At 63.1% G+C, this 57350-nt stretch carries 57 protein-coding genes and 1 pseudogene (1 of these 58 running past the window's edge); 19 read left to right on the forward strand and 39 right to left on the reverse strand.

Features of this window, described 5'->3' with window-relative positions; translation table 11 throughout:
• Positions 1–216 (reverse strand): transposase (locus H578_RS0101720; RefSeq protein WP_022872220.1); only part of this gene is annotated, 216 nt, incomplete at its 3' end.
• Positions 217–324: 108 nt separating this feature from the next.
• Here H578_RS0101720 and H578_RS12515 point away from each other — a divergent pair.
• Genes H578_RS12515 through H578_RS0101735 form a run of 3 tightly spaced genes read left to right on the forward strand, consistent with a single transcriptional unit; the run spans position 325 to position 3708 of the window.
• Positions 325–1212, forward strand: coding sequence for a glycosyltransferase family 4 protein (locus H578_RS12515; protein WP_084709804.1), 888 nt, complete (start codon positions 325–327; stop codon positions 1210–1212).
• 25 nt (positions 1213–1237) lie between these two features.
• Positions 1238–2551, forward strand: coding sequence for a glycosyltransferase (locus H578_RS0101730; protein WP_022871987.1), 1314 nt, complete (start codon positions 1238–1240; stop codon positions 2549–2551).
• Between the two features lie 2 nt (positions 2552–2553).
• On the forward strand, positions 2554–3708 hold the full coding sequence (locus H578_RS0101735) for a polysaccharide pyruvyl transferase family protein (protein WP_084709807.1): 1155 nt from the start codon (positions 2554–2556) through the stop codon (positions 3706–3708).
• A 15-nt stretch (positions 3709–3723) separates the two neighbouring features.
• On the opposite strand, the gene H578_RS0101740 is transcribed toward H578_RS0101735, so the two are convergent.
• Positions 3724–4761: a hypothetical protein gene (locus tag H578_RS0101740; protein WP_022871989.1), complete on the reverse strand. Its 1038-nt coding sequence runs from the start codon at positions 4759–4761 to the stop codon at positions 3724–3726.
• Between the two features lie 23 nt (positions 4762–4784).
• Here H578_RS0101740 and H578_RS0101745 point away from each other — a divergent pair, with 23 nt between their 5' ends.
• Positions 4785–5810, forward strand: a complete 1026-nt coding sequence (locus H578_RS0101745) for a hypothetical protein (protein ID WP_022871990.1) — start codon at positions 4785–4787, stop codon at positions 5808–5810.
• Positions 5811–5893: 83 nt separating this feature from the next.
• On the opposite strand, the gene H578_RS0101750 is transcribed toward H578_RS0101745, so the two are convergent.
• Positions 5894–6403, reverse strand: a complete 510-nt coding sequence (locus H578_RS0101750) for a hypothetical protein (protein WP_022871991.1) — start codon at positions 6401–6403, stop codon at positions 5894–5896.
• Positions 6404–6644: 241 nt separating this feature from the next.
• Here H578_RS0101750 and H578_RS15355 point away from each other — a divergent pair, with 241 nt between their 5' ends.
• Positions 6645–8750, forward strand: coding sequence for a glycosyltransferase family 2 protein (locus H578_RS15355; RefSeq protein ID WP_022871992.1), 2106 nt, complete (start codon positions 6645–6647; stop codon positions 8748–8750).
• 21 nt (positions 8751–8771) lie between these two features.
• Here H578_RS15355 and H578_RS0101760 read toward each other — a convergent pair whose 3' ends face one another.
• Positions 8772–10319 carry an N-acetylneuraminate synthase family protein gene (locus H578_RS0101760; RefSeq protein ID WP_022871993.1) on the reverse strand — a complete coding sequence of 516 codons (1548 nt, stop codon included), beginning with the start codon at positions 10317–10319 and terminating at the stop codon, positions 8772–8774.
• 51 nt (positions 10320–10370) lie between these two features.
• Positions 10371–11723, reverse strand: a complete 1353-nt coding sequence (locus H578_RS0101765; RefSeq protein ID WP_022871994.1) for a UDP-glucose dehydrogenase family protein — start codon at positions 11721–11723, stop codon at positions 10371–10373.
• Between the two features lie 681 nt (positions 11724–12404).
• Here H578_RS0101765 and H578_RS0101775 point away from each other — a divergent pair.
• From H578_RS0101775 to H578_RS0101795, 5 genes are all read left to right on the forward strand, one after another.
• Positions 12405–13490: a hypothetical protein gene (locus H578_RS0101775; RefSeq protein WP_022871996.1), complete on the forward strand. Its 1086-nt coding sequence runs from the start codon at positions 12405–12407 to the stop codon at positions 13488–13490.
• 125 nt (positions 13491–13615) lie between these two features.
• The gene (locus H578_RS0101780; protein ID WP_022871997.1) at positions 13616–13966 is read left to right on the forward strand and encodes a hypothetical protein; all 351 of its coding nucleotides are present in this window, start codon (positions 13616–13618) and stop codon (positions 13964–13966) included.
• A 29-nt stretch (positions 13967–13995) separates the two neighbouring features.
• Positions 13996–14238 (forward strand): hypothetical protein, encoded by a 243-nt coding sequence (locus H578_RS0101785; RefSeq protein WP_156837170.1) that lies wholly within the window; start codon positions 13996–13998, stop codon positions 14236–14238.
• Positions 14239–14316: 78 nt separating this feature from the next.
• The gene (locus H578_RS15360; RefSeq protein ID WP_156837171.1) at positions 14317–15246 is read left to right on the forward strand and encodes a phosphatase PAP2 family protein; all 930 of its coding nucleotides are present in this window, start codon (positions 14317–14319) and stop codon (positions 15244–15246) included.
• Between the two features lie 90 nt (positions 15247–15336).
• Complete coding sequence (locus tag H578_RS0101795) at positions 15337–15588, forward strand: hypothetical protein (RefSeq protein WP_022872000.1); 252 nt, start codon at positions 15337–15339, stop codon at positions 15586–15588.
• A 74-nt stretch (positions 15589–15662) separates the two neighbouring features.
• Here H578_RS0101795 and H578_RS0101800 read toward each other — a convergent pair whose 3' ends face one another.
• The 16 genes from H578_RS0101800 to H578_RS15370 all read right to left on the reverse strand — a co-directional run bounded on the left by H578_RS0101800 (position 15663) and on the right by H578_RS15370 (position 33426).
• Entirely contained in the window at positions 15663–17924 is a 2262-nt protein-coding gene (locus tag H578_RS0101800; protein ID WP_022872001.1) for a polyribonucleotide nucleotidyltransferase, read from the reverse strand.
• Positions 17925–18244: 320 nt separating this feature from the next.
• Complete coding sequence (gene rpsO / locus H578_RS0101805) at positions 18245–18514, reverse strand: 30S ribosomal protein S15 (protein ID WP_022872002.1); 270 nt, start codon at positions 18512–18514, stop codon at positions 18245–18247.
• A gap of 259 nt (positions 18515–18773) precedes the next feature.
• A complete protein-coding gene (locus H578_RS12530; protein WP_051130742.1) occupies positions 18774–19604 on the reverse strand; it encodes a class I SAM-dependent methyltransferase in 831 nt (276 codons plus the stop codon).
• Entirely contained in the window at positions 19601–20599 is a 999-nt protein-coding gene (locus tag H578_RS0101815) for a bifunctional riboflavin kinase/FAD synthetase (RefSeq protein WP_022872003.1), read from the reverse strand. The genes H578_RS12530 and H578_RS0101815 overlap by 4 nt, the downstream gene beginning before the upstream one ends.
• Before the next feature lie 42 nt (positions 20600–20641).
• Positions 20642–21121: a hypothetical protein gene (locus H578_RS0101820; RefSeq protein ID WP_022872004.1), complete on the reverse strand. Its 480-nt coding sequence runs from the start codon at positions 21119–21121 to the stop codon at positions 20642–20644.
• A complete protein-coding gene (locus H578_RS0101825; RefSeq protein ID WP_022872005.1) occupies positions 21118–21489 on the reverse strand; it encodes a hypothetical protein in 372 nt (123 codons plus the stop codon). Before H578_RS0101825 ends, H578_RS0101820 begins: the two co-directional genes overlap by 4 nt.
• Positions 21490–21618: 129 nt before the next feature.
• Positions 21619–22692, reverse strand: a complete 1074-nt coding sequence (gene truB, locus H578_RS0101835; protein ID WP_022872006.1) for a tRNA pseudouridine(55) synthase TruB — start codon at positions 22690–22692, stop codon at positions 21619–21621.
• A complete protein-coding gene (rbfA, locus tag H578_RS0101840) occupies positions 22692–23162 on the reverse strand; it encodes a 30S ribosome-binding factor RbfA (RefSeq protein WP_022872007.1) in 471 nt (156 codons plus the stop codon). The genes truB and rbfA overlap by 1 nt, the downstream gene beginning before the upstream one ends.
• 209 nt (positions 23163–23371) lie before the next feature.
• Entirely contained in the window at positions 23372–26155 is a 2784-nt protein-coding gene (gene infB / locus H578_RS0101845) for a translation initiation factor IF-2 (protein WP_022872008.1), read from the reverse strand.
• Between the two features lie 157 nt (positions 26156–26312).
• The gene (locus tag H578_RS12535; RefSeq protein WP_051130743.1) at positions 26313–26588 is read right to left on the reverse strand and encodes a YlxR family protein; all 276 of its coding nucleotides are present in this window, start codon (positions 26586–26588) and stop codon (positions 26313–26315) included.
• 107 nt (positions 26589–26695) lie between these two features.
• Entirely contained in the window at positions 26696–27667 is a 972-nt protein-coding gene (nusA, locus tag H578_RS0101855) for a transcription termination factor NusA (protein WP_022872009.1), read from the reverse strand.
• Positions 27668–27748: 81 nt separating this feature from the next.
• Positions 27749–28303: a ribosome maturation factor RimP gene (locus H578_RS12540; protein ID WP_022872010.1), complete on the reverse strand. Its 555-nt coding sequence runs from the start codon at positions 28301–28303 to the stop codon at positions 27749–27751.
• Positions 28304–28389: 86 nt separating this feature from the next.
• Positions 28390–30258 (reverse strand): proline--tRNA ligase, encoded by a 1869-nt coding sequence (locus tag H578_RS0101865; RefSeq protein WP_022872011.1) that lies wholly within the window; start codon positions 30256–30258, stop codon positions 28390–28392.
• Between the two features lie 20 nt (positions 30259–30278).
• Positions 30279–31202 (reverse strand): hypothetical protein, encoded by a 924-nt coding sequence (locus H578_RS15830; RefSeq protein ID WP_156837172.1) that lies wholly within the window; start codon positions 31200–31202, stop codon positions 30279–30281.
• A 68-nt stretch (positions 31203–31270) separates the two neighbouring features.
• A complete protein-coding gene (locus tag H578_RS16105) occupies positions 31271–32707 on the reverse strand; it encodes a serine/threonine-protein kinase (RefSeq protein WP_022872013.1) in 1437 nt (478 codons plus the stop codon).
• Positions 32704–33426: an RNA polymerase sigma factor gene (locus tag H578_RS15370; RefSeq protein ID WP_022872014.1), complete on the reverse strand. Its 723-nt coding sequence runs from the start codon at positions 33424–33426 to the stop codon at positions 32704–32706. The genes H578_RS16105 and H578_RS15370 overlap by 4 nt, the downstream gene beginning before the upstream one ends.
• A gap of 399 nt (positions 33427–33825) precedes the next feature.
• Here H578_RS15370 and H578_RS0101885 point away from each other — a divergent pair, with 399 nt between their 5' ends.
• Positions 33826–34761, forward strand: a complete 936-nt coding sequence (locus tag H578_RS0101885; RefSeq protein ID WP_156837173.1) for a hypothetical protein — start codon at positions 33826–33828, stop codon at positions 34759–34761.
• 67 nt (positions 34762–34828) lie between these two features.
• Here the strand turns inward: H578_RS0101885 and H578_RS0101890 are convergent, their stop codons facing one another.
• The 4 genes from H578_RS0101890 to dxr are packed head-to-tail and all read right to left on the reverse strand — an operon-like array spanning position 34829 to position 39613.
• Entirely contained in the window at positions 34829–35719 is an 891-nt protein-coding gene (locus tag H578_RS0101890) for a GNAT family N-acetyltransferase (RefSeq protein WP_022872016.1), read from the reverse strand.
• The gene (gene ispG, locus H578_RS0101895) at positions 35694–36869 is read right to left on the reverse strand and encodes a flavodoxin-dependent (E)-4-hydroxy-3-methylbut-2-enyl-diphosphate synthase (protein WP_022872017.1); all 1176 of its coding nucleotides are present in this window, start codon (positions 36867–36869) and stop codon (positions 35694–35696) included. Before ispG ends, H578_RS0101890 begins: the two co-directional genes overlap by 26 nt.
• A 27-nt stretch (positions 36870–36896) precedes the next feature.
• Positions 36897–38399, reverse strand: a complete 1503-nt coding sequence (locus tag H578_RS0101900) for a M50 family metallopeptidase (protein ID WP_022872018.1) — start codon at positions 38397–38399, stop codon at positions 36897–36899.
• On the reverse strand, positions 38396–39613 hold the full coding sequence (dxr, locus tag H578_RS0101905) for a 1-deoxy-D-xylulose-5-phosphate reductoisomerase (RefSeq protein WP_022872019.1): 1218 nt from the start codon (positions 39611–39613) through the stop codon (positions 38396–38398). The genes H578_RS0101900 and dxr overlap by 4 nt, the downstream gene beginning before the upstream one ends.
• Before the next feature lie 148 nt (positions 39614–39761).
• Here dxr and H578_RS0101910 point away from each other — a divergent pair, with 148 nt between their 5' ends.
• Positions 39762–40259, forward strand: a complete 498-nt coding sequence (locus H578_RS0101910; RefSeq protein ID WP_022872020.1) for a GNAT family N-acetyltransferase — start codon at positions 39762–39764, stop codon at positions 40257–40259.
• Positions 40260–40435: 176 nt separating this feature from the next.
• Here the strand turns inward: H578_RS0101910 and H578_RS0101915 are convergent, their stop codons facing one another.
• Genes H578_RS0101915 through H578_RS12550 form a run of 4 tightly spaced genes read right to left on the reverse strand, consistent with a single transcriptional unit; the run spans position 40436 to position 43944 of the window.
• A complete protein-coding gene (locus H578_RS0101915; protein ID WP_084709811.1) occupies positions 40436–41974 on the reverse strand; it encodes a sodium/solute symporter in 1539 nt (512 codons plus the stop codon).
• Entirely contained in the window at positions 41931–42377 is a 447-nt protein-coding gene (locus tag H578_RS0101920) for a hypothetical protein (protein WP_022872022.1), read from the reverse strand. The genes H578_RS0101915 and H578_RS0101920 overlap by 44 nt, the downstream gene beginning before the upstream one ends.
• Positions 42374–43120: a LytR/AlgR family response regulator transcription factor gene (locus H578_RS0101925; protein WP_022872023.1), complete on the reverse strand. Its 747-nt coding sequence runs from the start codon at positions 43118–43120 to the stop codon at positions 42374–42376. Before H578_RS0101925 ends, H578_RS0101920 begins: the two co-directional genes overlap by 4 nt.
• Positions 43117–43944: a histidine kinase gene (locus tag H578_RS12550; protein ID WP_022872024.1), complete on the reverse strand. Its 828-nt coding sequence runs from the start codon at positions 43942–43944 to the stop codon at positions 43117–43119. The genes H578_RS0101925 and H578_RS12550 overlap by 4 nt, the downstream gene beginning before the upstream one ends.
• Positions 43945–44106: 162 nt before the next feature.
• Between H578_RS12550 and H578_RS12555 the strand changes: the two are divergent.
• Together H578_RS12555 and H578_RS0101940 are read left to right on the forward strand one after the other, a co-directional pair.
• Positions 44107–44439, forward strand: a pseudogene (locus H578_RS12555) (DUF485 domain-containing protein); the annotation flags it as partial.
• A gap of 143 nt (positions 44440–44582) precedes the next feature.
• A complete protein-coding gene (locus H578_RS0101940; RefSeq protein WP_022872026.1) occupies positions 44583–46214 on the forward strand; it encodes a solute symporter family protein in 1632 nt (543 codons plus the stop codon).
• Positions 46215–46324: 110 nt separating this feature from the next.
• On the opposite strand, the gene H578_RS0101945 is transcribed toward H578_RS0101940, so the two are convergent.
• The 6 genes from H578_RS0101945 to rpsB all read right to left on the reverse strand — a co-directional run bounded on the left by H578_RS0101945 (position 46325) and on the right by rpsB (position 51005).
• Positions 46325–46885: a DivIVA domain-containing protein gene (locus tag H578_RS0101945; protein WP_022872027.1), complete on the reverse strand. Its 561-nt coding sequence runs from the start codon at positions 46883–46885 to the stop codon at positions 46325–46327.
• 4 nt (positions 46886–46889) lie between these two features.
• A complete protein-coding gene (locus H578_RS0101950; RefSeq protein ID WP_022872028.1) occupies positions 46890–47759 on the reverse strand; it encodes a phosphatidate cytidylyltransferase in 870 nt (289 codons plus the stop codon).
• Entirely contained in the window at positions 47759–48316 is a 558-nt protein-coding gene (gene frr / locus H578_RS0101955; protein ID WP_022872029.1) for a ribosome recycling factor, read from the reverse strand. Before frr ends, H578_RS0101950 begins: the two co-directional genes overlap by 1 nt.
• Before the next feature lie 55 nt (positions 48317–48371).
• A complete protein-coding gene (pyrH, locus tag H578_RS0101960; RefSeq protein WP_022872030.1) occupies positions 48372–49091 on the reverse strand; it encodes a UMP kinase in 720 nt (239 codons plus the stop codon).
• Positions 49092–49192: 101 nt separating this feature from the next.
• On the reverse strand, positions 49193–50029 hold the full coding sequence (tsf, locus tag H578_RS0101965) for a translation elongation factor Ts (RefSeq protein ID WP_022872031.1): 837 nt from the start codon (positions 50027–50029) through the stop codon (positions 49193–49195).
• A 28-nt stretch (positions 50030–50057) separates the two neighbouring features.
• On the reverse strand, positions 50058–51005 hold the full coding sequence (rpsB, locus tag H578_RS0101970; protein ID WP_022872032.1) for a 30S ribosomal protein S2: 948 nt from the start codon (positions 51003–51005) through the stop codon (positions 50058–50060).
• 518 nt (positions 51006–51523) lie between these two features.
• On the opposite strand from rpsB, the gene H578_RS0101975 reads away from it, so the two are divergent.
• Positions 51524–52114: a M23 family metallopeptidase gene (locus H578_RS0101975; RefSeq protein WP_084709813.1), complete on the forward strand. Its 591-nt coding sequence runs from the start codon at positions 51524–51526 to the stop codon at positions 52112–52114.
• 129 nt (positions 52115–52243) lie between these two features.
• Here the strand turns inward: H578_RS0101975 and H578_RS16655 are convergent, their stop codons facing one another.
• Positions 52244–52375: a hypothetical protein gene (locus H578_RS16655; protein WP_022872034.1), complete on the reverse strand. Its 132-nt coding sequence runs from the start codon at positions 52373–52375 to the stop codon at positions 52244–52246.
• Between the two features lie 50 nt (positions 52376–52425).
• Between H578_RS16655 and H578_RS0101985 the strand changes: the two genes are divergently transcribed.
• Complete coding sequence (locus H578_RS0101985; protein ID WP_022872035.1) at positions 52426–52686, forward strand: hypothetical protein; 261 nt, start codon at positions 52426–52428, stop codon at positions 52684–52686.
• A gap of 5 nt (positions 52687–52691) precedes the next feature.
• Here the strand turns inward: H578_RS0101985 and H578_RS0101990 are convergent, their stop codons facing one another.
• The 3 genes from H578_RS0101990 to H578_RS0102000 all read right to left on the reverse strand — a co-directional run bounded on the left by H578_RS0101990 (position 52692) and on the right by H578_RS0102000 (position 55658).
• Positions 52692–53345, reverse strand: a complete 654-nt coding sequence (locus H578_RS0101990; protein ID WP_022872036.1) for a response regulator transcription factor — start codon at positions 53343–53345, stop codon at positions 52692–52694.
• Positions 53336–54454, reverse strand: coding sequence for a sensor histidine kinase (locus H578_RS12560; RefSeq protein WP_084709815.1), 1119 nt, complete (start codon positions 54452–54454; stop codon positions 53336–53338). Before H578_RS12560 ends, H578_RS0101990 begins: the two co-directional genes overlap by 10 nt.
• Positions 54455–54569: 115 nt before the next feature.
• The gene (locus H578_RS0102000) at positions 54570–55658 is read right to left on the reverse strand and encodes a glycosyltransferase family 4 protein (RefSeq protein ID WP_022872038.1); all 1089 of its coding nucleotides are present in this window, start codon (positions 55656–55658) and stop codon (positions 54570–54572) included.
• A gap of 102 nt (positions 55659–55760) precedes the next feature.
• On the opposite strand from H578_RS0102000, the gene H578_RS12565 reads away from it, so the two are divergent.
• The 3 genes in view from H578_RS12565 to H578_RS12570 are tightly spaced (at most 25 nt apart) and all read left to right on the forward strand, a layout consistent with a single transcriptional unit that may run on beyond the window.
• Positions 55761–56738, forward strand: a complete 978-nt coding sequence (locus H578_RS12565) for a zinc-dependent alcohol dehydrogenase (RefSeq protein ID WP_022872039.1) — start codon at positions 55761–55763, stop codon at positions 56736–56738.
• Between the two features lie 25 nt (positions 56739–56763).
• Positions 56764–57165 (forward strand): 6-pyruvoyl trahydropterin synthase family protein, encoded by a 402-nt coding sequence (locus H578_RS0102010; protein WP_022872040.1) that lies wholly within the window; start codon positions 56764–56766, stop codon positions 57163–57165.
• Between the two features lie 6 nt (positions 57166–57171).
• Positions 57172–57350, forward strand: partial view of a glycosyltransferase family 4 protein gene (locus H578_RS12570; protein WP_022872041.1) — the beginning only. 856 nt of this gene lie beyond the right edge of the window; 179 of the gene's 1035 nt are visible here — the first part of the coding sequence; the start codon lies at positions 57172–57174; the stop codon falls past the right edge of the window.

Below are 57350 nucleotides of genomic sequence, written 5' to 3' on the forward strand. Positions count from 1 at the left end.
CTCGGCCTCCAGCTGTTCCTCTCGGGAGGATGGTCCGGACCTGCCGGCCACCAGGGCGGTCTTGCCGGCTTCCAGGAACTCGGCCTTCCACCGTCCGATGGACTGCTCACTGACTTTCTCCTTGCGTGCCACTTCGGCGATGGACATCTCGCCGGCCAGCACGCTCAGCACTATCCGGGTCTTCTTCTCCGCCGGAATCGAGGGTGGTCTACCCATGACTGACTCTCCTTCAGGACCTACATAACGGCCCTGCCACTAAGTCTGACGCGCGACATCTACACCCGTGATTGGCCGGAGTATGCGCTGGCTGCACGGACCGTGAATGTGCCGACCATCGGTTGGATCCATAACTTTGCCGGCCGCCCCGTCTACGATCTTAAAGATCTGCACTCGTTAATGCAGCGGAACATGCACCTATTAGCGCGCCTTGTAGTGCTGTCCGCATTAGATGTCGCATTCTGGAAGCTGCGAGGTGTCCCGCACACCGTCTACCTCCCCAATCCCCCGTCGCCCATGCTGCTGGAGTCCTCACATTCCTCAAAACCTAAAACAGCACCGGAAGGGCCCGTGGAACTCATCTGGTGGGGCAGGCTGGAGCAGCACACTAAACGAGTTCTCCAGCTAATCGATGTCGCTGAGCAATTAAATAAGCTTGGTCTCGACTTTAATTTTAAAGTCATTGGGCCGGATTGGGGCGATATGACAACCAGTGTTTTCAACAGAGAGGCAAAGCGACGTGGCCTGGCTGACCGAATAGCAGCTATGGGGCCTCGCCACGGAAAGGACCTTACAGACGCTATTGATGCCGCGGATGCCTTTGTTAGCGTCAGTATTATTGAGGGGTACTTACTGACCCTCCCCGAGGCGCAAGCACGGGGACTACCGGTTTTCATGTATGAAATGCCATGGCTATATCTAGTCCAAGATAATGATGGAATTGTCGCAGTTCCTCAGGATGACGCAATCGGACTCGCAAAGAGGATCGTCGACGTCATGTCCTCACCGGAGCGCTATGAAGAAATGTCGAAAGCTGCACTTAACGCTGGGCAGAAAGCAATTGCTCATGATTTCTCCAAGCTCTGGCAACAGCTCATTACTGGAACACTGCCTGACAAATACTCACCAGAACCCACACTCGACGATGCTCAGCAACTGATCGACCTGTTGATCTTCTTCTCAGAACGTAACGCGGGCTTGCTGAAGCGGAAGTAACCGAACCATCGATGGAAGGAACACCGTGAGTAAGCCCATCTTTATCGGTCATACCCGATTCAGCGTCTATAGCTACGGCTCGAAAAGTTTCAACGCCACCCAAGACTCCCGGGGCAAAGGCGCACGTTTCAGCGAGCAAGAGTATGCGGACTGGCTCTATGGCGAAGAACGGCTTGCCCCGCGTGCGGAGATCTTCACTTCGTTAAGCTTGCCTCAATTGCACCAGGCCTCTCAAGATCATCATCTGGCACACTTCGTATCCTTTTCTCCCTCATTGCCGGATACATACAAGACTCTACTTTTCGAGGCTGCCGAGCGCTATGACTTTTTACACCTTAATGAAACCACCGAAGAAGCGACTACTCTTCCACCGGAAAAGCTCATCCGACGAGCCTTCGAGATTTTCGGAATAAATGGTGGCTTATTCGGCGCTTTTCGACTGGATGACGATGATCTGCTCTCTGTGAATTATTTCAATCGAATGGCTCCCTACCTCACCGCTGAACATGTGGGTTGGTGGGTATCCCCTGGACTTGGATTCGCGGCTGTCAGAGATGGAAGCAATCTCATTTACACACAGACGCACTATTACCCAAAGAGCGCCTTCGGACCGCTCTGCATTGGGAAGCTCAGCGAAACCGGAGCTATCGAGGGAATCACCACACCAAAACACACCAAGCTCGACCGACGAACACCGACAGTGCTCGATTCACGACGCCCGATGTTTTTCCACATTCGCCACCGGGGTCAGGACAGCTCGCTGGATGGAGAAGTTACTCCTTTCTTCGTCGAAACACTGAACCGGATGACACGGCGCAGCGAAGGGCGGGTGGAATTAAAGACCGTCTATGACGAGTTTCCAGCGCTCCAGGGTCACGTTAACACGACCCCCGGCACCCTCCAGTACGCTCAGACGTCCATTGCAGACCAGAAGTTAATAAGGGGAGGAAAGGAAGTTTCCTGGAGTACTCCTGGACCCGTTAGTCTCGAGCTCAGACTGACAGGTCAACGGCTTCGTTCCCGGGAATTGCGCCTACGAATATCGGTCGACGACTCTACACAGGGCAAGCGGCTTCCCGCCGAGCAGGAGAAAATTTTCTTAGAGAAGGCTCGCTTGAACCACACCCAAGGCAAGGGCGATTACTGGACCTGGATGCCTCCTCAAAAAGATGGTCGCAAGGAGGTAGTCCTAGCTCTAGAACCACCTCCTGGAATGCGCATAACGAGTGTTCGCTTGGAGAAAGCCAAGGAAAGAGACCTGAGAATCGAGAGCTTCACTCTTTACGCCCTGGAACAAGAGGCCCATACTTCTCTATCGGGCGAAGAAAGGACCGCGTGACCATGACACCTCGTTACGCAGTGATCTGCGCCTCACACGGTGGCAACTCTGGAATGTTTAGCGTAGACCGCGCGGCTGAGCATTTTTTCACGAGCCGAGGAGCTTCTTTCGACCGCATCGTCACCCAAGACGATGGTCGTGGAAACTTCAATGACTACAAACTAGTGCGGGATTTCCGCCAGCTAGATGAATATACCCACATCGTGTATTGGGGTGATTTTCTCACCAGCCCTAGCTACGGCACACGAAGCTTCCCGTGGCGAGAGCGGAAGTACGGAACGGACCTCAAAACAGAAGAAATCATCAACCTGTGGCGCACCCTCTTCGTACCTACTCGCGAGCAAAAACGCGGGCGCATGACAGTAAGCGTGAGCACTAACTTTCAGAACGATTTTGATGATCCGGAAAACAAGTACAGTCACTTCATTCGGGACACGCTTGCTCGATTTGAAGAATCTTATGATTATATATATCCGCGCGACGACTTCTCAACAAAGAACCTCAGCCGACACCTCAGCTACCAGGGCATCAGAAAAGTGACGACGGGGCTTGATGCCGCCTTTTTGCAACCGAGGTCAGCACCCATTCAAAACGTAAAGGGGGACTCATATTTCTTTTCTTACTTATTTGGCCGCAGTAAATTGGAAGGTACTGAAGCACTGGTGGAGTCAGTGGAGAAGGACACAGGCTGCACCGGAAATCTCCTCAGTCGTTGGTTTTCCCTACCCTCTGGGTCATGGGAGCAAAAGTTTGGACAGCTCCAGGAGCAACTACGCCGTTCACACTTCGTAGTAACGGACACTTACCACGTGGCTGTTAATGCCATGCAACTGGGAGTTCCTGTGATTGGCATCGGAAGAACTGCCCAGCGACAAGAGGGCACAGTCGGAGACTTCAAAAAACGCGAGCTCTTCACCATGTTCGGCCTTGAAGAGGCCTACATCGAAGTACAAGACCCTAACCTCGAAACCTCACTCGAGAGTCTCTCACAACGAATCGCAACCATCCTTGGCTCGTGGAGAGTCCAGAATGCGCCTAGAACAGTCAACAACAAAGAATCGACTCTGGGCTACAGGCTCCTTGACGCCAGGCGCTGGCAATACAGTCGAACTCTAGAACACACACTTGGACTGCCAGCACCTAAGCCAACTAATTAAATGGGCACCACCTAGTCAGACGGTATCCGAAATTACCGCGTGCACGCGCCGGGCCAGTTCATTTAACGATTCTCGCGAAGCCTTAACCGCCGGTGCTAAATATAACCGTGCTTCTTCTAACCCCTCTGCCCGTGAGGCAAACTCAGAATATTCGCCAGTAAGAGCGCCTAGCCCCGCAACGTCCAGCATGCGTTTGACCTTCTCCGGTTGAGCAGCTGTTCCAATCGGATACGCCCCTTCAGTAGCGCCGATGATGAGAGCGTGCGCACGGTCGCTAATAACTGCTAAAGAACGCGAGTAGACGTCACGGACATACTTCTCCAGGGTGGCATGGCTGAGGCTCGGCGGCTCGAGGTATTCCGCACCCAATTGCTTGGCCAAGCGCACTGCGTGGGGAGCATCCCGGCTAACCTGCGCGACTGTCACGATACGAGTTGAGGTTCGGGCAGCAAGTTCCCGGATTCCGTAAAACCAATCCTCGTCGGGCCACGGACGGTCAAAGCGGAGTGTAACCGCCAGGAGAGGGCGTGCGTGCACAGGTGTCCACTCTGAGATCGGAGTCCCCAACACGAAAGCCCAGTCTGGGGCGAAATCTCCAAATCCTGCCGCCTGCCGGGTAGCTTCATCGCGCCAGGACACCACCTGTGCACGCATAAGCACAGGGTCGATAACGACACGTGCCGCGTCGAAAGGACTTCGCACGCCCAGACCCGCTGCGATGACCACGCCTCCCTGGTCCAGAACGCTGTTCAACTCCGCTGTACGCCGGCGACCAGGAAACGTGTTGGGCTGCTGCAGAATCCACTCTCCCGGGTTGAAAATCCAGACTGGACGTTCCGTTGCTTTGCTGGCAGCGAGCCACTCTCCACGGGTCGGATACACAACATCCTCAGCCCCCAGTCGAAACCCTGCCTTGTAATCCGACGTCTGCCCTTCAAGCTGGAGGTGAAACCGGTATTCCTCACCCCGGATGGCGTCGATGAGAGCCGCCCTGAGCACAGAGTCACCGAGATTGTCGTCCTGCCCCTTTGGCTCAATGAAAACATTACGCACGGCGGTCAGTTTAGTATGGAGTGGTGTCCGAGTCCCCTGTGCCGCATCACGACGTCAGTGTTCCCGTGACCATTCACGAAGTCGGGCGGCGGCCCGGCGCATTTCTCCACTACTTCGACCAAGTAATTAACCGTGCAGAGGCGCACAACCTTACGTTCCGTTTCGTCGAAGGCCGCATGCGGCGCCTTGACGTCAACGTGCTCCACGTACGCGATTATCTCATTGACCGCCCCCTCGGCGCGGGACGGGTCACCCCGGAAGAGCGCCAGGAGAAACTGACCGAGTTCCTCGCCGAGCTACGAAAAAGGCGCATTCGTCTAGTCCAGACCATCAGTCAGTCGCAAAATGTGTCAGAAGATTCCGCCAACCGACCGGGACGTGATGAGATTGACGCCGCGACGAGCGCCTGGATTGTCTTCGATGAGAGCACACCCACACCGGATCCAGAACGCACCGTTGTAATCCCGCTCGCTCACTACCGTGACCGCTTCCTCGGCTACCCCCGCAGGAAGAGTATCCCTGGACGGGTCCTATTGTGTGTCACGCCGCAATCTTCTACAGCCACGGCGCGGCTGCTCGGAGTGACCAGAGTGACTCACATTGATGACCTGAATATGCGGATTGTCGGAGAGGCCTCTCCCGTTCTGGCCGCTGATCGAAACGCTGTCGCAACATCCTTTCGACTCGAGAAACTTTCCGACGCGTCACTGGTGCAGGAAGTCGGGGAGGCGGAACTAGTAGTCCAGCCGTGCTTGGACTCCTTTGAAGACTGGCAGACCGTACTACTCGCGCTTTCCCTGGAGCGTGCAGTGCTCCTTCCCGATACCGCGGCTGCCCGCCACCTGGCAGATGAGGTCGGTACCGGGTGGGTTCAGTTGAGCCCGGCTCCTCTCACCGCTGCCTCTATCGATACTGCTATCACTGCGCTGCGGAAAACTCCACCAGGAAGCACGCCACGCTTGGAACAACGTGATCCCATGACCGTTGGAGATGCGTACGCAGAATTCTTCCGGAACATAGTTGGCGCCGAGTCTTCCCCTAAAGCCTGAGGCGCTCGATGCTTGCCAATGAAGTCGCCGCAGGAGCGAATTCTTCTGAGCTTGTCCGCCTGCTAGTCAATTCAGTGCGCGCTTTAAGCGGCGTCCTGTGCGGAACTCTCGTCTGCAAGGAGAGTCTTCGCTTCGTCGAGCGACTGTGACAGCAACTGCTGCGAGACACGGATTCCCCGCAGTTCGGGGCGCAGACTTCGTACCTCTTGCGTAATTTTTGCCTCAGCACCGTGGTCCCGCTGACCTGATATTTCTCTCAAGGCCCTTAGATGCTTGACGACAGTGTCAAACTTGTTGTCTAGTTGCTTGACACGGTTAAGCATCACGTCAGACTTCGCACGAATGGCCTTCTGTTTCTTCCGGACAACGCTCAGCTCCTTCTCGATAGCACGCAGGTTTGCTCTGAGCTTTTTCCTGGCCGCACGGTTCGCCGCTGCGTTGAGCCTAGCTGTCACGACATAAACCGCAAGCATCACTCCGATCCCCGCAACTGCGGCATCAGACATCCCCGCCAGGGCCAGGACGCCGATCACGACAGCGCCGACAAAAAACACGCCCACCACGACGAGGTCCAATCCGTTCAACCGGGGCATCCAGTACTCCTTGAGTAGATCTATCGACTGATTTTATGCAGCCCGCTGCTATGGCAGCACACATCTCCTAAAGGCTATCCGAACTAGAGCACCCCGCCGAAAAGACACCACCGGCCAAAAGTGTGCAAGCAGTCGGTTAGGATCAACGCGGATGACTGCCGAGACCTAACCCGAAGACTGTGTACAGGCGACGCCATCCTCCTTATGCCCTGAACCTAAGTGAGATACGTCAAGAGTAACCATGGAACTCCAGAACGACATGTCCCCCAGTGGAACCGTCCCTGACGAGCCACGCACTGCCGAGCGGCCAGTGGTGAGTGTCATCATTCCCATGTTCAACGCCGAGAGGCACGTCATTGAAACTCTCGAAAGTCTCGCCGCGCAGACCCTTCTTGATATTGAGATCATCATCGTTGATGACGGCTCGACGGACCGCTCACCATCACTGGTTACCGATTATGTCTCCCGCGACCCACGATTTCGTCTGCTCGCTGGTCCTGCAACGGGCAGCGCAGGAACAGCGAGGAACAAAGGGCTAGACGTTGCCTCCGGCAAGTACCTCGCATTTCTCGACGCAGACGACCTTTTTGCCCCCAGCATGCTGCAGAAACTCGTCCGCAAGGCTGAGGAAGACGAAGCGGACGTCGTGATGACGGGGTTTCGCAGCTTCAAAGATGTGTCCCGGAAACTGGAGCCTCTGGGGCGACGCGGCCGCCTGCACGTGGACCTGCTGCCGAACTCCACGCCCTTCACACCCCAAGACATCGCTGAACATATCTTCTCTGCCCCGCACACCACAGTCTGGAACAAGATCTTCCGCCGTGATTTCATCACCGAGATTGGTCTCCGTTTCCAGGAAACCCGCCGTTCCAATGACGCATACTTCAACATGGTGGCACTGGCCACAGCCCGCCGACTGAGTTATGTGGACGAATTCCTGGTTCGCTACCGTGCCTCGAATAAAGACAGTCTCCAGGGTTCACAGTCGGATAATGATTGGGCCTGGATGGACGCTACTCGCGCCGCGACTCGAGAACTCCAGTCCAAAGGACTCTACGAGCCGTTTCGAGTCGCGATGATGCAGCGAGTTGCTACCCGCGCGCTCGACCGATTACGTAAGTGCACCACGTTGGAGTCATTCCACGAGACCTACGACAAAATCCTGAACGAGCTGTTTCCAGAGTATGGACTCGATGCGGAGACTGCCCGGACTCTGCCCAATGAAGAACTCGGCGCACGAGTGATCGAATTCCTCGGCACCCCCCGGCTCGAGTGGGCCTTCTACAACATGACACGAAATACCAGTGCCCCATCTTCGGGTAAGTCACAGCAAGCACCATCGAATGGTGTGGGCACCTCTGGAAAAAAATCTGACACTGAGGAAAGTGTCGAAGAAGAGGGTCCGGAAACACCTGATGTCTCAGTAGTACTAACAGTACACAACGCTGCGCAGTGGCTTCATGAAGCTTTACAGAGTGTACTCAGTCAAACCGGAGTTTCACTAGAGATCATTGCGGTCTATAACGGCGGCTCAGATGGCTCTCTTGAGATCTTGCGCGAGTACACGCTGGACGAGCCCAGACTCACGCTTCTTACTCAGCGAGGGACCCTCTCAGAAGCTCGCAACGCCGGCGCTGAAGCCGCCAACGGCCGGTATCTGATTTTCCTCGACGCCTCGGACTATTGGACTTCCGACTTTTTGGCCGGTGCCGTAAAGCGCGCCAACCGCGACGACCTCGATGTGCTGCTATTCGAAGCAGACTCGTTCGCCGATGTTTCTCTGGAGGAAAGAGGACTGCCGTCAGTTTCTTCTGACGCTTTCTCACGGGAATCCTCCCAGTTGCAGTCTGGAGCCGTGCTGGCTACAACGTTCGCTCATCACCGGCATCTGTGGCAGCACGTCGGGACCCTTCTTATACGTACTCGGCACTTCCGGAAGACCCGTCTGCGATTCAACCCCGCAATTACGCGTGAAACCGGCGCATTCGTCTTCTCTCTACTCCTCCGGACAGATCGTGCCGCCTACTTCCCGGTCCGTACTTACGCGCGGCGAGTCTCTACGAATGCTGCCATTCCATTAACCGCCCTAGATTCAGCACAGAGCGCATTTCTCACGTATGTGGACATGGTCCGCGAACTCGGCAGCCTGCGGCTGCCTGATGCAACCTCAAATGCCCTGGATGCCATGGTCTCCCATGCCTATTCCGCCGCGCTCAGCGAATTCGCAACACTCCCAGACGACCAACATCAGCACCTCCGGCAACTCGATTCATCGCCCGAAGCGCAAGCCACTTATCACGCCCTACGCAAGGCAAAGGCTCTAGAAGTCAGCATCACACGGCTCTGATACCCAAGTGACTTTGCTACATCAGTACTTGTGATGCTCACTTGGGGTAACACGCTTTTCAGTGGAGCCTACGTGAAGTTGGGCTCGGCGCACGGCGTCGACGTACTCTTTGAACTCGTCGGTCATCAGATCAACGGCTACGGCGTCGAAATGAGCCCATTCCGTATTGCCCAGCTTGACGTGCTTCTCCACCATCTGGGCCCCCGCCGCCACAGCCAAAGCTGAGGCCATCCAGCCGAAATCATGGCTCGAATAGCCCGGCACAATATGCGGGTGCTCCTCCGCCAGCTGGGCGTAATGACGCACCACTCCAATATTGGTGTGCTCATCCGGTGTGGGATACGCCGAATTGCAGTGCAACAAGTACAGCTTCTCCACCTGCTGGAACGTATCCAACACCCAGCGTTCGTAACTCTGATCCGTCATCCCCGTCGACAACACCAGCGAGCCCGTGTAGTTCTCCGCCACAAATTCCAGATAATCCCGCTTCTCCGAAATCGTCGAGGGCAGCTTAATCAGCGGAACATCCAGTTCCATCATGAACTCGAACGAAGGCCGGTCCAACACCGAAGCAAACCAGCCGATCCCCAAGTCACGGCACAACTCATCCAAAAACCGGAAATCATCCCGGCTCAGCTCCAACTGACGCCGATAATCCCCAAACGTGGTGCCGAAAGGCGACCGGTACGGCTTAGCCAACTGCTCAGGCGTGTAGAAGGTATCCACCTCACGCTTCTGCACCTTCACCCAATCCGCGCCGGCGTCGTGAGCCGCGCGCACCAAAGTCTCCAAACGATCCCGATCCCCGAAATGATTCGTGGTGATCTCCGCAGTCACCTCAACAGTGGGCAAATCAAGCTCCGCTGCGGCGTCGTCGTCCTTCTCCTGCACCGACACCCGGTAACGGCTATTGAGCTCCTCGGTACTCACACTCGAATAGGACTGAGCCCCCACATGGTGAACCTCAACATTGGTCCCCTCCAAGGCATACAGAGCATTGCGCAGCACATATTCCTGCAACTCCACCCCCGCGCGGCGACCCGTCGTCAACTTGGGTGCATACTCCGTGGTGGCAGCCCGAGCCGACCCCGAATCCGGAGTGAAATCAAACCCCACCATGTACACCGTCTGGGTCCGCCCCCGATGGTCAGCAAACATCCGGGCGATCTCCAACGCGGTGAGGAACTTCACCTCCTCCAAGGCGATCTCATGACGATCCTGGAACCGCAAGAGCATCTCGTCCTCAGCGTCATTAGCAATCGGGTAAAACGGCAGCCGAATCACCGTACGACCCGGGATCTCCACATCCTGGCTGGTCACATACGCCTGGGCGCGGAACCCATCATCCTGCAGAGAATCCGGCACCCAGTCCTCATGGAACAACGTGATATCCGCCGGATGGATACGCTCAGCATCATTGATCCCGATCACCACCGCATTGCGGAACACCCGGGAATGCACCGCATCCGCCGAAGGCCCCTTCCCGAGAATGACGATAGTGTCCGAAGAGTACCGGGAGGCGGTGTCAGCCACCAGATTCCAAATGGAATCCACTGCGGAAGTCGTCATCTGCTGGTTATCTCCAACCATGGGGAGGAAAGACGTAGTGCTGGGTCTAGATTACGCGGAGGCGGCACTGCTCTGCGGTTGCGAGAAATGACGCCCCAGCTGAGCGAACGTCCACCCGGCCTGCTCCCATTCCCGCGCCGACAAAACATTGCGAGCATCAATGAACTGGCGGCGAGCCACCAGACCCTCCAACGCCTGAGGAGTGAGCTGCTTGAACTCATTCCACTCGGTGGTCAACACCACCAAATCCGCGTCCGTGGCAGCCGACGTCAAGGAGTCCGCATACCCCAGGCGAGGGAACCGCTTAGCGGCGTTGGCATTGCCCTCCGGGTCATAGACGGCCACATCAGCACCCGAATTGAACAACCGGGCCGCAACATCCAACCCTGGGGAATCACGCACATCATCCGACAACGGCTTGAACGTAATACCCAGCACCGCGACCTTCTTACCGTTGAGATCCCCCAGGATCTGCTCGGCTAAGGAAACCACCCGTTCACGGCGACGCAGGTTGATCTGGTCCATCTCATCGAGGAAGCGCATTGTGTGATCCAGCCCCAGCTCCGAGACCCGGGTCTGCAAGGCACGAATATCCTTAGGCAGGCAACCGCCTCCGAAACCCACGCCGGCGTTGAGGAACTTCCGGCCGATGCGAGTATCAAAACCGATGGCATCCGCCAAGGTGGTGATATCTCCCCCGACCGTCTCGGTCACTTCACTGAACGCGTTGATGAAACTGATCTTGGTAGCCAGGAACGCATTGGCCGCCACCTTCACCAGTTCCGCCGTCTCAAAATCAGTGGAAATCCACGGCGTCTCCCGCTCCAAGGCCTCTGCATAGACCTCACGAAGCGTGGCCTCATCCTCCGGCTTACGGGTACCCACCACCAGCCGGTCAGGGCGCAGCGTGTCCTCCACCGCGAAACCCTCACGCAGGAACTCCGGGTTCCACGCCAAGGAAACTGTCAGATCCGGGTTCTTCTCCGCCTGAACCAGGTCATAGAGCCGGGCCGCGGTGCCCACCGGAACCGTGGACTTGCCCACAATAAGCGCGCCGTCCTTGGTGATGGCCCGAGCCAAAGAAGTCGTGGCGGCGTCAACGAAAGTCAGATCCGCCCCTGTGCCGCCCTGCTGCTGCGGTGTGCCCACGGCGATGAAATGCACATCACCCCAAGCGCCGACCTCGGCCATGTCTGTGGTGAACCGCAGCCGGCCCGAATCGACGTGCTTGCGGATCAGCTCCGGCAGGCCAGGTTCATGGAACGGCAGCTCCCCGCGGGAGAGCGCATCGATCTTCTCCGGGTCCACATCCACGCCGATGACGTCAAAGCCCAGCTCCGCCATGCACGCAGCGTGGGTAGCACCCAGGTACCCAGTACCGATCACAGAAATGTTGAGAGTCACGGGGACATCCTAAAGCCTGTGTGAGGCCTGAACACCATATGACAGTTCACCACGCCGCGAATGGAGTCTCGAAGAGTTTTTCACAAGTCCATTGATTCCAATTCCAAAAGGGCGTGTTTCCACAGAGCGAACTCTCACCGCAGCATGGATAATCACACCAAGGAGGCAACCGATGGGGAAGACCAAGAACGCGAGTGAGACGTATACGCCTGACACTGATCCAGTGAACCGGCAGGGCAAGACAGAGCGGGGTTGGCCTGCCCGGCTACACATGTTTGGTGGAGAGATCCATTACTACAAAACAGAATCGGCACGGAATAGAGCCGTCATTGCGGACAGAGGCTGGTTGCGAAGTCAAGAACGCATGAACTGGCCCTGGTGGAAACGTAAGTGGCACAACTTCAAGGTCACTTTCCTCGACTGAATGCTCACCTCACAGCCCGCTGGTGGCAAGGAGTACGCCCACGGATAACTACGTGCGCGCATTCAGCAGGTCTTGGCTAACCAGTCCCTAGCCTCACGGAGGAGCTGCAGCAGTTCTTTGTCTCTTTCTTCCATTACTCCTCCTACTAGTCTTCCGTCTCAGTACTCACTCAACCTTGGGGCCTATACACCCATACAAGCAAGGAATTGCATATCCTCTTGAGTACTCGCTGCATCTGATCTGAGGGGACGTAACCGATGCACAGCTCCACCTACCACCTGCGCAAAGCCATCGCCGCACTCATCGGAGCTGCACTGCTCCTCGGCTTCCTTCTCACACAGATTCCCGCCATCTGGGCCGGCTCTGGAGTCCGCGACCTCGGCTCGCGGATGCTAGTGATCTTCTCCGTGCCCGACATCGACAGCAGGCACGACCTCACCGTGCACCAAAGGGTCCAAGACAACGGGGACATGCACCTGAACTTCTACGTGGTCGACGCACCCGCCAGCGACGATGAAGACCACGAATGGCCCGGCGGCATCCCCGTGGACTACTCCATCACCTTCGCCCACCCCGAGCTCGACGACGTCATCCACTGCGGACCCGACGGTGAAACCACCACCCACGCACCCTTCGAAGACCTCAACCCCGGGACACAATCGGCCATCGGCACCGACCTCGCCGGAGGTGAGATCTCCGCACTGAACTTCCCCGAACCCGGAGCCGAAGAAGCCGACGTCGCACCCGATGACGACCCCACCCAGACGGAGCAGGACACACCCAGCGCACTGTCCTTCACCTACCAGCGGTACGAAGGCACCCTGCACCTATGGGACGAACGACCCACCGGACGAGACCGGCTCACCTCCCAGGAGAACGAAGACACCGTGTGGGTGGAACAGTGCACTATTCCCGCTGAGTACGTCTGGGAACACTCCAACGACACACTCTTCGAGGCCGAATCCCGCTCCACGCTCTTCCCCGCCCAAATCAACAAAGTCCGACCCGACGGTGAAGCCCTGACCAACAGCGCCGGAGTAAACACCGACGTGCGGGTCCTCTCCCGCGCCGGGCTCTCCGCCGTGCACGCCCACCCCGAGTTCGACACCACCGCCGCCGGATGGCACACCCCATGGTTGACCCGTGCCCGCACCACCGACGGCACCCTGGACTACATTGCCGACCAACCGGTACTGCTGGTCGAAGACCGCGACGCCGTAGAGCGTAAAGACCTGCTGCTGATGGTCTACGGGGCCGCCGCCGGCGCGGCGGGAACCTTCCTGGTTGTCGCTCTGTTCGCGTTCACCGACTACCGACGCAGCCGTCTAGGACTCCTCAGCTAAGACGCCCCCACTGGGCGGTAGTCGCTTTTTCCACAGCGGAAAGTGGGCCGAACCAGTATGAGGCGTGTTTCCACATTAATAGGGATCTTCAGTGATTCGCTCGCCCTGCCGTTCTATCTTTCTCGATGCCAATCGTCGTGAAAGGAGGAGGCGTTATCAATTGGGGCGCGCTGGTCGAACTGCTCGCCGGATTCGGGATCATCGGCGGTATGGTCGGTCTACTGTCCTGGCTACAGACCCGGAGTCAGGACGCACGCGTTGCGTGGTGGGAACGCACGAAATGGGCCATCGCTGAAGTGAAGTCAGACAACATTGAAGACCAAATTATGGGTGGAAGAGCACTCCGAGCCATCGCACGCGCCCGGATGACCCAAAAGGTTGATATGGAGCTCTTCCGCGTGATCTACGAACGAGCTGTCTTCCAGACAAAGGATACTCCAGGCATGACAGTCAAAGAGGATGAGAGCGATAATTGAGCTAAGGCTCAATGATGGAGGTGCCCAAGATGACCCAAATAGCAGACTTCCGGGAGTTCACTCCGGAGACTGACCCGGTAAACCGTGCCCCGCGTGAGCCCCGTGGCTATCCCGTGCGCATCCACTCGGACCAGGGCCGTATCGCCTACGTCGACAGCGACATGAGACGAGAAGTTATCGTCAACGCGGACGCTGGGCTTATCGAACTGCAAGAAATGCAGAACTGGCCCTGGTGGCGGAAAATCTGGCATCGGATGTTTGGACCGAGCTAAACAGAAGAGGGGGTTGGGGTGAGGAAGGACACGGGGACGGATCCGGTGCCAAAGTAGTCACTGACGGAGAATAGACCCGTGCCCGGTATTCACCACCCTTCCCCGCCGGCGTCGCACCCAGGTGTCTGGGCCGGCGCCGCAGCCGCATGCGTTCTGGTGCTGCTGATGGTCAGCGGATTCGTACTCGGTACCGAACCAGGTCAGCGAGTTGATTCCCTCATGCGGCTTAACGCCCTGCAGACCGACCACCCCCTCCCCGACCTGAACCCGGAGAACCGCTGGATCGCGGTCTTCGTACTCGCTCCACCACTGCTGATCGCCGCAGCACTGACCTGGCAACTACGAGCCTGGCGCGCAGGAATCACCGCCGCCGCGGTCATCGCCGGATCCAACATCACCACCCAGCTCATCAAACTCATCTGGACCGAGCGGCCCGAGCTCATCGACGAACCCCACGGATGGACAGGCAACTCCCTACCCAGTGGGCACACCACCATGGCCGCTTCCGCCGCCGTCGCGATCTTCCTTATCGCCCCACCGCGGCACCGCCCGGCAGCCGGAGTATTAGCCGCGGCATGGGCCGGCGGATGGGGAGCCTACATCTACATCGAAGCCTGGCACCGGCCCAGCGATATGGTCGCCGCATTCCTGGTAGTAGCCGCCTGGGCACTAGCCGGAGGATGGGTGATCCTACGCATCTCCCCACCACACCGCACCACCGAACCCGAAGTAGACGCCGACCACCACATTGGACCCTCCGCACTCTGCTGGGTGCTTGGTATCTTGGCCATCCTCGCCGCCGGAATGTGCTTCTCCGTCGCCGGGGGTTGGGCCGGACTCCACGAAGCCGCCGACGGGCAGCCCTGGAGATTTGCCGCCGGAATCCTGATCTCCAGTGGGCCGGCATTCCTCCTCGCCGGTGCAGCCATCACCCTGTTCGCCTCAGCCACACCGCGGACAGCCGGTCCACACCCCGCACCCGCCGCACAACCATCACACCATGAGTAATTCACTCGGCAGGGAACAGCAACCGGCACTAACGTTCTCCACGCCCTCCCATGGATAATGGAACTGAGAATCTGGAGGAAGGAACAGCACATGAACTCGAGGACAGAGAGTAAACTCCCCCAGCTCCCCGATAACCCGAAGCACTCCGTCGAGAAGACGAAGTGGGGGTACCCTCTTGCACTCGAGTCAAAGGGCGGGAAGGTCTACTACTACCGCACCCGCGAAGACTGGTACAGAGCACACGTAGCCGACGAAGGGTGGATGCTCAACCGCCGATACGAAGCGCTGCCCTGGTACAAGAAACTCTGGTACAAGGTCACCGGGCTACCCTTCCGCGGGTAAAAACAGGCACAAAGAAGCCGGGCCCGATCGATACACGCGGACCCGGCTTCTTCAGGTTCTCCAGGCGGTGACGATCACTCGTCGGCAGTAACCACCTGGTTCACGCTCTGCTTCTCATCAGCGGAGGAGTCCTCCTCATCAACCACCGGGGACAGGCTCAGCTTGCCGCGGTCATCGATCTTAGTGATCTCCACCTGAACCTTCTGGCCCACGCCCACAACGTCCTCGACGTCGTCGACTCGCTTGCCATCGTTGAGCTTGCGCAGCTCAGAGATGTGCAGCAACCCATCCTTACCCGGGGTCAAGGAAACAAAGGCACCGAAGCTGGTCAGCTTCACCACGGTACCCAGGTACCGCTCCCCCACCTCCGGGACCTGCGGGTTAGCGATCGCGTTGATCGCGCTGCGGGCCGCCTCAGCGGACTCACCATCAGTGGCGCCAATCAGCACGGTGCCGTCATCCTCGATGGAGATATCCGCGCCGGTGTCCTCCTGGATCTGGTTAATCATCTTGCCCTTGGGGCCAATGACCTCACCGATCTTGTCCACCGGGACCGTCACGCTGATAATCCGCGGGGCAGTCGGGGCCATCTCATCCGGGGCGTCAATCGCAGCGTTCAACACCGAAAGGATGTGCAGCCGAGCCTCACGGGCCTGGGTCAGCGCCGCGGAAAGCACACTGGCGGGAATGCCATCCAGCTTGGTGTCCAGCTGGATCGCGGTGACGAACTCATCAGTGCCAGCCACCTTGAAGTCCATGTCACCGAAAGCATCCTCAGCACCCAAGATGTCAGTCAGCGCGGCATAGCGAGTCTCGCCGTCGACCTCATCAGAGACCAGACCCATGGCGATACCGGCCACCGGGGCCCGCAGCGGCACACCCGCGTTGAGCAGGCTCAACGTGGAGGCACAGACCGAACCCATCGACGTCGACCCATTAGAACCCAGCGCCTCAGACACCTGGCGGATCGCGTAAGGGAACTCCTCACGGGAGGGCAGCACGGGCACCAGGGCCCGCTCAGCCAACGCACCGTGGCCAATCTCGCGGCGCTTGGGGCTGCCCACGCGGCCGGTCTCACCAGTGGAGTAGGGCGGGAAGTTGTAGTTGTGCATGTACCGCTTGGTGGTCTCCGGGGAGAGACTGTCGATGGTCTGCTCCATCTTCAGCATGTTCAGCGTGGTGATCCCCATGATCTGGGTCTCGCCGCGCTCGAAGATTGCCGAACCGTGCACACGCGGAATAACCTCCACCTCCGCGGTCAGCTGACGGATATCGGTCAATCCGCGGCCGTCAATACGCACCTGGTCCCGCAGGATCCGCTGACGGATGACGTCCTTGGTCACCGCCCCCAGGGCCTTGCCGACCTCTGACTCACGGCCCTCAAACGGCTTACCCTCACCGGCCAGCTCCTCCACCAGCTCCGCCTTCAGTTCGGCGTCAGCAGTCTCGCGAGCCTGCTTGTCAGCGATCTGGTAGATATTGGCCAGCTTGGCCTCGGCCTGGGCGCGGACCGCCTCGAGCACATCGTCCTCGTAGTCCTTAAAGATCGGCACCTCGACCGGCTCCTTGCCGGCACGGGCTGCCAGGTCCGCCTGAGCTTCACACAGCACCTTAATGAACGGCTTAGCGGCCTCAAGACCCTCAGCGACAACCTCCTCAGTGGGAGCCTGCTTGCCCTGGTTCTTAATGAGGTTCCAGGAATCGTCAGTGGCCTCGGCCTCAACCATCATCACAGCGACGTCGTCGCCGACCACCCGGCCAGCCACCACCATGTCAAACACCGCGGTCTGCAGCTGAGAGTGCTTGGGGAAAGCCACCCACTGGGCGCCGTTGCCGTCGTCAATCAGAGCGATGCGCACACCACCGATCGGCCCGGAGAACGGAAGCCCGCTGAGCTGGGTGGAAGCAGAAGCGGCGTTGATCGCCACGACGTCGTAAAGATCATCCGGGTTGATGGACAGGATGGTCTCCACCACCTGCACCTCATTCCGAATACCCTTGGTGAAAGCCGGACGCAGCGGCCGGTCAATCAGCCGGGCGGCGAGGATCGCATCCGTAGTAGGCCGGCCCTCACGGCGGAAGAAGCTGCCCGGGATACGGCCCGCGGCATACATCCGCTCCTCAACGTCCACCGTCAAGGGGAAGAAATCAAAACCCTCCCGCGGGTGCTTGCCCACGGTAGTGGCCGAAAGAATCGTGGTCTCCTCATCGAGGGTGACCAGAACCGAGCCAGCGGCCTGCTTAGCCAGCCGGCCAGTCTCAAAGCTGATAGTGGATGTGCCGTACTTGCCGTTGTCGATCACGGCTTCGGCGTAGTGGACTTCAGGTCCCTGCATAGGGTTCCTCTCCTCATTGCGTTGCATTGCTCACCACGTGCTGCGCCTACGGAAAGATTCCAGGCGCGCGGCACGCTGCGGCTACCTGCAGTGAGGAGAGTGCGGTATGACGGTCTTCGATCGAAGCCCACGGGCGCGGCGTTACTCACGCGATCCCGGAGGCCACTACCGAGGACCGGACCATACGCGTCAGACAGTCCTCACAGCACGAGCCGGACGTCGGCACGGTGCCGACGTATGCCCCTAGTCTGACACACAAAACGGGCGACGTCGTGCGCTCTGCACGATGCCGCCCGTTTCAGTGGGTCTGCGAACTCGCTTTAGCGGCGCAGGCCCAGACGCTTGATGAGCGCACGGTAACGCTCAATGTCAGTGCGCTCCAGGTACTTCAGCAGACGACGACGCCGACCCACCAGAATCATCAGGCCACGACGGGTGTGGTGGTCCTGCTTGTGCTCTTTGAGGTGCTCGGTGAGGTCGCTGATACGACGAGTCAGCACAGCCACCTGGACCTCCGGGGAACCGGTGTCACCTTCGTGGGTGGCGTACTCCTTGATGATCTCCTGCTTCACAGCGGGATCCAGAGCCATAGATCTACTCCTTGAGTGGTACCGCGTTCATAACAACGTGCCAGCCACCGCGGACTGCAGCATGGCAACTTCGCCACTATACGGCGTCGGGGGCACCCCTGGCGAATCGACCCAACCACCGCGGGAATGTACAACCACCGCGGGATATATGGTGCGGAGGTTCGACAATCCCGCGGTGGTTACGGCAAGAGCCAGGCTCAGCGCAGCATTCGCAGTGACCGGGCGGGCTACTCAACGGTGGTGATGAGAGAGGCCGGGCTCAGCGCAGCGGCGCAGTGTGGAGCACGGTGATATACGGCAGCTCGATCTGCTCGCCGGGGGCATGGCCTAAGTGCTCGTAGAGATACCAGGTGAGATTGTCCCTGCGCGTGGCGCGTTCGGCGTCGTCGGCTGCTAACCAACTACTCAACGTGGCCGCCAACCGGATGATCTCCTCCGGGGTGACCGGCCGACTCCACCGCTGTTCGTTCGTCTCCACCGGCCCGAAGTACCGCTGATCCAACGGCGGCTGCCACCCCGGACGGTACACATCCCCAGCCCGCAGGATCCGCGCCAAGCGGTGCACCCACTCGTGCTCGGTGTTCAGGAAGTTGCCCGCAATAGCCAGGGAGGCTCCCTCAGCGGCAATCCGGGCAACCTCCGGCTGCACCGTCTCCGGGTCAAACCAGTGCCACGCCTGCCCGGCGACCACCACGTCTGCGACACCATCCGGCAAACCGGTCTGCTCGGCAGACGTCCGGTGCAGGTGCAGCGTTCCCTTAAGCCCGGCAGCGGTCTCAGCAAGCACCGTACTCATCGGCTCAGACGGCTCCACAGCGTGCACTTCCGCCCCGCGGGCCAGCAACTCCCGGGTGAGGATGCCCGACCCAGCCCCGAGCTCCACCACCGTGGGTGGCCGGGTCTGCGTGAGCCCGAGAATCTGCTCCACCGTGGCCTCAGGGTAGCGGGGGCGCACGGCGTCGTACTCGCGGGCCTCGATCACCGACTGGTCCACTGCGAACGAAGCACCCAGACGACGCCGGCGCTGCGCATCCGTGATGATCGACTCAGCGTCAGTGCGCTGCTTGGGCCGATTCGGTGTCTCACTCATCGTCTCACCGCACTGTCTGCCAATACCTGGCGGGTCTGCTCCACATCCTGGTGCATCTGCTCCACCAGTTTCTCTGGGCCTTCATAAGCGACCATACCGCGCAGCCGGGTGAGGAACTCCACCCGCAGACGGCGGCCATACAGGTCAAAGTGCTCGGGGCTGGGGTCCTGGCGGTCAATGACATGAGCCTCCACCACACGTTCCACCCCGTGGAAGGTCGGGTTGGACCCCACGGAGATCGCAGCCGGCCACCGAGCAGCCTGTTCACTGACCGGCTGGCGCTCAGTCTCCAGGTCACTGACCCAACCGGCGTAGACACCATCGGCGGGAACCATGCCCTCGCTATCCTGGGCCAGGTTCGCAGTAGGGAAACCAAGGGCACGCCCGCGAGCCTCCCCGTGCACCACCTCCCCGGTGACACTGTGCGGGCGGCCGAGCATCTCAATGGCCGCCTCCACGTCCCCGTGCTCCAGGGCCATACGGATCGCGGTGGACGAACAACGCGCCCTCGCGGCGCCGCCGACCTCGTAGTCCTCCACACCGGTGACGTCGAACCCGAATCGCTCCCCCAGCTGCACCATGGTGGAGAAATCCCCGGAGTTATCCCGGCCAAAGCGCAGATCACGTCCGACCACGACCACAGCCGGGTTCAACGCGTCCACAAAATACGTAGAGACAAACTCTTCAGGCGTCATCGCGGCGAACTGGGGCGTGTAAGTGACCACGACGACGGCGTCGATCCCGGTGGCTTCCAACCGGCTGAGCTTCTCCTCAAGTCCGGTGAGCAGACCGGGTACGGCATCAGGCCGGTGGATGAACGCCGGGTGCGGGTCGAATGTCATGGCCACGGAGACGGCGTCGTACTCCTGAGCCTGACGGCGCAGCTGGGCGAGCACATGCTGGTGGCCTAAGTGCACGCCGTCGAAGTTCCCGATGGTCAACGCCGAAGGGTCAGGCCGTGCGGGAAGTTCCTCGAGACCGCGGTAGATCTTCACGGGCCTATCCTACGTTCTCCGAACCACCCGGTAGCGCGCCGCTCAACGGTGCTTGAGCAACCAGAAGAGCCCAATGAAGGGCAACAGCAGCGGGATGTAACCATAGTCCCGGCCGAACCCACCCCACACAGTGGCCACCTCGAACAGCTCCGGCTGCACCAGGGTCCAGAAACCAACCCCTATGACCCCGGCCATCTCCACCAGCACCGCGACGAACGCGACCCGCCAGGCCGTAGGCGAGGTACGCGCCAGAGCGAGCGTGGCGATGATGTAGACCACCGCGGCGAAAGCTGAAAGGCTCAGCGCCAAGGGCGCGTCGGCAAACTGGACCTTATCCTCTTGCGGGAACGGCACGATCTGGTAGAACGCTCGGGCGAAGGCGGAGACCGCGAAGACCCCATAAGCGGTGATGATGAGCATGCCGATACCACGGTTGCGTGGCGTGGCCCCCTCAAAACCGGGTTCGACGACGCCAGTACGGGGCTTCTTCCCACTGACCTTTTTCTCTGGGTTGCTGTTCACAGTGTTCCTGCCTGCAGTGCGTTTCCCCACCAGATTTCCTCCATCCGGTAGACCATCACGAAGACCACCAGCCCCACGAAACTCATCACCAGATTGGACCACCGGGTTTTATCCACCATCGCCCAGATCGCCACACCGACCGGCAGCAGCAAAGCGGTGATGATGTAGCCCCAGAACTCCCAAGCCTCACCGATGATCGCTGCTCCCATGGCTTGGCGGATGCCCGCGTAGACCCCGTAGACGATGAGGTAGAGCTCAATGGCGGCCAGACTGATAATGGACGAGTCCGCCGGGAAACTGCGCACTGCCGTCATGACCCAGCAGATGAGCGTGGACAACGCACAGATCACTGTCCCGGCGATAAACATCGCTGTCACGTGCGCCTCCCTGCTGAGTGCTGTCCACGGCTGGTGCCGTGGGGTGTGGGTCGCCCGGGCTGGTGCTCGGGCCGTGGGAATTCTACTCCTCGTAGAACGGCCACGGGGTGGAGGCGACCGCTAATCGGCTGGGGCGAAGACGAGCTCCGGTTTGGCCTGCAGCATCTCCGGACCGGCGACGGCGGCTTGAGCAGCATCAGGTGAGGAGGAGGCCCCGGGGATCGCCGGAATGTCTCGCAGCAGGGCGACGAGTTCACCATCCGGCCCGAAGGCGGCCGTGAGCCCTTCCCGCTGCGGAGAAAGCTCGGCTGCGCGTTCCCCCTGCGGGTGGAGGAGCTCGACGCCGGCAGAGGCCGTGATGCGCCGCCCGTGGCGCAGGTGCCCGGCCTCCTCGGCGGTGAGCTGCCGGGCCGGGAAGAGCTGCCCGGCCGCTTCAGCCAGGCCGATGTAACCGAAGTCCTCAGCCAGGGCCGCCAGGCTCAGGCATTGGTCTTCCCGGTAAGGGCCCACGGCGGTGCGCCGCAGTGCAGTCAGATGCCCACCAGTACCGAGCAGCTCACCGAGGTCACGGGCCAGGGCCCGAACATAGGTGCCGGAGGAGACCCGCACCTCAACGTCGAGGTCGATCAGCGCCCCGCCGTCGACGGGCCGGGCCCGGTGAACCGCAAAACGGTGCACCACCACACCGCGGGCCTGAAGTTCGACCTCCTCACCCTGGCGGGCGCGCTCATAGGCTCGACGGCCGGCGACTTTGATGGCACTGACCGTACTGGGCACCTGCATGATCTCCCCGGTCAGCCGGGTGATCGCCGCGGTGATGGCGCCGTCCTCAGCGGGCAGCACCTCACCTGCCGGACCTGGCGCCAGTTCAGTGGCCAGCTGATGAGCCGGCTGCCGGCTGAGCACCTCACCTTCGGCGTCGTCGGTGGTGGTGGACTCCCCCAGGCGGATCGTGGCCGTGTAGGTCTTATCCACCCCCACAATGTGGGTCAACAACCGGGTGGCCTTGTTCAGCCCCACCACGAGCACACCGGTGGCCATCGGGTCCAGTGTGCCGGCGTGGCCGACTTTGCGGGTCCCGGCGAGCTTACGGATACGCCCGACGACGTCATGGCTAGTCCACCCGGCCGGTTTGTCCACCAGGACGAGCCCGGAACCGACCTGAAGTTCCTCAGGCCGCTGCTTTTTCCCCACTACCGGTCTTCGGGTGAGGGGCGGTCCCCGGGGGCGTTGGCCTCACCGGCGTCAGCGTCAGTGCGGTAGGGGGACTCGTTGACCGGCTGGGCCCCTTCCCGCAGGGCTCGGACCTGTTCGTCCTGCTCACGAGCTTTGGCGAGCAGTTCCTCCACCTGGGCGGCGGTCTCCGGGATCTCATCGGGGACGAACTGCAAGGTGGGGGTCAGGCGAATGCTCAGTTGCCGGCCCATCTCCCGCCGGAGCAGACCCTGGTTGGCGCCGAGCATTTCCTCCACGCCGGCTTTGGTCTCCTCGTCGGGGGCCAGGACCGTGTAGTAGACCGTGGCGTGCTGCAGGTCGTTGGTGACCCGAGCGTCGGTGATGGTGATCATCTCTGCCCGGTCGTCCTTGACCCGGGATCGTAGGGCCTCGGCAATGATGACTTTGATGCGCTGGGCTAAACGTGCCGCGCGTGCCGGATCAGCCATGGTGGTGCTCCTCTCAGAACGTCTGTATTGAGCCTAAAACACGTCCGGGAACCGTTTAAAACGGTCCCCGGACGTTCTTCAGGTGTGAAGGCCAGCGTGAGCTGGCCGGGAACCACGAGGTCTGGGACCCGTGCAGCCGTCCCGCGGCTGTACGAGCCACCTCGTGGCGAGCGGAGCGGGACTGCGCCCGCCCGCGGGACCAGCACTGCTCAGCTGCGCGGGATTTCGCGCATCTCCCAGGTTTCGATGACATCGCCTTCGCGGATGTCGTTGAACGAGCCCAGGCCGATACCGCACTCGAAGCCCTCACGGACCTCGGTGGCGTCGTCCTTGAACCGTCGCAGCGACTCGATAGCGAGGTTGTCGGAGACCACATTGCCGTCGCGTACCAGCCGAGCCTTGGCGTTGCGGCGGATGAGGCCGGAACGCACGATACACCCGGCAATGTTGCCGAACTTCGACGAGCGGAAGACCTCGCGGACCTCCGCGGAGCCGAGTTCGACCTCTTCGTACTCCGGTTTGAGCATGCCCTTCAGTGCCTGCTCAATGTCATCGATGGCGGCGTAGATCACCGAGTAGAACCGCATGTCAACGCCTTCGCGTTCGGCCAGTTCGGTGACCCGTTCGGCAGGCCGAACGTTGAACCCGATGATGACGGCGTTGTCCACCGTCGCCAGGTTGACGTCGTTCTGGGTGATGGCACCCACACCGCGGTGGATGACCCGCAGCTGGACCTCATCGCCGACATCGATCTTCAGCAGCGCGTCTTCCAGGGCTTCCACGGCACCGGAGACATCGCCCTTGAGGATGAGGTTCAGGGTGTCGATCTTGCCCTCGGCGACCGCCTGGTCGAAGTCCTCCAGAGTGATGCGCTTGCGCCGCTTGGCCAGCATCGCGTTGCGTTCGGCGGCCTCACGCTTCTCCGCGATCTGCCGGGCGGTGCGGTCATCACCGGTGACCAGGAAGCTGTCGCCGGCCCGAGGAACCGTGGACAGACCCAGCACCTGGACCGGACGCGATGGTGTGGCTTCCTCAACCGACTCACCGTTCTCATCGAACATGGCGCGCACACGGCCGAAAGCGGTGCCGCAGACCATGTTGTCCCCGACCCGGAGCGTACCGGTCTGCACCAGCACAGTGGCCACAGGACCGCGACCCTTGTCCAGGTTGGCCTCGATGGCCACACCACGTGCCTCCTTGCTCGGGTTGGCACGCAGCTCCAGGGCAGCATCCGAGGTCAGCAGGACTGCCTCAAGCAGCTCGTCGATGTTCTGGTTGTTCCGCGCGGAGACGTCCACGAACATCGTGTCCCCGCCGTATTCCTCGGGGATGAGCTCGTACTCGGTGAGCTGGCCGCGGATCTTATCCGGGGCTGCGCCCTCCTTGTCGATCTTGTTGACCGCGACGACGACCGGAACACCGGCTGCCTTGGCGTGGTTAAGTGCCTCAATGGTCTGAGGCATCACGCCGTCGTCGGCGGCGACTACGAGCACTGCGATGTCGGTGACCTTGGCCCCACGGGCACGCATGGCGGTGAACGCCTCGTGACCGGGGGTGTCGATGAAGGTCAGCTTCCGGTTCTCCCCTTCGTGGGGGACCTCCACCTGGTAGGCACCGATGTGCTGGGTGATACCGCCGTGCTCACCTTCAGTGACATTGGAGTTGCGGATGGCGTCCAGCAGGCGCGTCTTACCGTGGTCGACGTGACCCATCACAGTCACCACCGGAGCACGGGGAGCGAGGTCCTCGTCTGCCTCGGCAGCCTCTTCCTCCTCCAAATTGATGTCGAAGGATTCGAGCAGCTCGCGGTCTTCGTCCTCGGGAGAGACGATCTCCACCTTGTAGCCGAGCTCTTCACCGAGCAGCTGGAAGGTCTCCTCGTCCAGGGACTGGTTGGCCGTGGCCATCTCCCCCAGCTTCATCAGCACGGTAATGAGCGCAGCCGGCTCAGCATTGATCTTCTCGGCGAAGTCACCCAGGGAGGAGCCGCGGCGCAGCCGCACCACCGTGCTGCCATCACCCTTGGGGACGCGCACACCACCGATCTCACGGGTGTGCTTCTGCTCCAGCTCCTGGCGCTTGGCGCGCTTGGACTTGCGGGCCTTGGACTTGGACCCGCCGCGGCCGAAAGCACCGGCGGCACCACCGCGACCACGGCCACCACGACCACGCGGCGGGCCGCCAGCCGGCGGAGCACCACCGGGACGTCCACGGCCGGGAGGGCCACCGGGTGCCGGGGTCTGCCCGGGCATCATCGAAGGTTTCGGCGCTCCTGGGCGCGGACCGGGACGGCCTGGCGCCGAGGCACCGGGACGCTGACCCGGGCGGGGTGCTGCCTGACCGCCACCGCGGGGACGCGGACCCCCACCGCGCTCACCGGAGCGCATACCCTGCTGCGGGGCGAAGGGGTTATTACCCGGCCGGGGACCGCCAGGGCGCGGAGCCGGACGGGGCGCGGGCTTGCCGCCGGAGACACCAAACGGGTTGTTGCCGCCGGAACGGGGCGCCGGGCGAGCCGCACCAGGCTTCGGAGCCGGTTTCGACGGCGGCTTAGCGTCACCGGAGTCCTGCTGGCTTGCCTTGTCGGCGGTGCCCTCCTGGGAGCCCTCAGCGTCCTGAGCAGCAGATGCCGGCTTCGACTCAGCGGAGGCCTGACCGGACGAGGTCGACTCAGCAGGACCCGGCTCAGCAGCCGAGTTGGTCTCTGGCGCAGCGGATTTCTCCGCCTGCGGGGCGGCAGGTTTCTTCGGTGCCGGCTTCGGCCCCGGCTTGGCCGGGGTCTTCTTCTGCGTGGTGGTCCCAGAGGCAGTGCCGTTACTAGATTCCTTCTGCTCCTGCTGCGGGAACGCGGCACGCAGCTTCTTCGCCACGGGCGGCTCTACCGTCGAGGAGGGGGATTTCACGAACTCGCCCATCTCCTGGAGCTTGGCGAGTGCTTCTTTCGAGGTGATGCCAATCTCTTTGGCAATCTCATGTACGCGGGCCTTGGCCACTTTTCTCCTTGTCTGGCCCGCACGATGCTCCGCTGAAGATCAGCGGAGCTGTCTTCAGCAGTTCATCGAACCAGGCCGTTGAACGTGCTTGGGTCCATGACGGATCTGCTCAGGTGTGTCATCGCTGGGCGCTCATCCGTCGGTGCTCATCGGGTGTTCATCTCTTTCCAACCCGCTTTCGTGTCGTGGACATGTGGGCGACGTCGTCGAAATCCAGCGCCTCGGTGCTGACCTGGCGGCGGAATGCCCGGTGAAAGGCCTTCCGCTTCAGGGCGGTCTCGAAGCACTCCCGCTCCGGGTGGAGCCAGGCTCCCCGGCCCGGCATGGACCGGCCGGCGTCGAGGCGAACCTCGTCACCGTCCAGAGCGAATCGGACGACGTCATCCTGCTCAGCCTGCCGGCGGCAGCCGATACAGGTCCGAATAGGGACCATACGAGTCTAGCAGTGCTGATCCCGGCAAGGGGTATACCCCACTCGCCTCGGGGACGCGACGGCCTCCGCGGCCCTGTCGCGGAGAGCTGAAGTCATCGTCTTTAACATCACGAGCCTCCGGCTTCAGCGGCGATGTCGATGCGCCAACCGGTCAGCTTCGCCGCCAACCGCGCGTTCTGCCCCTCTTTGCCGATCGCCAGGGAGAGCTGATACTCCGGGACCACCGCACGGGCGGAGCGCGTGTTCTCATCCAAGACGGTGACAGAACTCACCTTCGCCGGAGAGAGGGCGTTGCCAATGAAGACTGCCGGGTCGTCGTCGTGGTCAATGATGTCGATCTTCTCGTCATTGAGCTCGGTCATGACTGCCCGCACCCGGGACCCCATGGCCCCAATGCAGGCACCCTTGGCGTTGATGCCCGGCTGTGTGCCCCGCACCGCAATCTTGGTGCGGTGGCCGGCCTCACGCGCGATGGACGTGATCTCCACGGTGCCATCGGCGATCTCCGGGACTTCGTGGGCAAAGAGCTTCTTCACCAGCCCGGGGTGGGACCGGGACAGAGTGATCGAGGGCCCCTTAAAACCGCGGTGCACATCGACGACGAACGCCCGCAGCCGGGTGCCATGGGTGTAGCTCTCCCCCGGGACCTGCTCCTGCGGGGGCAGCACGGCTTCCACTCCCCCCACATCAACCTGGACCATCTCCGGGTGGCGACCCTGCTGGACGACTCCGGAGACCAGCTCCCCCTCTTTACCTTTGAACTCGCCGAGCACGGCGTCGTCCTCAGCGTCACGGATGCGCTGCATAATGACCTGCCGAGCCGTGGCAGCGGCCACCCGACCGAAATTCTTGGGCGTGTCGTCGAACTCACCGATGGGATTGCCCTCTTCGTCGAGTTCTTTGGCCCAGATGGTGACGTGACCGGAGTCAGGATCGATCTCTGCCCGCGCCTGCGGCAACGCGCCGGGGCTCTTGTGGTACGCCAGCACGAGGGCCTGCTCAATGGCAGGCATGAGTTTCTCCAGGGGGATGTCCCGCTCGTTGACGAGCATCCTCAGCGCGCTCATGTCGATATCCACTTGTGCCTCCGCAAATCCCGGCTCTGGGCTTCTGCCGCAGGTCAGCTGCGGCGGATGGTCCGGACGCGCAGGTGCACGCCCTCAATCGTTGTGGGAAAACTCTACCTGGACGCGCGCCCGAGCGATGGAATCAAAGCTGATGTGTGTGTCCGGCCCCACTTTGGGCTTCATTCCCTTCTTCGGCGGCGGCTTGACCTCCTGGACGGTGATACCTGTCTCATCCACGGCACGCAGGGTGGCGGTCAGCTCCGAGCCGGCCACCGGGGTCAGCTCCAGGGTGCGGCCCAGGTTGCGCCGAAAATGCCGCGGCTCAGTGAGCGGACGGGTAGCCCCAGGGGTGGAGACCTCCAGCTCGTAGGTGTCCAGCTGAGCCAGGGGTGGTTCCTCGGCGTGATTGTCCAGGGTGACGTTCAGTGCCTCGGAGAGCCCGCCGAGCGTATCGAGGCTGACGTTCTCCGTACCGGAGTAGTAGTCGACGACGACGCGCAGCACCGTACGTGCCCCACTAGTCTGGATCTGGATCTCCTCCAGAAAAAGCCCGTGGGCGGTCACCGTGGGTTCGACAAGCTCAGCGAGCTGCTCGGCTCGCGGGTCGGTGAAGCGTCGGTCAGAGGTCGCACGCGGTGGAACAGCCATGTTCCCATTATGACCGGCTGACCGGGGCGGATCGAGTCCGGCGATCTCCGGCAGAGTCAGGTCAGCGCACCAGCGTCACCGCAGTGTCAGCGCAGCGAGGCGACGCGTTCAGCGATCGGACCCACTGCGTTGCCGGCGTCGAGGTCGGTGACCTCCCCGCTCCGACGGTCCTTCAGCTCGATGCGACCCTCCGGCAGCCCCCGTCCGACGACGACGATACTCGGCACCCCCAGCAACTCGGCGTCACCGAACTTCACCCCCGGTGAGACCTTCGGCCGGTCGTCGTAGATCACGCTGACCCCGGCGGCTTCCAGCTCCGCGGCGAGACGATCGGCGTAGTCGTAGACCTCAGTGCCTTTACCGGTGGCCACCAGGTGCACATCCGCCGGCGCCACGTTACCGGGCCAGATGATCCCGCGGTCGTCGTGGTTGGCCTCCACCAGGGCCGCCAGGGCCCGGGTAATCCCGAAACCGTAGGACCCCATGGTGACGGTCTGCAGCGTGCCGTTGGCGTCAAGGACCTGCAAGCCCAGCGCCTCGGCGTACCGGGTTCCGAGCATGAAGATGTGGCCCATCTCAATGCCCCGCCGGGTCACCAACGGACCGGAGCCGTCCGGGGCGGGGTCGCCGTCGCGGACCACCACCGACTCGATGGTGTCATCCCAGGTGAAGTCACGCCCGGCCACGAGCCCGAAGACGTGGTGATCGGCCCGGTTGGCGCCGGTGATCCAGCGGGTACCCGGAACGATCCGCGGATCCACCAGGTAAGGAATCCCGGTGACAGATGCAACCTCACCGGTGGCGCCCAGTTGGGGCTCATCGAGCCGGAGACCGGGGCCAATGTACCCACGTACCAGACCGGGGTTGGCCTTGAGATCCTCCTCGGTGGCGGCTTCCAGCTGCAGTTCACCGGCCACCCCGATCTTCTCTCCGATCGTCGCCTCGGCCCGCTTGAGATCCACATCACGGTCCCCGGGTACGGCGATGACCGCCAGCTTCCGTTCTCCATCCGGAGTGGTGGCGGCGACGACCACGTTCTTCAGGGTGTCCGCGGCGGTCCAGAGACGGTCCTCACGCGGGTGGTCAGCGTTCGCCGCGGCGACAAGCGTCTCAATGGTGTCCGTACCAGGGGTGTGGTGGACTTCAGCGGCGGGGGCGTCGTCGTAGGGAATCGGCTCCGGCGGCGCAGTGGTGACCGCCTCCACATTGGCGCGATACCCCCCGGGAGATTCCACGAAGGTGTCTTCACCGACGTCGCTGGGGTGGAGGAACTCCTCAGAGGCGGAACCACCCATGGCTCCAGACTGAGCAGAGACCGGGACTGCCGGCAGCCCGAGGCGCTCGAAGATCCGCAGATAGGCCGCCCGGTGGGCATCGTAGGCGGCCTGCTGGTCCTCATCAGTGAGACAGAAGCTGTAGGAGTCCTTCATGATGAACTCGCGGCCGCGCAGCAGCCCGGCCCGGGGGCGAGCCTCATCCCGGTACTTAGTCTGAATCTGGTAGAGGTTCAGCGGCAGATCCTTGTAGCTACCGGCGATGTCCTTGACCAGCTGGGTGAAGGCCTCCTCGTGGGTGGGAGCCAACAGATAGTTCGGCACCCGGACCTGGCGGGTCTGGCCCTCTGCGTCGGTGTACTCGATGAGTTCAGCCTTGCGGTCGGGCACCCGGAAGATGTTGTCCCCGTATTCCTCCCAACGGCCTGTGGCCTGGTAGGGCTCCTTGGGCAGCAGGGCCGGGAAGTGGACCTCCTGTGCGCCGATGGCGTCCATCTCTTCACGCACGATGTGCTCGATGCGGCGCAGCACACGCAGACCCAATGGCAACCAGGAGTAGATACCGGCTGCAGCGGGGCGGATGTACCCGGCGCGGATGAGCAGCTGGTGACTGGCGACGTCGGCGTCGGCGGGGGCCTCACGGAGGGTGCGCAAAAAGAGGTGGGAGAGTCGAACGGTCATGAGGGTGAGTCTAGTCGGGACTACTCGGCGGCGTCGGCGTCGTCGTCTGCAGGCTCGTCGCTGTCCGACTCGTCTTCGGTGTTCGTATCGCCGTCGGCCTGGCTGTCTTCGTCGCTGCCGTCTTCACTGTCCGTGTCAGTGTCATCGGCGGCGTCGGCGTCGTCGTCGTTCTCCTCATCGTCCTCCGGTTCGGGCACGGTGATCTCCTCGCCGGTTAACTCACTGAGGATCGCCGCCGCTTGAACTTGAAGATCGACGACGACGTCGGCGGCCTCCTCATCGGAAAGACTCGCCTCTTGCTCCGCGATCACGGCCACGATCTGCGCGCCCTGGCGGAGCATCACCGCCACCGCGTACTCGCTGCCTTCGGTCTGGACTTCCCGCTGGAGCGCGATCCCCTGCTCCGCACCGGTGTGCAGTTCGACCTCTTCGATCTGCGTGGTCGAATCAGTCTGCTGCCCGTCAACATCACGGGTGACGGTGTACTCGCTGCAGGAGCCAAGCCCTTGCTCCTCATTGCGCAGATGCCCCTGGGCGGCCGAAGCATCAGGGAAGGTGTAGGCGTGGGTCTCAGTGGTCTCCGCCACGGCGAAGGCCGCCAGAGCGGAGGTGGGCACCGGTAACGCCGAGGAAACCACATGGTGTTTGCACTGCGGCGGGTCGACGCTGAGCCGCTGTAGCTCGGTGTTGAGCTCACGCTGGTGTTCCCAGTAGTCATCGGTGTCAGTGATGTCTCCGGAGGTATGGGACTCCAAGGCGCTGCGCAGTTCCTCGTGGCTCAGCTGCTCACCGGTGGGGTCCGGAGCGGTGACGGCCATGTCCTCAACCTGCCCAGCGGGGCCGCCGCTGATCTCCTCGGGTGCCTGCTGAGGTTCGGGGCCACAGGCGGTCAGCAACACGGCGGCGGTACAGCTGAGCACCAGGGCGGCACGGGAGGTTTTCATCCCCACCAGTATCGGGGCCGGATCTGCTGTGGCCGGGGTGCACTCGCCGGGTGAAGCGGAGTCGACCGTCACTCCGTGACACGGAAAGTGTGGGTGGTCTCCAGTTCGGTACCGTCAGGGGCCTGGCCGCGCAAAGTGATCTGAGCCTGCCCCGGTGCGCTCGGTGTGAGCGTGACATCCGGGTCCGTGGCGATGTAATCCCCGGTGGGCAGCACCCAGACCCAGGATTCGACGTCCTCGGTCTCCGCGGTGAACACAGCTTCCTCCCCTACGGTGAGCTCTTCCGGCCCATCGATGGAGACGCTGGCACCATCGGCCTGCTCCGGCGGGGAGCCCTGATCGGGGACGAACAATCCGGCGACCAACCCCACACTGAGAGCGAGAACGACGACGCCGGCGAGCACCACCACACGCAGCGCGCGGGACCTGGGGCGGGGCGGGTTGTGCGCTCCCCCGCCCGGTACGCTCCCAGCTGCTGCTCCTCCCCGCTGGGGTGAGGGGCCGGCTGCCCCGGGTGATGCGGTGTGGGCTGGGGTGCTGGCACCCGGGGTCGGCGGTGCTGCGGTGCGTGGAGGCGGTGGACTCAGGGCGTGGTCGATCTCCTGAAGCCAGGTGGCGGCGTCGGGCTGCCGCTGTCCAGGGTCCGGGTGCATACCGCGGGCGATCGCCGTGTGGAAGGCCTCAGGCACCTCAGCATCCCGCCCCGCCCAGCGCAACACCGCAGACATCGCCCAGATATCCGCTCGGGTATCGACCAGCCCAGGGGCGCTCTGCTCGGGGGGCCGGAAGCCCGCCGTACCACCAGAGACCGTCAGGCCCGAGTTCATGGCCAGGTCCTTGCACATGCCGAGGTCCGCCAGCAGCAGCCGTTCTCCGCGCCGGATGAGCCGCGGCTCCCCCAAGGTTCCCGTCTGGGGCGCGGGGGCGTCGTCGTACGCTGTGCTGCCGGGGGCGCGATCATCAGGATCGATACTGTCCCCTGGGCGCTGATGTGCTGGCCACTGGTGCTCAGCCGGTTGGTGCTCCCTCGATGGGTGCTCCGTTGTGCTGTCCAGGGCAGAAGCATCCGTAGTAAGTAACAGATTCCCCGGGCTGAGGTCCCGGTGTACGAGCTGAGCCCGATGCACGGCAGAGACCGCCTCGGCCAGCGGTCGGGCAAGTGCCAGCAGGTCTTCGGGCCGTGCACGCCACCCGCTGTCCCACAGGCGGCGAAGGCGCTCAGCGAGAGTGCCACGGTCGGCGTACTGCAGCACCAAGTAAGGCTGCTGGCGGTCCGATTCGCCGATGTCGTGGATGCTGACCACCCCGGGGCTGTCCACCCTGCGCAGCGTCCGACCCTCGGTGAGGAAACGTTCGCGGATCTCCGGGTTGAGGCTGTGATTCTCCGCGAGGATCTTGACGACCACCGTGTCATCGAGCACCTCGTCGACGGCCCGATGCACTGTGGCGAATGAGCCCACGCCGATGACCTCCTCGAGCCGGTACCGGCCCAGCTGCTCGGTCACGGGGTGATCCCACCCCGGCGTGTGGCGGGGCTGCTGGGCTGGGCGCTCCCGGGCGAAGGCGCATCAGGCATCCGACCGCGGCTGGCCTGGTCGTCGTCCACGGCATCCTCTCTCAGATGTGCGGCCACCATGGCCCTACCCCGGCTGATCTGGGCCTTCACGGTGCCCTGGGCGCGGCCGAGGCGTTCAGCGATCTCGGCGTAACTGCGGCCTTCCATGTCGCGGAGGACAACGGGCTCCCGGTACAACTCCGGCAAAGAGGCAAGCGCCTCCTGGACTGTGGCGCGGGTGGCGATCATCGAGCTCATGCGCACCGCCTCCCCCACATCCTCACTCAGCGGTGCGGTGGACCGCTGCCGGCGCAGATGATCCACCACCCGGCGCCGGACAATGCTGTGCACCCAGGTGGTGACTTTGCCGCGACCGTCATAGGAACTGATCGAGGAGGCGACGGAGATCAACGCGTCCTGGGCGACGTCGTCGACGGCTGCCTGATCCACCAGCGCCGCCCGGGCGAAACGGCGCACTACCCCGGAGGCATCCAGCGCTTCGATGAGCAACTCCGCGGCCCACGGCTGCTCAGGTGCGGATTGGGCAAGCAGGCGCAGGGCGTCGTCGTACTCCCCGGACTCAACCGTCTGCTGGGTGAGTCGGCGCGCCTGACGCTGGTCGCCAGCACGCAACGCCTGGTGCAGCGTCTCCTTCAGATCCTCAGACACTCTTGAAGTCTATACAGGCGCCGGAGACCCACCCACCCGCATGCTTTCGCGGGCACCGCGGACCTGAGGCGCCGCGGCCAGCGCGAACCGACCACCGTCCGGGCCCACCCGCCTTCCGCATACCTCTATGAACCGTGCATGACGCTATAGCCCTATGCAGGGTTCATAGAGGTATGCGGAATTGAACGGTGGTGGGGCTGTGGAAATCGCCTGCAGAACTTTCGGACCTTGTCCACGATAGGAGGCATGAGCGTTTCAGCTGGATCCGCGGCCCCAGAACTCATCCTGAGCCACCCCAGAGAAGACGGAACTCATACGGCTCACCGCCTAGGACGAGGCGTGCGCCAGGGCCACCTCATCCGGATCAGGCGCGGTGTCTATACGCAGACACAGTCGTGGATGCAGGCATATCCCATGCAACGCTTCGGGCTGACCGCAGAGGCTGTGGCGCAGAAGCTGCCCGAGGCAGTGTTGTGCCGCGAAACAGCCCTGTACGTCTGGGACCTCCCCCTGGTGAAGGTGCCACAGAATGTGCACGTACGCGCCAAAACCCGCGGACACGCCCGGACTGTCCCGCAGCCGCCCATGACCGGTGGTCTCAGTACCAGCGAGTTCACCAGGCAGGCTGCCGAGCGTGGAATTGAGTCGGTGACCGAGCACGCCCTTCGGGGGTTCGGCACCGAATACGTGGTGCTGGGTCGTGGAGCGGAATGGCCGTCGTCGTGCTCTGTGCACACGGCAAGCGGGGAGGTCATGGTGGAACCCCTGTGTTTTGCGCTGGCGGATACCGTGCCGCATATGGCGTTCACCGAAAGCGTGGTGGTGCTCGACGCCGCCCTGAGAGGCACAAGCCAACACCCTGCAGTCAGCCTTGAGGATCTGCGGTCAGCGGCTGAGCTGTTTCGCTGGAAGCGACCCTCCCGCTATCGGTGGGAGCAGGCTCTGGCGTTTGCGACCCCGGTCTCCGAATCGCCTGGCGAGTCTCTGGCGCGGGCGTTGTTTCATCAGTTGGGATTCACGGCTCCCCAGTTGCAGACCTCTCTGGAGGTGGACGGACGAAGGTACCGGTTGGATTTCGAGTGGGAGGAGGGGCGCATCGTCGGGGAGTTTGACGGTTGGGCCAAATACCAGGAGGGCGGGCGAGAGATGCTGCGCCAGGAAAAGCTCCGAGAGGACGATATCCGCAGCACCGGTCGGCGGGTGGTGAGGATGTACTGGGAGGATCTGCTGAAGCCGGACCGCCTGCGACGAAAGCTGGAGCGTGCCGGTGTGCCGCGCCGTGAGGCCGCCTCGCCCAGCCATGGGCCCCTCCCCGGCCGGAGCGTTTCTGCATAACCCCATGAACTCCGCATAGGGCTATAACCTCATGCGTAGTTCATACGGTTATGCAGGATAGGGACAGTCAGAACAGCACAGTGGCGTAGGTACCCACCTCACGGAACCCGACCCGCCGGTAGGTGCGCACCGCCGGGGTGTTGTAGCCGTTGACGTAGAGGCTCACGCACGGCGCCAACCCCAGTCCGTAGCGCACCACCGCAGCCATACCCGGCTCAGCGAGCCCCCGCCCCCGCCAGGCCGGCGGAACCCACACTCCCTGGACTTGCACCACCTGCTCGGTCACCGCACCGAACTCTGCTTTGAAGATGATCTGCCGAGTCTCAGGGTCCACGGCGATGAGCGCATGCCCATCCCGGATGAGGCGACGGATCCGGTCCCGGTACTGGGCGGTGCCCTGCGTGTAGGGGGAGAACCCGAGCTCTTCGGTGAACATCGCCGCACAAGCCTTCTCCACGGCAGGAAACTCAGCCTCCGTGGCGCGACGAACACCGGAGAGGGGTACGACGTCGGACGTTTGCTCCATGACCATCAGCGGCTGGTGATCCCGGATGTCGCGATAGCGCCGCCAGCCGGTGGCCTCGAACAGACTTAGCACCGGCTCCGCTCGCCCATAGATGGATGAAACTCTCCGCCGCAAGGCGCGCACCGCCTGCCCGTAAAGCCGCCCCGCCTCGGCGTCGGCTCCCAGCGGGATGATGTTGGAGCCCACCCAGCAGGCAGAGGCAAGGGACTCCCCGGCGTCGACTCCGAGGACTAAGGACCCGTTACGGCCACCGGCGGGCGCTGCCGTGCCGCGGGAGTTCACCGCTGCGGCGGCGGAGACATTGGCGACCGGGTCAGCGTCAAGGACCCGCTGCAGCGCCGGAGTGTCTTCGGCGGTGAGAATCCGCACCGCACCGTCAGTAGCGCGGGCAACTTTGGAGACGGGGTCAGCTGACGGAGACCACAGGGGCACCGGCGGGGGCGTCCTCTCCCTCGGGGTCGAGCCCCATCTCCTCGGCGAGCCGGTTGGCCTCATCGATGAGTGTTTCGACGATCTGATCCTCAGGCACCGTCTTGATGACCTCGCCCTTGACGAAGATCTGACCCTTTCCGTTGCCGGAGGCGACACCCAGGTCAGCGTCGCGCGCCTCCCCGGGTCCATTGACCACACAGCCCATGACGGCCACGCGCAGGGGGACTTCCATCCCTTCCAGCCCGGCGGTGACTTCCTCGGCCAGTGTGTAGACATCCACCTGAGCACGGCCACAGCTCGGGCAGGAGACAATCTCCAGCTTTCGCGGCCGCAGGTTCAGGGATTCGAGAAGCTGGTTGCCGACTTTGACTTCTTCGGCCGGTGGGGCCGAAAGGCTCACACGAATGGTGTCTCCGATGCCCTTAGACAGCAAGGCGCCGAAAGCGGTGGCGGACTTGATGGTGCCCTGGAACGCGGGGCCGGCCTCGGTCACCCCCAGGTGCAGAGGCCAGTCACCGCGTTCGGCGAGCATCTCATAGGCCTGAACCATGATGACCGGGTCGTGGTGCTTCACCGAAATCTTGAAGTCGTGGAAGTCGTGCTCTTCGAACAGTGACGCTTCCCACACGGCGGACTCCACCAGTGCCTCGGGGGTGGCTTTGCCGTATTTGTCCATCAGCCGCTTGTCCAGAGACCCTGCGTTGACCCCGATACGCAAGCTGACCCCGTGGTCGGAGGCCATTTTGGCGATCTCACCGACCTGGTCATCGAATTTGCGGATATTACCGGGGTTGACCCGGACCGCACCGCAGCCGGCCTCGATGGCGGCGTAGACGTATTTGGGCTGGAAGTGGATATCGGCGATCACCGGGATCTGGGACTTCTGCGCGATGATCGGCAACGCAGCGGCGTCTTTATCCGTGGGGCAGGCCACCCGGACGATGTCACAGCCGGAAGCTGTCAGCTCAGCAATCTGCTGCAGGGTGGCGTTGATGTCGTGGGTTTTGGTGGTGGTCATCGACTGCACCGAGATGGGGTGGTCGCTGCCGACGCCGACGTCACCAACGTAGAAGTTGCGGGTCTTACGCCGCGGGGCGAGCACCGGCGGCGGTTCCTTGACCGTGGGCATGCCGAGATCAATGGCAGTCATGCTCCCATGGTACGCCGCCGTGGCGGGCTATTCGAGCAGGCGTATCGGATTCACGATGTCGGCAAAGATGAGCATCACACCCATGCCGATCATCAGCACCGCCACCACATAGGTCAGCGGCAGCAGCTTGGAGATGTCCACGGGTCCGGGGTCCGGGCGGCCGAAGAGCTTGGCCAGACGGCGGCGCATACTCTCATACAGCGCCCCTGCCACGTGCCCACCGTCCAGCGGCAGCAGCGGAATGAGGTTAAACACCATCAGCGCCACATTGACTCCCGCCACCAGGGACATCAGCGTGGCGAAGCGCGACTCCAGCGGGATCTCCTCGTAAGCAGAGATCTCCCCGGCTACCCGGCCAACCCCCACCACGGACATGGGCCCTTCCGGGTCTCGTTCGGCTGAGGTAAACGTCGACACGGCCACGTCATACATCCGTGCCGGAAGGGTGACGACGACGCCGGCAACAGCCTTGGTCTGTTCCCACACCAGCGGGCCCGCCTCCCACGGAGGTTGACGCTGCAGTTCTTGATCCGCCCCCATACCGATGAACCCCACCGGCTCGGTGACGAGCTGCCCCTCGGCGTCGCGCTCAACGCGGCCCAGAGCATCAACCCGTGGACGTTCGGTCTCAATGGGAGTCAGGCTGGCGGTGTGCTCTTCCCCGTTGCGCAGGTACACCACTTCCGTGGGCTGTCCGGCGGAATCCCGGATCAGCTCGGTGAGCTCCTCCCAGTCATCCACCGGCTGCCCGGCGAAAGCGACAATCTCATCTCCGGGGCGCAGACCGGCTTGGTATGCGGGGCCGGCGGGGTCATCCTCAGTGCACTCCTCACGGCCGGCTTCGGCCTCCTCCACACTGATGACGCACTCGAAGACCTCGGCGACCCGGGTGGTGGTGGTGTTCATCCCGTGCACTGAGATCGTCCCTGCGGTGAGCAACAGGGCCAGCAGACCGTTCATCGCCGGACCACCGAGCATCACGATGATTTTCTTCCACGTGGCCAGCCGGTAGAACATCCGATCTTCGTCGCCAGGCTGCAGTTCCTCGGCGGCGACCTCGCGCGCCTCGGCCGACATCTGCTGAAAGATCCCCGTGGAGTGGGAGGCCACAGTCCGAGGCGAGCTGGCGGCGTCGTGCTTCCCTACTGTGGGGTCCTGAGCACCGGTGCGCTCCCCGGTATGCGAGTCCGGCGCGTATTGAGCCCCGATCTGCTGCAGGTACGGATCCTGCGGTGGTGCCTGTGGCTGCTCAGCCGAGGGGTCGGCGTCGTCGGCAGATTTCTCCTCCGGAGGTGGGTACATGCCGATCATGGCGATATACCCGCCCAGGGGAATCGCTTTGATCCCGTATTCCGTCTCCCCTTTGGTTTTGGACCACATCGTGGGGCCGAAGCCGACCATGTACTGAGTGACCCGCACTTTGAAGAGCTTGGCCGGCACCAGGTGACCGATCTCATGCAGCGCGATGGACACCGCAATTCCTACCGCGATGATGAGGATCCCCAGCAACGCCAGCACCGCGCCGGTCATGCGACCACCTGCTCGCCGGCCATGAGACGCTCGGCGGTGTTCCGCGCCCAGGTCTCGGCCTCCAGCACTGCCTCCAGGTTCGCCTGGTCCGCGGGCACCCCATTGTGGGCTCCCAGCACCTCTTCGATCAGCCGGAGGATCCCGGTGAAGGGCAGCCGGCCGGCGTGGAAGGCTTCCACGGCCTGCTCATTGGCGGCGTTGTAAACGGCCATATGGGTCGCTGACGAGGCTGCGGCCTCTTTGGCGAGCTGGACGGCGGGGAAGGCACTGTGGTCCAACGGTTCGAAGTCCCAGCTCATCGGGTGCGTCCAGTCGATCGGGGTGTCCACCGCCGGAAGCCGCTGCGGCCAAGACAAGCCCAGGGCGATGGGCACCAGCATCCGTGGGGGTCCGGCCTGAGCGATCGTCGAGCCGTCGTGGAACTCCACCAGCGAGTGGATGTACTGCTGCGGGTGGATCACCGTGTCGATATCGCGCAACGGCACATCGAACAGCAGGTGCGCCTCGATCACCTCCAGGGCCTTATTGACCAGGGTGGCCGAATTGGTCGTCACCATCAGCCCCATCGCGAAGTTCGGGTGTTTCAGCGCCTGTTCCGGGGTGACAGTGGCTAGCGCTTCTGACCCCCAGCCGCGGAACGGCCCCCCGGATGCGGTCAGGACCAGTCGGCGGACCTCACTGTGCCCGGTGAGTGTGGGGGCGCACAGTCCGCGCTCGTGCCGGCCGGAAGCCAGCGCCTGAGCCAGGGCCGAATGTTCAGAGTCCACTGGAACCACCTGCCCCGGACGCTGCGTGGCGGCGGCCACCAAGGCACCGCCGACCACCAGTGACTCTTTATTCGCCAGCGCGAGGGTGGCACCGGCACTCAGGGCCGCCAAAGTGGGTCTGAGCCCAATGGAACCGGTCATCGCATTGAGCACGACGTCGGCTCCCGACTCGGCAGCGATCCGCTCAGCAGCCTCATCTCCGGTGAAGAGGGCGACGTCGTCGGCGATGCGCTCGCGGAGAGTGGCTTCTGCGCCAGACTGGCGGATGCCGACCATCTGGGGGGTGAAGCGGCGGACCTGTTCGGCCAGCAGTGCGGCATTGCGGCCGGCGCAGAGCGCGACGACCTCGAACTGACCCGGGTGGGAGGCGATGACCTCCAGGGCCTGGGTGCCGATGGATCCGGTGGAACCCAGGATCGCCACGCGCCGCGGAGTCGTCTCAGCCATGGGCCCCATTATCCAGTCAACCGCGCTCGGCGGCGAACCCCGGCGGGAAAGCCTTTGCCACGTGACGCGGTACGCTGGAGACACAGCCCGAACACGTGCTGCAGAACACACCTCTGTACAGCACGGCGCAGCCGAGTAAGGAGCACCGATGAAGATCACGCTGCGGGATGTCACCGCCTCCGACCTGGACCAGTTCTTCCGGTTCCAGCAGGACGCCGATGCCGCCCACATGGCCGGTTTCGCTCCCACCAACCCCAAAGACCGCAGCATCTTCGATCACCACTGGGGGGAGATCCTCGGAGATGAGAACTCCCTGGTGCGCACCATCGACGTCGATGGCCAGCCGGCCGGTTCCATCGCCGTGTTCCGCGACGAGGACGCCCACGAGATCATGTTTTTCACCGATAAGCAGTTCTGGGGTCAGGGCATCACCACCACGGCGATCGACCAGTTCCTTGCCGAGTTCACCCCCCGTCCGCTGACCGCCCGGGTGGTCACCGATAACCTTGGCTCGTTGAAGATTCTGACCACCCGTGGATTCCGGGAGGTCGGAGAGGAACAAGTCTTCTCCAATGCCCGGGCTGAAGTCGTCACCGAAAAGATCCTCCGCTTAGATGGCGAGGCTGTTTCACCGGAGACCGCCTGAGCGCACCGGCCCACCGCACCACCGACCGCACCGCCCCTCTCCGACCGCACTGATCCACCAACTGCACCGGCCCCCGCGCCACCAGCCGGGCCGGCCCACCACCGCGGCTTTGGTGAATCACCGCGGGATATATGCCGCTGCGTTTCACCAAAGGCGCGGTGAACACAGTGCCGGGCCTATCTCTCCGGCAGGTGCAATCGCGCCAGGGTGACGGCAGTCCCGGCCGGAGGGTGACCGGCGCCGAACCGACTGACCAGCACCGCCGCGGCGAAGGCCAACGGCACACACCAGGCCGCCGGGTACAACAGCACCACCGAGCCGGGGCTCCCCTCCCCCAGCACGAGTCCGGCCGTCAGAGAGACCAACGACGCCGCCGCACCCGTGACCATACCCGCGAAAGCTCCCCGGGCGGTCACCTGAGCCCACCAGATGCCCAGCAGCAACAGCGGCGCCATCGCTGAGGCGGTGAAGGTAAACACCATGGCCACCGCACCGGCCAGTGCCACATGGGACGTGGCCATGGCGATCGCCAAGGGGAGCGCCACCGCCAACACCGCCCCAATCCGGAACCCCCGCACCGTGCCGCCGAAGAACTCCTGGGACAGCACCCCGGAGACTGACACCACCAGCCCAGAGGCGGTGGAGAGAAACGCCGCAAAGGCACCTCCTGCCACCACGGCGGTGAGCAGGTCGCCTGCTGCACCGTCGAAGAGCGCACCGGGCAGACGCAACAGCGCGGTATCCGGTGCGTGGGCCTCACGTTCGGCTCCGGTGAAGACCGCCCGGGCAATGACCCCCAGGGTCACCGGCAGCACGTAGAAGGCCGAGAGCAACCCCAACAGCAGAAAGGTGGTGCGGCGGGCGGCGTCGCCGTCGGGGTTGGTGTAGAAGCGCACCAGCACGTGGGGTAGGCCGATCGTGCCCAGCATCAGGGCCAGCACCAGGGAGACGGTGCGGTAGAAGTCGGTACCGTCGGCGCTGGTCTCCGTCCAGACCGCCGAGAAGTCCGGGGCTGCTGTGGGCTCCACGGTGCCCAGGCGCAACAGGATGAACACCAGCGGGATGAGCAGAGCGCAGAGTTTGATCCAGTACTGGATCGCCTGGGCCAGGGTGACCGAGCGCATCCCGCCGGGCAGCACCATGGCCAGGACCACCAGCACGACGGCGACTGGGCCCACCCATTCACCCAACCCTGCAGTGGTGCTCAGGGCCAGTGAGGCCCCGTGCAGCTGCGGCACAATGTAGAGCCAGCCGGTGAGGACCACAATCAGCACAGTCAGTACCCGCAAACGAGGCGATCCGAACCGTAGGGTGACGAAGTCCGGCACCGTGTACGCCCCGGAACGGCGCAGCGGTCCGGCAACGAACAACAGCATGGTCAAAAACCCTGCGGTGTAGCCCACAGGGAACCACAGTCCATAGGTGCCTTCCACCAGGATGAGTCCGGCCACTCCCAGGAAGCTCGCCGCAGAGATGTACTCTCCGGCCACAGCAGAGGCGTTCATCCGCGGGGAGACCCGGCGGGAGGCGACATAGAAGTCCCCCGTGCTGCGGGAGAGTCTCAGCCCGTAACTGCTGACCAGCAGGGTGGTCGCAGCCACGAGCACCACCGCCATGAGCACCGCACCGGCGCCGTTGTTCAGTGAGTCCCCCAGAGCCTGACGGATGCTTTCACCCACGGTGGTTGCCCCGTTGCTCGGCGTAACGACGGTCATAGGCGAGGATGCGGCGTAAGTAAAACCACCCGGCGGCGATCATCAGCGGGTAGAGCACCAGCCCCGGGATGATCCAGGTCCACGGTCCGCCCGTCAGGGTGAACGTCAAGGTGAAGTAGACCAGGATGACCAGGGCGAAGAACCCCGCCCCGATCCGCAAGGCCAGGCGCAGCTTCGCGGTGATGAGCCTCTGGATCCCCGGGTCCAGTTCCTCTGCTGCGCCCGCTCCGGGACGGATGAAACCTTCCCGCGGGTCCAGCAGTGCTTCCTCCCCACTGGGGGCGATCTGCGGGCCCCGCACCACCACCCGCTGCGCCGCCGGTGCGTGGGCCGGTTGTTTTTGCGACTGAGCTGACCGCTGCGGTGCTCCGGCGGCCTGACCCCCGTGTGGTTGGCCGCTCATGCCAGCCCCTTGCCCAGGTGGGCTTCAAGCCGTTCCCGAACGTGCGGCATCAGCCGCCGACTGACCGGCAGTTCGGTGTCCTTCAGCTGCAAGGTCATCCGCCCCTGCCGGGTCAACACGCGGCGAACGTGGTGCAGGTTGACCACGAAAGACCGGTGTACCCGCACGAACCCGTAGCTCTGCCACTGTTCCTCCAGCTCGGCCAGGGGGATCCTCAGCAAGTAGGAGTTCTCGGCGGTGTGCAGGCGGGCGTAATCCCCTTGAGCCTGTACCCAGCGGATGGTGGGGATCTCCACTAAGACGGCAACATCCCCGGTGAGCACGGAGACCCGCGGCGGCCCCTGGGGGACGCCCTCGCGCGGGATGACGTGCTCTGCCGCCCGCCGCAGCGCCTCGGCTAATCGGCTGGCGCGCACTGGTTTGAGCAGATAGTCCCGGGCCTGCAGTTCAAAGGCTTCCACTGCCGGCTGGGCGTCGGCGGTGATGAAGATAATCTGCGGCCCCCCGGCGCGTGTCCGGGCGGAGAGTTCACGGGCTAGTTCCAAACCGCTCTGCCGTGGCATGTGGATATCCAACAGCACGACGTCGATCGCTTCGGTGTCCAGCACATGTTTGGCCTGTGCCACATTCGCTGCGGTATGCACTCGTCGGGCCAGAGGTTCCTGGCTGAGTAGCCACTGCATCTGCGCGATGGCCGGCGGTTCGTCGTCGACAACGAGCACATCCACACCCTGCTGTGTCACGCGGCGCTCCTCTCTTGCTGGAACTTCGGCACCCGCATAGAAACCCGCATCCCGGCAGAGGGCGCGGTCTCAATGCGCAGCCCGTTCTGCGGTCCGTAGGCTTGGCGCAGGCGTAGATCGACATTCCGCAAGCCAATGTGGGAACTGGCCGCCGCGCCTGCCAGGACTCGTTCCATGTGCTCCGGATCCGCCCCGGGGCCTTCATCTTCCACCGCGATCACCGCATGGGTTCCCTCATCCCGAGCGGTCAGCCGCACCTGGGCGTAGCCGGAGTCTGAGTCGGCACCGTGGCGCACCGCGTTTTCCACCAGGGGTTGGACGGCCAGGAACGGGATCCGCAGGCTGAGCACCTCCGGGGCGATCTCCAACTGGACGTTGACCCGGTCTTCGAACCGGGCTTTCTCCAGCAGAACGTACCGTTCCACAGCGGCCAGTTCCTCCTCCAATGTGGTGAAATCCCCTTCGGCCCGCAGACTGTATCGGGTGAAGTCGGCGAAATCGATGACCAGCTCCCGAGCCCGCACCGGGTCGGCGGGGATCGTGGCGGCAATCGCGTTGAGACTGTTGTAGATGAAGTGCGGGGAGATCTGGGCCCGCAGGGTGCGCAGCTCAGCCTCTACCAGTTGCCGGCGTGTCTGCTCGGCTAACTGGCGGTAGTCGACGTCGTCGTCGCCTGTGGAGGAACTGGCCTGCCGGCTGACATGCTGTTGATCGTCATCCTGCCCGGCGCGCGGGGCACGTTGGAAGCCCACCAGCAGGACGATCCCGGTCAGCACGACGACGATCACCACCAGAACGACGACCGCCGGGCTGAGTTCCTCCATGCGTTCATCCTAGGCAGCGGAGCGTCTTACGAGCCCCCGGTGACCGTTCGGCGCATCCTTGGTACCACTTATCCCCATCGCCACGTGATCCACTCCACATTTCCCCGTGCCCTCAGGCAACGTGTTCTACGTCACGTCATATCCGCATCGATCGAGACTCGAATGGAGGAACCAATGAGTTCGACCGATACCGCGGCCGCACCGGTGGATTACCGCAGTGTCCAGGCCCGCGACGCATTCCGCACCCTGCGGCGGACACACCGCAGTTTTGTCTTCCCGATGACAGTTTTCTTCCTCATCTGGTACCTCACCTACGTGGTTCTGGGGGCATTCCGTCCAGACCTCTTCGCGATCCCGGTGCTGGGCAATATCAACCTCGGGGTCGCCTTCGGGCTCGCCCAGTTCGTGACCACCTTCGCCATCACCGGGCTGTATGTGTGGTTCACCAATAACCGGCTGGACCCCAAATCCTCGGTGATCCGTGAGGAACTCGAGGCTGCCGGCGTCGGACTTCCCGACGAGACCCCCGATGAGGTCGTCACTGCGCAGGCCCAGGCACAGCAGGAATCCGATGTGGAAACCAGTGCCGCCGCTAACCCCTACGTCGATGAGGCCGCTGAGGCGAAGGAGGCCGTGCGATGACCACTGCCGCTGTGATTCTGGCCGAGGAAGAAACCCTCTCCACTGAAGTGGGTAGCCCGTGGGCGAACATCGGGATCTTCCTGTTGTTCGTCTGCGTGACGCTGTACTTCGTCATCCGGGCATCCCGGAACACCAAGACCGCCGCGGATTTCTACGCCGGCGGCCGCGGGTTCTCCGGGACCCAGAACGGTACCGCCATCGCCGGGGACTTCCTGTCTGCGGCGAGCTTCTTAGGCGTGGTGGGAGCCATCGCCATCTATGGCTACGACGGGTTCCTCTACTCCATCGGATTCCTGGTGGGCTGGCTGGTAGCTCTGCTGCTGGTCGCCGAGCTGATGCGCAACACCGGCAAATTCACCATGGCCGATGTGCTCAGCTTCCGGTTGAAGCAACGGCCTGTGCGCATTGCCGCGGCCATCTCCACCCTCTGCGTCTGTGTGTTCTACCTCCTGCCGCAGATGTCCGGCGCTGGCGGTCTAGTGGCTCTGCTCATTGGCGTGGACTCGTGGATCGGGCAGTCACTGGTGATCGCCGTCGTCGGCTCTTTGATGATCGTCTACGTGTTCATCGGCGGGATGAAGGGCACCACCTGGGTGCAGATCATCAAAGCGACCATGCTCATCCTCGGTGCCGGGGCCATGACGGTGTGGGTGCTGGCCCTGTCCGGATTTAACTTCTCCGCCCTGCTCGGCGACGCCGCCGACCGGCACCCCGCTGGGGACGCTGTCCTCGAACCCGGTATGCAGTATGGTCTGGACTTCTACACCCAGATGGACTTCGTCTCCCTGGGGATCGCCCTGGTACTGGGTACTGCAGCCCTGCCGCACGTGCTCATTCGGTTCTACACGGTGCCCACCGCTAAGGACGCCCGGAAGTCCGTGGTGTTCGCCATTGTGCTCATCGGTGCGTTCTACCTCTTCACTCTGGTCCTGGGGTACGGGGCGGCAGCACTGTTGGATCAGGAGACCATCCTCAGCGCCCCGGGCGGACAGAACGCGGCGGCACCTCTGCTGGCCTACGAGCTGGGCGGGACTCTCCTGCTGGGAGTGATCGCTGCTGTGGCCTTCGCCACCATCTTGGCGGTGGTCGCCGGACTGACGATCACCGCCTCGGCCAGCTTCGCCCACGATGTCTACGGCGAGGTCATTAAGAAGGGCAAACTGGATTCCAAGGGCGAGATGCGTGCCGGCCGCTACACCGTGATCGTGGTGGGAATCCTGGCCATCCTCGGTGGCATCGGCGCCCAGGGGCAGAACGTGGCGTTCTTGGTGGCTCTGGCCTTCGCCGTGGCCGCTAGCGCGAACCTGCCGACAATCCTGTACTCGCTGTTCTGGCGCCGGTTCACCACCCGCGGAGCCCTGTGGTCGATGTACGGGGGACTGTCCTCAGCACTGCTGCTGATCTTCTTCTCCCCGGTGGTGTGGGGCAGCGAGGAGTCCTTCTTCCCCGATGTGGACCTTGCGCTCTACCCGCTGACCAACCCGGGTCTGGTCTCCATCCCGCTGGCGTTCTTGCTGGGCTGGTTGGGATCGATCACCTCAGCTGATGATGAGGACCCGGTCAAGCAGGCTGAGATGGAAGTCCGCTCGATGACTGGAGTGGGCGCGGAGAAACCCGTACAGCACTGAGCTGCCCCGGCAGCGGGACAACACGGTAGAAACAGTGAAGGGCCTCTCCAGCAGGAGGGGCCCTTCACTGTTTCCTCAGCGGTGTTCACAGCGGTGAGTGACCGCCGTGGTTAACCGACGGAGGCCATGATCTCGGTCATCCGATCCAGGAAGGCATCGACCTGGGCTTCGTCGTAGCCGCCGGAGCCTTTGACCGCGGGGAATGTGATGGTGCGGATCTCGTCCACGCTCATGGGGTTCTCCCCGTCGAGGTAGCGCTCGAGCTGCTGACACAGTGCATCGACGGTGTCTTTGCGGTAACCGACCATCCCGGGGCTGGGGGGCTCACGGAAGCGTTCCCCGTCGGGACGCTCGAGCCGGCGTCGCAGGGGTTCGGCGCGCTCGGCCAGCAGCTCATACCAGGCGTCTTCCCCGTGGCGGGCGATGTACTGGTCCCGCTCAGCAGCGGCGAAAGCGTCCTCGAGACGGTCGAGGGCGGCGTCGACCTCTGCCGGACTGTAGCCGCCAGGACCGAGGCTGAAGCTGGCCTGGCGGATCTCGGACAGTGGCATGCCGCGCCCGGAGTCGTAGGCGGCACGCGCCCGGGACATGAACTCGTCGACTTCATCACGGCTGTATCCCTGCTCGTCCTGGTCCAGCAGGGTGAACAGCGGGGTGGATGTGGTGGCCATGTGCCTACCCTAAGGGAATCCCGGGCGATTCCCCGGTAAGCGCCACGAGCAGGAAGTAGGCGGTCGGCATAGCGAAGACTAGAGAATCCAGCCGGTCCATGACCCCACCGTGGCCGGGCAGTGCTTGGGACATGTCCTTCAGCTCGAGTTCGCGCTTAACCATCGATTCACTAAAGTCCCCCGCGGTGGCAGCCACCACCACTGCCGCGGCGAGCAGGGCGCCGATGTAGAGCGGCTCATCGAAGATCAACCAGGACGTCAGCACTCCGACGACGACGGCGCCAGTCATCGACCCAGCGAAACCCTCCCAGGATTTCTTGGGGCTGACCCGAGGGGCCATGGGGTGTTTGCCGAAGAACACGCCCGCCACGTACCCGAAGGTGTCATTGGCGACCACCAGCAGCACCACCACCGCCAGGCGCCAGTTGCCCTCATCCAGGTGCAGCATGAGTACCGCGAAGGAGATGAGGAACGGCACCCAACAGGCGACGAAGATGCTCGCCATAATGGACCGGCCCGGATCCGGGGTGCCCAGGGCTGCGGCAATGAGAATCAGCAGCCCGGTCAGTAGCAGCGCCAGCGTGAGGGCCTCTACCCCACCGAAATAGGCGGCCAAGGGCATGGCCGCGGCCCCAATGTACAGCGGGATCTTCGGCACGACCAGCCCCCGGGTCTGTAGGGCTCGGGCCACCTCCCAGACCCCCAGGCAGAGGATCACGACCCAGAGGGCGATGAGCAGCGCTTCGAAGAAAATGATCCCCAGCACGGCGGGCACCAGCAGCGCGGCACCTGTGCCGATCGCTGCCGGCAGGTTCCGCCCGGCCCGGGGGGTCTTCTTCTCCGGGGGTGCCTGCTGTGTCTGCCGCGAGGACATCAGACCTCGAGAAGCTCTGCTTCCTTGTTCTTGGTCATCTCGTCAATACGGTCGGTGTACTTTTTGGTGAGCGCATCGAGCTCTTTGAGGCCGCGGTCGCCGTCGTCTTCACCGATCTCGCCGTCTTTGACCGCCTTGTCGATGGCTTCTTTGGCCTTGCGGCGGGCATTGCGGACCGAGACTTTGTGGTCTTCACCCTTGGACTTGACGAGCTTGACGTACTCTTTGCGGCGTTCTTCGGTCAGATCTGGCATCGTGATGCGGATCTGTTTGCCGTCGTTGGAGGGGTTGGCCCCGATTTCCGAGTCGGAGAGCGCCTTTTCGATCTCCCGCATGGCGGAGACATCGTAGGGGGTGATGAGGATAGTCCGGGCGTCCGGTGTGTTGAAGCTGGCTAACTGCTGCAGCGGTGTGGGGGACCCGTAGTAGTCGACCAGGACTTTGGAGTACAAGGCGGGGTTGGCCCGCCCGGTACGTACTGTGGCGAAGTCCTCGCTGGTGGCGTCCACGCTGCGTTTCATCTGTTCTTCGGCGTCTGCCAGAGTCTCGTCGATCACCGTGTCTCCTCGGGTTGAGTGGTCTGCGGTTTAGTCTATGTCAGCGGTGTCAGGCTCACGGAGTAACCCGCGTGCCGAGCGCTTCACCGAGCAGGGCGCGGGTGACGTTGCCTTCGCCTTCCATCCCGAAGACCCGCATGGGCAGCTTGTTGTCGTTGCACATGGTCATCGCGGTCTGGTCCATGACCCGGATATCGCGGCGCAGCGCCTCGTCGTAGGTGAGGTGGTCGAGTTTCTGTGCCGTGGGGTCTTTACGCGGGTCTGCGGTGTAGACGCCGTCGACGCCGGATTTGGCCATGAGGACTTCCTCCGCCCCGACTTCCAGGGCACGTTGAGCGCAGACGGTGTCGGTGGAGAAGAACGGCATACCGGCCCCGGCGCCGAAAACCACCACGCGGTTCTTCTCCATGTGCCGGATAGCCCGCAGGGGGATGTAGGGCTCAGCAACCTGCGCCATGGCGATGGCGGTCTGGACTCGAGTGGGTTGTCCGGATTGTTCCAGGAAGTCCTGCAGGGCTAGAGCGTTCATCACGGTACCGAGCATGCCCATGTAGTCGGCTCGTGCCCGGTCCATTCCGGCCTTGGATAGTTCCGCGCCGCGGAAGAAGTTGCCTCCACCGACGACGACGGCGACTTCCACCTCGGTACCGACTGCGGCGATTTGCTCAGCGATGCCTCGCACCGTGGCCGGGTCGACACCGACGGACCCTCCGCCGAACACCTCCCCGGAGAGTTTGAGGAGGACACGGCGTCGTTTCAGTGCGGTCTCGGGCATCGGGTTCCTCTCCTTTGGGGCATACGAAAGGGGGCGGCCATCCTGATGAAGATGGCCACCCCCTTGTCGCTGTCATGGACGCGTTGAGGTCAGTGTAACCCTCAGCTACCGACGCGGAAGCGAGCGAAGCCCACCGCGTTGGTGCCGCCTTGTTCGAGCACCTTGGCCACGGTGATCTTCGGGTCCTTGGCGAAGGGCTGGTCCAGCAGCACCTGCTCCTTGAAGAAGGCGTTGGTGCGGCCCTCGATGATCTTCGGCAGTGCCTGCTCGGGCTTGTTCTCCGCCCGTGCGGTCTCCTCGGCGATCCGGCGCTCGTTGGCGACAGTCTCCTCGGGGACCTCATCGCGGGTGAGGTAGGCCGGGGCGAAGGCTGCAGCGTGCACGGCGACATCGTGAGCCGCGGTCTTGGCATCTTCGGAGTCGGCGTCGACAGCAACGAGCACACCCACCTGAGCGGGCAGATCCTTGGAGGTCTTGTGCAGGTACGCGTCGACGTAGGCGCCGGTGACCTTGGCCAGACGCCGGACCACGACCTTCTCGCCGAGCACGGCGGCCTCTTCGGTGACGTAGTCGGAGAGCTTCTTACCTTCGACGTCGGCCTCCAACAGGGCCTCGACGGAGTCGTAGCCGCCGGCCACTGCGGTGTCCAAAACCTTCTCGGCCAGGGCGATGAACTTGTCGGACTTAGCGACAAAGTCAGTCTCCGCGTTGACTTCGAGCAGGTAACCGGCCTCACCGGTGACCTTGGCGGTCACCAGGCCTTCGGCAGCGGAACGGCCTTCGCGCTTGGCCGCACCCTTCAGACCCTTGATGCGGATGGCCTCAATGGCCTTGTCGACGTCGCCGTCGGCCTCATCGAGGGCTTTCTTCACGTCCATCATCCCGGCGCCGGTGCGCTCGCGCAGGGCCTTGATGTCGGCTGCGGTGTAGTTCGCCATCAGTGTGCGTTCCTCCCGGTAGGTAGGTTCAGGACTCGGACTTCTCAGCGGTGGCGGCGGCTTCCTCGGCATCAGCGTTGGCCGGTGCGGAGGATTCGTCGGCTCCGGTCTCAGACTCAGCGGCGGCGTCCCCTTCAGTGGTGGGGCTGGCCTGGGCCGGCTGATCGGCAGCTTCGGAGATCTCCGCGCCTTCACCCTGAGCGGCCTGCTCGGCGGCGTGCTGCTCGAGCAGCTCCCGCTCCCATTCGGCCATCGGCTCCGCTGCGCCAGAGGAGGAGCCCCCACCTTCGCGGGCGAGCAGACCCTCGGCGACGGCGTCGGCGACCACACGGGTCAGCAGGTCCACCGAGCGGATGGCGTCGTCGTTACCCGGGATGGGGTAGTCGACCTCATCGGGGTCACAGTTGGTGTCGAGGATGGCCACCACCGGGATGCCCAGCTTCTTGGCCTCATCGACGGCCAGGTGCTCCTTGTTGGTGTCCACCACCCACAGGGCGGAGGGAGTCTTGGTGAGGTTGCGGATACCACCCAGGTTGGCCTGCAGCTTCTCCAGCTCACGGCGCAGCAGCAGCAGTTCCTTCTTGGTGTACTGGGAGCCGGCGACGTCGTCGAAGTCGATCTCCTCGAGTTCCTTCATCCGCGCAACACGCTTGGAGACGGTCGCGAAGTTCGTCAGCATCCCACCGAGCCAGCGGTGGTTGACGTAGGGCTGACCGACACGCTGAGCCTGCTCAGCGATGGCCTCCTGGGCCTGCTTCTTGGTACCAACGAAGAGGATGGTGCCCCCGTGGGCCACCGTCTGCTTGACGAATTCGTAGGCGCGGTCGATGTAGGACAGCGACTGCTGCAGGTCGACGATGTAGATGCCGTTGCGCTCAGTGAAGATGTAGCGCTTCATCTTCGGGTTCCAGCGGCGGGTCTGGTGGCCGAAGTGGACTCCGGAGTCCAGCAGCTGGCGCATGGTGACGACGGGCATGTCATTTCCTTTCGGTGCCGGGCTTGAAACACGGGCATCCCGCGCAGCTCCGGCTGGTGTGTTCTCGGTTACTGTTCGGAAGCCGCCTGACCATGTCACTCTGGCGAACCAGAGCATCAAAGCGGCTCCTGTCACCCGGTTTTCCCGGGCTCCTAGCTGCGAACCGGTGTGTGGCCCCGATCCCGGACACACCGGCGGCTTGTGACCGTGTGGTGTGGACCGATGGGATCGACCCGTGTTCAGCGTGCGCGTCACACAGGGATTCGAACAGCGCGTAGTCAGCTCGGCGCGCAGGAGATAACCCCCACCCGTCAAACTGCTGGGCTCAGTCTAGCCGGTGCGGGCAGATTTCCCCAACTGCTGGAGAAGTACTCGCGGGCAGGCCACCACTGGTGGCTCCGCCCGGGTGCCCGTTGAGTTTTTCACAGCAGATGGCACCGGGTACGACGCGCCGGGGTTGTGCACATATTCTGCCGACTGACGAGCATCACTGTGGACGACGGCGCACCCTGTCACCCATGAGCGCATCACCGACCACCGTGCCGTTTCCCGCCACGGGCCGGCCGGTGCTCTCCCGCCCACCATGGGGTCTGCTGTTGCTCTTCGTGGTCTTAACGGTGGTACTGCTCGGCACACCGGGACCAGTCCGGGCCTCTGCCGTGGGCGAGCCTGGTGACCAGCATCCCTCGGATTGGGAGTCCCCGACACCGGGTCCGGAGGTTCTCCGGGAGTTCGCCGCTCCCCCGGCGCCCTGGGCGGCGGGGCATCGCGGGGTGAAGCTCGCTCTAGAACCCCACGGCGCAGTCCATGCCCCCGCAGATGGGGTGGTGAGCTTCTCCGGCGTCGTCGTGGATCGTGAGGTCCTCTCCATCGACCACGGTTCCGGCTACATCTCCAGCTTCGAACCGATCGAAACCGATCTTCAGCAGGGAGACACCGTCACCGCCGGTGAAGTCATCGGGCAGTTATCCACGTACGACGACGGCGGCTACGCCTGTGACCAGCCGTGCCTGCACTGGGGAGTCCGTCACCACGGCGAATACATCAACCCGATGCTTCTGCTGGGCCCCGTGGAACCCTCGGTCCTCCTACCGGTTCACAACGACTGATCTCTTCACCAAAGGCAAGATACCTTGTCTTCGCTGGACACAAGATATAGCATGAATAAGGGGAATGAACCGCATATAACACCATCAGCAAGGAAACATGGGTTTAACGATGAAGATATTCGACATGCTTTACGCAACTTCCTGATCCGGCATGTTGACCAGGGGGATCTCGAGCTGACCGTTTTCATCGGCCCAGCCCGTCAGGGAACCATCCTGGAAATCGGTGTCATTGAAGACGACAAGGAAACCCGAGTCGTCCACACCATGCGAGCACGTAGAAAGTATTGGCCCCCGGAAGGTACGTGAGAAGAATGGCAACCAAAGCACGCATCAGCGATGAAGCGGCCCTCCGGCGATTCGAGGAAGGCATCGACTTCGACCCCGCCACGTCCCGCAGACCGGCAGATACCGCCGAGATTCGCGCCGCTGCCATCATGCGCGAGTACGCTCAGAACCTCATCGATGAGAAAGTCATCGAGGCTCGGCGGCGCGGCGTCACCTGGTTGGAGATCGCACTCGCTCTCGACGTCTCACCCCAAGCCGTCCGCCAGAAGTATCGCGACCGCATTTGACCTCCTTATACAGCGCGAGGTGAGTTCAGATACGCCAGCACGGCGCGGACGCGCCGATTGGCGGCGCCGTTATGCTCGATCCCCAGCTTGGCGAAGATCGAGGTGGTGTACTTGCTGATGGCACCCTCACTGAGGAACAGCCTGCCAGCGATGGCCTGATTAGACAGCCCCTCGGCCATCAGACTGAGCACATCCTTTTCCCGATCAGTGAGCGAGGCCAAGGAAGAAGCAGGTTCAGCCCGCATCATCCGGCTGACCACTTCCGGGTCCAGTGCGGTTCCGCCAGCAGCCACACGCTCAACCGCCTCCATGAAAGTGGCAGCGTTGAAGACACGATCCTTCAGCAGATACCCCACCCCGGCAGCACCGTTGGCCAATAACTCCCGGGCATAGAGCTGCTCCAAGTGTTGGGACAGGATCAAAACCGAGGCCTCTGGACGTTCAGCGCGAATCTGCAGCGCCAACTGCAGGCCCTCATCCGAGTGTGTAGGGGGCATGCGGATATCCAGCACAGCAAGATCAGGGCGGTGCTGACGCAGGGCTCGCAGCGCTGAGTGCGCATCAGCGACGGCAGCCACCACGTGGTGTCCGTGGGATCGAATCAGATGTGTGAGTCCCTCCCGAAGCAGGTACTGATCCTCAGCCACCACTATGCGCATGGAACCTCCACTACAGCACGAGTGGGGCCTCCCCTGGGGCTGCTGATACGCAACGTGCCATCGAACCACCCCAGCCTCTCCTCGACCCCCGCCAGGCCGCTCCCCGACTGCGGGTTAGCACCCCCACGTCCGTCATCTTCAACCACCACGGTGAGCCTCCCACTGTCCTGCTCAAAGGTGACGCGTACGCCGGAGGCCTCAGCGTGCTCAACAGCGTTGGCGAGCAGCTCTGCCACGGCAAAGTACACAGCCGACTCCAGAGGGGCTTCCAGTCTGCGTGTGATGGTCCCGTGCACGGTCACCGGCAGTGGGACATCCAAGGCCAGTGCTCGCACGGCATCAGCCAGCCCCCGTTCCACTAGCACCGGCGGCAAAATGCCACGGACCAGTTCACGCAGTTCCTGAAGAGCCGCGTGGGAAGACTCCCGGGCCTGACCGATCAGTTCCTTCGCCTGAGGGGGCTGCCGATCCACCAGCGCTTCTGCGGCACCGAGGGTCATACCAATGCTGACGAGTCTGGCCTGGGCGCCGTCATGCAGATTCCGCTCCAACCGGTACAGTTCCGTCTGCTGAGCCCGGGTGAGATCTGTGCGCCCCTTTTCCAGCGACTCCACTCGGGAACCGAGCAGATCAGCCGTCGAAGGCCCCAGAAGCCTCACCGCCACCGCCGATAGGAGGTCCCGCAGTGGGGGAAGCACCACAGCTAGGGGGATCAGCACTGGGGCTATAAGGAGCCAGAACGTTTCTCGCCAGGTAGGCAGAAGGCGGACCACCCACTCCTCGGAACGTCGTAATAGCCCGGCTGTCAGCGGATCATAGTGCTCACCCCAGGTCGAGGTGGCCAGATGCGCCACCGCATACGGCGGTTGCCGTCGCCCCTGAAGTGACCCGTCGGTCCACTCCGCCAGTAAGCGGCGGAAAGTATCCGCCACCATCCGTCCGCTGAGTGTCACCGAGACCCCGGCTACGGCAAGCGTCCAGCCCACAACCGCAAGCCAGTGCCATGCACCCCAATCCCCGGCGATGTGATGGAACAACAGCGCAGCACAACCCCAGAGGACAGGCAGCGCCCAGGCTAAGAGAACGAGGGCAATACGTCGAAGGACCATGCCGCTCAGTCTTGCCGGGCGGGTCTGGCATGACAACGTTTCTGCGGCGTGGAGGGCTAAGTGTGGGCCTAGACCCACCGGCTACACCCACTGAAGAGGGCGCGGCGATCCCAGTTCACCGGGGCCGTGAGGTGATGTCACCAGCCAGGGCGAGCAGACGCTGGGCGGAGTCGACCCAGGAGTAGTCCTGGCTGCGTTCTCGGGCCAGGGCACTGGCCTGAGCGAAAACAGCGGGGTTCTCCAAACGGCGCACGGCGGCAGCGAAGTCTGCGCCGCCGTCGTCGGAAACCACCAACTGGGCCGCCGGATCGGTACCACCGGTGACTTCCTTGAAGATCGGCAGCCGGGAGACAATCACCGGGGTGCCGTGGCTCATCGCCTCAATCACCGGCAGCCCGTATCCCTCTGCATGGGACAGCGTCACCAGTGCTGCGCAGCGGCGCAGCAACCGGTGGTAGTCGTCCTCACTGATGCCGTTGTGCACCACCACCTGCCCGGGACGTTCCGCCAGGGCGAGTAACTGGGCCCGGCGCGCGGCCGTGATCGGTGAACACAGGTGCAGCCGGTACTCCGGGAGCCGGTTCAGCGCCACGACGAGGGCCTCGACGTTCTTGTACTCCATGAAGGAGCCCATGTACACCAGGTCACGTGTGGGCATCACAGCGGGATCTCGGGGAGTGCTGACCACCTGAGGGGCGTTAGGGATGAGGTGGACTGGACGTCGGGTCAGCCGGTGCTCGGTCATCAACTCCGCGGTGGTCTGCGAGACGGTAGCCACGGCGTCGGCTCGGTTCAACGTGATGCGTTGAGGCACGTAACTGAGATGGTAAAGCCGCCACCCCAACCGCACCGGTGCCGGCAGATCCCGCGGCGGTCTCCGGTGCTGGTAATAGATGAGGTCGTGGAGGGTGAGAATCAACCGGTACCGCCGACCCAGGCTCCCCATGGTCTGCATCGGCGAGAAGACGACGTCGGGGGCGTGGGGGTTCAACTGCCGCGCCACAAACGGCTCCGCGGGCGAGGTCGGTGAGGAGATCCGCAGATGCGGCGCCTCCGGCAGCAAATGCAGCTGGCCGGGATCACTGATGAGCATGGTGACATCGGCCCCCTCCTGACGCACCGCTGCCACCAGGGAGGCGGTGTACCGGGAGATGCCGTCGTGGACGCGGGTGCGTACATACCGGCAGTCGATGAAGAGCCTCACCGGACCATTGTTTCAGGCGGGGAGAAACTCCCGGCTGCGCGTGGTGACCGGAACCTGAGCCGTTCAGCCTGTTTCCGGGTTGACCTGGCACGATGCGGATCTGTGAGCACCGCCTACGAGTACTGGACCACCGGACCCGGCACCTCCGAGGTCCGTGAGGTTGCCATGCCCGAACCCGGTGAGGCAGAAGTGCTCATCGCCACGGAGATCAGCGGTATCTCCCGCGGAACGGAGACCCTCGTTCACCGCGGCGATGTACCTGAGGCGGTCGCCTCCCTGATGCGCGCCCCGCACCAACTCGGCGAACTCCCCTATCCCGTCTCCCACGGTTACCTCAATGTCGGCAGAGTCCTCAGCGGACCAGCACACCTGCGCGGGCAGCGAGTCTTCACCCTGGCCGGGCATCGCAGCCACGTGGTGGTACCAGCCGAGGACTGCCACGTGCTGCCAGAGCAGATGCCCAGCCCCCGGGCTCTCCTCGCTGGGGTGGCGGAAGTGGGACTCAACGCCGTGTGGGAGGCGCAGCTCTCCCTGGGTGAGCGAGTCGCCGTCGTCGGCGCCGGTCTCGTGGGGTTGTGTACCGCCCTGATGGTGAGCAAACTGAGCCCCCAACGGTTAGAAGTCATCGACATCGACCCGCAGCGCCGTCAGCTGGCCGAGGAACTGGGGCTGACCAGCCGCACCCCCGCGGACGCCGAAGGAGACAACGACGTCGTCATCCACACCTCGGCGAAGTCGGCAGGCCTGACCCGCTCCCTGGAAATCACCGGGGACGACGGCACCGTGGTGGAGCTCTCCTGGTATGGAGAGCATGAAGCCCAAGCCCCGCTCGGGGTTGACTTCCACGCCCGACGGTTGCGGATCCTAGGGGTGCAGGTCGGGGAAGTCGCCACCGCTAAACGACTGCGGCGCACCCGGCGGGAACGCCTGTCCACGGCGGTCAGTCTGCTCGATGACCGCTTCGACTCACTCATCACCGGTTCCTCCCCTCTTCAGGATCTCCCCCAGGTGATGGATGACCTCACTAACGGTGCGGCGTGGACCCGCGACTGCGTGCTGCACACGGTGACCTATCAATGACCCACCACCCGGACGGAGGAGACACATGATCCAGAACACCCCGGTCTTCCGACTCAGCGTGGACGACCACCTGATGATCGCCCACTCGCTGAACGACCCGTACTTCGGCCCAGCTCAACGTCTGCACGGGGCCACTCTGGCGATCACCGCCACGTTTGAACGCGTGGGGCTGACCGAACACGGGGTGGTGATGGACATCGGAGAGGCCAATCGTCTGCTCTCCGAGGTGCTCTCTGGGCTGCGGTACCAGAACCTGGATGAACACCCCGACTTTGTCGAAAAGCTTTCCACAACGGAGGTGATCGTCCAGCACATCGCCTTACGCCTGGCCGAAGCCTTAGGCAGTGGGCACGGGCTGCGAGCCTTGGAGGTCAAAGCCGATGAGCACCCTCAGGCTCGGGCCTCGGTGCGGATCGAGCTGGAGTAGCCGCCGGTGGGCACGGCGCTGTGGGTGGAGCCGGAGCTCGGCGTGGTCAGTGGTGGTCTCCGGTACAACGCCCAGGTCCGCGGTCAGTTGGAAGCCGCCGGCTGGTTCTGTCCCGTGCTGCGCCGGCCTGTGGAGTTCTTCACCCACGACGACGGCGCCTCCGCTTATGACACGGCACGCCACCG

Origin of the sequence: Nesterenkonia alba DSM 19423, assembly GCF_000421745.1 — a bacterium.
Taxonomy (GTDB): domain Bacteria; phylum Actinomycetota; class Actinomycetes; order Actinomycetales; family Micrococcaceae; genus Nesterenkonia; species Nesterenkonia alba.

Bases quoted from the DNA above. Each gene is read 5' to 3' on its own strand.
- H578_RS0101735 (WP_084709807.1), top strand. From the start codon at position 2,554: ATGACACCTCGTTACGCAGTGATCTGCGCCTCACACGGTGGCAACTCT.
- H578_RS0101750 (WP_022871991.1), bottom strand. From the start codon at position 6,403: ATGCCCCGGTTGAACGGATTGGACCTCGTCGTGGTGGGCGTGTTTTTT.
- H578_RS15355 (WP_022871992.1), top strand. From the start codon at position 6,645: ATGGAACTCCAGAACGACATGTCCCCCAGTGGAACCGTCCCTGACGAG.
- H578_RS0101760 (WP_022871993.1), bottom strand. From the start codon at position 10,319: ATGACGACTTCCGCAGTGGATTCCATTTGGAATCTGGTGGCTGACACC.
- H578_RS0101775 (WP_022871996.1), top strand. From the start codon at position 12,405: ATGCACAGCTCCACCTACCACCTGCGCAAAGCCATCGCCGCACTCATC.
- H578_RS0101780 (WP_022871997.1), top strand. From the start codon at position 13,616: ATGCCAATCGTCGTGAAAGGAGGAGGCGTTATCAATTGGGGCGCGCTG.
- H578_RS0101785 (WP_156837170.1), top strand. From the start codon at position 13,996: ATGACCCAAATAGCAGACTTCCGGGAGTTCACTCCGGAGACTGACCCG.
- H578_RS0101795 (WP_022872000.1), top strand. From the start codon at position 15,337: ATGAACTCGAGGACAGAGAGTAAACTCCCCCAGCTCCCCGATAACCCG.
- H578_RS0101800 (WP_022872001.1), bottom strand. From the start codon at position 17,924: ATGCAGGGACCTGAAGTCCACTACGCCGAAGCCGTGATCGACAACGGC.
- rpsO (WP_022872002.1), bottom strand. From the start codon at position 18,514: ATGGCTCTGGATCCCGCTGTGAAGCAGGAGATCATCAAGGAGTACGCC.
- H578_RS12530 (WP_051130742.1), bottom strand. From the start codon at position 19,604: ATGAGTGAGACACCGAATCGGCCCAAGCAGCGCACTGACGCTGAGTCG.
- H578_RS0101825 (WP_022872005.1), bottom strand. From the start codon at position 21,489: ATGTTTATCGCCGGGACAGTGATCTGTGCGTTGTCCACGCTCATCTGC.
- rbfA (WP_022872007.1), bottom strand. From the start codon at position 23,162: ATGGCTGATCCGGCACGCGCGGCACGTTTAGCCCAGCGCATCAAAGTC.
- H578_RS12535 (WP_051130743.1), bottom strand. From the start codon at position 26,588: ATGGTCCCTATTCGGACCTGTATCGGCTGCCGCCGGCAGGCTGAGCAG.
- H578_RS12540 (WP_022872010.1), bottom strand. From the start codon at position 28,303: ATGGCTGTTCCACCGCGTGCGACCTCTGACCGACGCTTCACCGACCCG.
- H578_RS0101865 (WP_022872011.1), bottom strand. From the start codon at position 30,258: ATGACCGTTCGACTCTCCCACCTCTTTTTGCGCACCCTCCGTGAGGCC.
- H578_RS15830 (WP_156837172.1), bottom strand. From the start codon at position 31,202: ATGAAAACCTCCCGTGCCGCCCTGGTGCTCAGCTGTACCGCCGCCGTG.
- H578_RS0101885 (WP_156837173.1), top strand. From the start codon at position 33,826: ATGCAGGCATATCCCATGCAACGCTTCGGGCTGACCGCAGAGGCTGTG.
- ispG (WP_022872017.1), bottom strand. From the start codon at position 36,869: ATGACTGCCATTGATCTCGGCATGCCCACGGTCAAGGAACCGCCGCCG.
- H578_RS0101900 (WP_022872018.1), bottom strand. From the start codon at position 38,399: ATGACCGGCGCGGTGCTGGCGTTGCTGGGGATCCTCATCATCGCGGTA.
- dxr (WP_022872019.1), bottom strand. From the start codon at position 39,613: ATGGCTGAGACGACTCCGCGGCGCGTGGCGATCCTGGGTTCCACCGGA.
- H578_RS0101910 (WP_022872020.1), top strand. From the start codon at position 39,762: ATGAAGATCACGCTGCGGGATGTCACCGCCTCCGACCTGGACCAGTTC.
- H578_RS0101915 (WP_084709811.1), bottom strand. From the start codon at position 41,974: ATGACCGTCGTTACGCCGAGCAACGGGGCAACCACCGTGGGTGAAAGC.
- H578_RS0101920 (WP_022872022.1), bottom strand. From the start codon at position 42,377: ATGAGCGGCCAACCACACGGGGGTCAGGCCGCCGGAGCACCGCAGCGG.
- H578_RS12550 (WP_022872024.1), bottom strand. From the start codon at position 43,944: ATGGAGGAACTCAGCCCGGCGGTCGTCGTTCTGGTGGTGATCGTCGTC.
- H578_RS0101940 (WP_022872026.1), top strand. From the start codon at position 44,583: ATGACCACTGCCGCTGTGATTCTGGCCGAGGAAGAAACCCTCTCCACT.
- H578_RS0101945 (WP_022872027.1), bottom strand. From the start codon at position 46,885: ATGGCCACCACATCCACCCCGCTGTTCACCCTGCTGGACCAGGACGAG.
- H578_RS0101950 (WP_022872028.1), bottom strand. From the start codon at position 47,759: ATGTCCTCGCGGCAGACACAGCAGGCACCCCCGGAGAAGAAGACCCCC.
- pyrH (WP_022872030.1), bottom strand. From the start codon at position 49,091: ATGCCCGAGACCGCACTGAAACGACGCCGTGTCCTCCTCAAACTCTCC.
- tsf (WP_022872031.1), bottom strand. From the start codon at position 50,029: ATGGCGAACTACACCGCAGCCGACATCAAGGCCCTGCGCGAGCGCACC.
- rpsB (WP_022872032.1), bottom strand. From the start codon at position 51,005: ATGCCCGTCGTCACCATGCGCCAGCTGCTGGACTCCGGAGTCCACTTC.
- H578_RS0101975 (WP_084709813.1), top strand. From the start codon at position 51,524: ATGAGCGCATCACCGACCACCGTGCCGTTTCCCGCCACGGGCCGGCCG.
- H578_RS0101985 (WP_022872035.1), top strand. From the start codon at position 52,426: ATGGCAACCAAAGCACGCATCAGCGATGAAGCGGCCCTCCGGCGATTC.
- H578_RS0101990 (WP_022872036.1), bottom strand. From the start codon at position 53,345: ATGCGCATAGTGGTGGCTGAGGATCAGTACCTGCTTCGGGAGGGACTC.
- H578_RS12560 (WP_084709815.1), bottom strand. From the start codon at position 54,454: ATGGTCCTTCGACGTATTGCCCTCGTTCTCTTAGCCTGGGCGCTGCCT.
- H578_RS0102010 (WP_022872040.1), top strand. From the start codon at position 56,764: ATGATCCAGAACACCCCGGTCTTCCGACTCAGCGTGGACGACCACCTG.